The organism is Ruegeria sp. BG11, from assembly GCF_056538565.1.
Map to the genome: position 1 here is coordinate 115,344 of NZ_JBQFTH010000003.1, position 56,614 is coordinate 171,957.

Annotated in this window: 53 protein-coding genes, 1 tRNA gene and 2 pseudogenes (2 of these 56 only partly in view); 26 read left to right on the forward strand and 30 right to left on the reverse strand. The window is 56.9% G+C overall.

Annotated features, from left to right (window positions below; all coding sequences use genetic code 11):
* Positions 1–101 carry the end of a hypothetical protein gene (locus ACR0JF_RS06595; RefSeq protein WP_170659333.1) on the forward strand. It extends 259 nt beyond the left edge of the window, so only the last 101 of its 360 coding nucleotides appear in the window; its start codon lies beyond the left edge, outside the window; its stop codon occupies positions 99–101.
* Positions 102–178: 77 nt separating this feature from the next.
* Entirely contained in the window at positions 179–1,705 is a 1,527-nt protein-coding gene (locus ACR0JF_RS06600) for an MFS transporter (RefSeq protein WP_170659334.1), read from the forward strand.
* 46 nt (positions 1,706–1,751) lie between these two features.
* Here the strand turns inward: ACR0JF_RS06600 and ACR0JF_RS06605 are convergent, their stop codons facing one another.
* The 3 genes from ACR0JF_RS06605 to gpmI are packed head-to-tail and all read right to left on the reverse strand — an operon-like array spanning position 1,752 to position 5,737.
* Positions 1,752–3,089 (reverse strand): S41 family peptidase, encoded by a 1,338-nt coding sequence (locus ACR0JF_RS06605; RefSeq protein WP_170377303.1) that lies wholly within the window; start codon positions 3,087–3,089, stop codon positions 1,752–1,754.
* A 6-nt stretch (positions 3,090–3,095) separates the two neighbouring features.
* Entirely contained in the window at positions 3,096–4,226 is a 1,131-nt protein-coding gene (locus ACR0JF_RS06610) for a peptidase M23 (protein ID WP_170659335.1), read from the reverse strand.
* Positions 4,223–5,737 (reverse strand): 2,3-bisphosphoglycerate-independent phosphoglycerate mutase, encoded by a 1,515-nt coding sequence (gpmI, locus tag ACR0JF_RS06615; protein WP_170659336.1) that lies wholly within the window; start codon positions 5,735–5,737, stop codon positions 4,223–4,225. The genes ACR0JF_RS06610 and gpmI overlap by 4 nt, the downstream gene beginning before the upstream one ends.
* A gap of 213 nt (positions 5,738–5,950) precedes the next feature.
* Here gpmI and ACR0JF_RS06620 point away from each other — a divergent pair, with 213 nt between their 5' ends.
* Both ACR0JF_RS06620 and ACR0JF_RS06625 read left to right on the forward strand, forming a co-directional pair.
* A complete protein-coding gene (locus ACR0JF_RS06620) occupies positions 5,951–7,084 on the forward strand; it encodes a DUF819 family protein (RefSeq protein WP_170659337.1) in 1,134 nt (377 codons plus the stop codon).
* A gap of 3 nt (positions 7,085–7,087) precedes the next feature.
* Complete coding sequence (locus ACR0JF_RS06625; protein ID WP_170659338.1) at positions 7,088–8,509, forward strand: pyridoxal phosphate-dependent decarboxylase family protein; 1,422 nt, start codon at positions 7,088–7,090, stop codon at positions 8,507–8,509.
* Here the strand turns inward: ACR0JF_RS06625 and ACR0JF_RS06630 are convergent.
* From ACR0JF_RS06630 to ACR0JF_RS06645, 4 genes are all read right to left on the reverse strand, one after another.
* Positions 8,506–10,146: a sulfatase-like hydrolase/transferase gene (locus ACR0JF_RS06630; protein WP_480669096.1), complete on the reverse strand. Its 1,641-nt coding sequence runs from the start codon at positions 10,144–10,146 to the stop codon at positions 8,506–8,508. The genes ACR0JF_RS06625 and ACR0JF_RS06630 overlap by 4 nt on opposite strands.
* Before the next feature lie 93 nt (positions 10,147–10,239).
* A complete protein-coding gene (nqrM, locus tag ACR0JF_RS06635; RefSeq protein WP_170641212.1) occupies positions 10,240–10,476 on the reverse strand; it encodes a (Na+)-NQR maturation NqrM in 237 nt (78 codons plus the stop codon).
* Positions 10,477–10,491: 15 nt separating this feature from the next.
* On the reverse strand, positions 10,492–11,517 hold the full coding sequence (locus ACR0JF_RS06640) for an FAD:protein FMN transferase (RefSeq protein ID WP_170377289.1): 1,026 nt from the start codon (positions 11,515–11,517) through the stop codon (positions 10,492–10,494).
* A gap of 66 nt (positions 11,518–11,583) precedes the next feature.
* Positions 11,584–11,769 (reverse strand): hypothetical protein, encoded by a 186-nt coding sequence (locus ACR0JF_RS06645; RefSeq protein WP_170377287.1) that lies wholly within the window; start codon positions 11,767–11,769, stop codon positions 11,584–11,586.
* A 112-nt stretch (positions 11,770–11,881) separates the two neighbouring features.
* Between ACR0JF_RS06645 and ACR0JF_RS06650 the strand changes: the two genes are divergently transcribed.
* The gene (locus ACR0JF_RS06650) at positions 11,882–12,406 is read left to right on the forward strand and encodes a CBS domain-containing protein (RefSeq protein WP_170659340.1); all 525 of its coding nucleotides are present in this window, start codon (positions 11,882–11,884) and stop codon (positions 12,404–12,406) included.
* 43 nt (positions 12,407–12,449) lie between these two features.
* Here ACR0JF_RS06650 and ACR0JF_RS06655 read toward each other — a convergent pair whose 3' ends face one another.
* Positions 12,450–13,193, reverse strand: coding sequence for a metallophosphoesterase (locus ACR0JF_RS06655; RefSeq protein ID WP_170659341.1), 744 nt, complete (start codon positions 13,191–13,193; stop codon positions 12,450–12,452).
* Between the two features lie 125 nt (positions 13,194–13,318).
* Here ACR0JF_RS06655 and ACR0JF_RS06660 point away from each other — a divergent pair, with 125 nt between their 5' ends.
* Together ACR0JF_RS06660 and tviB are read left to right on the forward strand one after the other, a co-directional pair.
* Entirely contained in the window at positions 13,319–14,332 is a 1,014-nt protein-coding gene (locus ACR0JF_RS06660; RefSeq protein WP_170659342.1) for a GDP-mannose 4,6-dehydratase, read from the forward strand.
* A gap of 15 nt (positions 14,333–14,347) precedes the next feature.
* The gene (gene tviB / locus ACR0JF_RS06665) at positions 14,348–15,631 is read left to right on the forward strand and encodes a Vi polysaccharide biosynthesis UDP-N-acetylglucosamine C-6 dehydrogenase TviB (protein WP_170659343.1); all 1,284 of its coding nucleotides are present in this window, start codon (positions 14,348–14,350) and stop codon (positions 15,629–15,631) included.
* Between the two features lie 48 nt (positions 15,632–15,679).
* Here tviB and nqrF read toward each other — a convergent pair whose 3' ends face one another.
* From nqrF to ACR0JF_RS06695, 6 genes are read right to left on the reverse strand one after another with little or no spacing between them, the layout of a single operon-like run.
* Complete coding sequence (gene nqrF, locus ACR0JF_RS06670; RefSeq protein WP_170659344.1) at positions 15,680–16,903, reverse strand: NADH:ubiquinone reductase (Na(+)-transporting) subunit F; 1,224 nt, start codon at positions 16,901–16,903, stop codon at positions 15,680–15,682.
* 10 nt (positions 16,904–16,913) lie between these two features.
* Positions 16,914–17,522: an NADH:ubiquinone reductase (Na(+)-transporting) subunit E gene (gene nqrE / locus ACR0JF_RS06675; protein ID WP_170377273.1), complete on the reverse strand. Its 609-nt coding sequence runs from the start codon at positions 17,520–17,522 to the stop codon at positions 16,914–16,916.
* Positions 17,522–18,175, reverse strand: coding sequence for an NADH:ubiquinone reductase (Na(+)-transporting) subunit D (locus tag ACR0JF_RS06680; RefSeq protein ID WP_170659345.1), 654 nt, complete (start codon positions 18,173–18,175; stop codon positions 17,522–17,524). The genes nqrE and ACR0JF_RS06680 overlap by 1 nt, the downstream gene beginning before the upstream one ends.
* Positions 18,175–19,002 (reverse strand): Na(+)-translocating NADH-quinone reductase subunit C, encoded by an 828-nt coding sequence (locus ACR0JF_RS06685; protein WP_170659346.1) that lies wholly within the window; start codon positions 19,000–19,002, stop codon positions 18,175–18,177. The genes ACR0JF_RS06680 and ACR0JF_RS06685 overlap by 1 nt, the downstream gene beginning before the upstream one ends.
* Positions 18,995–20,203: an NADH:ubiquinone reductase (Na(+)-transporting) subunit B gene (locus ACR0JF_RS06690; RefSeq protein ID WP_170472437.1), complete on the reverse strand. Its 1,209-nt coding sequence runs from the start codon at positions 20,201–20,203 to the stop codon at positions 18,995–18,997. Before ACR0JF_RS06690 ends, ACR0JF_RS06685 begins: the two co-directional genes overlap by 8 nt.
* Positions 20,204–20,208: 5 nt before the next feature.
* Positions 20,209–21,552 (reverse strand): Na(+)-translocating NADH-quinone reductase subunit A, encoded by a 1,344-nt coding sequence (locus tag ACR0JF_RS06695; RefSeq protein ID WP_170659347.1) that lies wholly within the window; start codon positions 21,550–21,552, stop codon positions 20,209–20,211.
* A gap of 296 nt (positions 21,553–21,848) precedes the next feature.
* On the opposite strand from ACR0JF_RS06695, the gene ACR0JF_RS06700 reads away from it, so the two are divergent.
* A complete protein-coding gene (locus ACR0JF_RS06700) occupies positions 21,849–22,964 on the forward strand; it encodes a THUMP domain-containing protein (RefSeq protein WP_170659348.1) in 1,116 nt (371 codons plus the stop codon).
* Between the two features lie 105 nt (positions 22,965–23,069).
* Positions 23,070–23,146, forward strand: a tRNA-Pro gene (locus tag ACR0JF_RS06705).
* A gap of 250 nt (positions 23,147–23,396) precedes the next feature.
* On the opposite strand, the gene ACR0JF_RS06710 is transcribed toward ACR0JF_RS06705, so the two are convergent.
* The 4 genes from ACR0JF_RS06710 to ACR0JF_RS06725 form a co-directional block, all read right to left on the reverse strand.
* Positions 23,397–24,287, reverse strand: coding sequence for a DMT family transporter (locus ACR0JF_RS06710; protein ID WP_170659349.1), 891 nt, complete (start codon positions 24,285–24,287; stop codon positions 23,397–23,399).
* Positions 24,288–24,345: 58 nt separating this feature from the next.
* Positions 24,346–24,969 (reverse strand): NAD(P)H:quinone oxidoreductase, encoded by a 624-nt coding sequence (gene wrbA, locus ACR0JF_RS06715; protein ID WP_170659350.1) that lies wholly within the window; start codon positions 24,967–24,969, stop codon positions 24,346–24,348.
* A 104-nt stretch (positions 24,970–25,073) separates the two neighbouring features.
* Entirely contained in the window at positions 25,074–25,961 is an 888-nt protein-coding gene (locus ACR0JF_RS06720; RefSeq protein ID WP_480669021.1) for a LysR family transcriptional regulator, read from the reverse strand.
* Positions 25,962–27,265: 1,304 nt separating this feature from the next.
* Positions 27,266–27,721 (reverse strand): Lrp/AsnC family transcriptional regulator, encoded by a 456-nt coding sequence (locus ACR0JF_RS06725; protein ID WP_170659352.1) that lies wholly within the window; start codon positions 27,719–27,721, stop codon positions 27,266–27,268.
* Positions 27,722–27,836: 115 nt separating this feature from the next.
* On the opposite strand from ACR0JF_RS06725, the gene ACR0JF_RS06730 reads away from it, so the two are divergent.
* Positions 27,837–29,036: a methionine gamma-lyase gene (locus ACR0JF_RS06730; protein WP_170659353.1), complete on the forward strand. Its 1,200-nt coding sequence runs from the start codon at positions 27,837–27,839 to the stop codon at positions 29,034–29,036.
* 14 nt (positions 29,037–29,050) lie between these two features.
* Positions 29,051–31,423 carry a 1-deoxy-D-xylulose-5-phosphate synthase N-terminal domain-containing protein gene (locus ACR0JF_RS06735; RefSeq protein ID WP_170659354.1) on the forward strand — a complete coding sequence of 791 codons (2,373 nt, stop codon included), beginning with the start codon at positions 29,051–29,053 and terminating at the stop codon, positions 31,421–31,423.
* Positions 31,424–31,908: 485 nt separating this feature from the next.
* Here ACR0JF_RS06735 and ACR0JF_RS06740 read toward each other — a convergent pair whose 3' ends face one another.
* The 5 genes from ACR0JF_RS06740 to cuyA form a co-directional block, all read right to left on the reverse strand.
* Positions 31,909–32,631 carry an alpha/beta fold hydrolase gene (locus ACR0JF_RS06740; protein WP_170659355.1) on the reverse strand — a complete coding sequence of 241 codons (723 nt, stop codon included), beginning with the start codon at positions 32,629–32,631 and terminating at the stop codon, positions 31,909–31,911.
* On the reverse strand, positions 32,628–34,172 hold the full coding sequence (locus tag ACR0JF_RS06745; protein WP_170747520.1) for an ABC transporter permease subunit: 1,545 nt from the start codon (positions 34,170–34,172) through the stop codon (positions 32,628–32,630). Before ACR0JF_RS06745 ends, ACR0JF_RS06740 begins: the two co-directional genes overlap by 4 nt.
* Positions 34,169–35,224 (reverse strand): betaine/proline/choline family ABC transporter ATP-binding protein, encoded by a 1,056-nt coding sequence (locus tag ACR0JF_RS06750; RefSeq protein WP_170659357.1) that lies wholly within the window; start codon positions 35,222–35,224, stop codon positions 34,169–34,171. Before ACR0JF_RS06750 ends, ACR0JF_RS06745 begins: the two co-directional genes overlap by 4 nt.
* 68 nt (positions 35,225–35,292) lie before the next feature.
* Positions 35,293–36,252, reverse strand: a complete 960-nt coding sequence (locus ACR0JF_RS06755; RefSeq protein ID WP_170659358.1) for an ABC transporter substrate-binding protein — start codon at positions 36,250–36,252, stop codon at positions 35,293–35,295.
* Positions 36,253–36,283: 31 nt separating this feature from the next.
* Complete coding sequence (gene cuyA / locus ACR0JF_RS06760) at positions 36,284–37,297, reverse strand: D-cysteate sulfo-lyase (protein WP_480669097.1); 1,014 nt, start codon at positions 37,295–37,297, stop codon at positions 36,284–36,286.
* Between the two features lie 194 nt (positions 37,298–37,491).
* Between cuyA and ACR0JF_RS06765 the strand changes: the two genes are divergently transcribed.
* The gene (locus ACR0JF_RS06765; protein ID WP_170659359.1) at positions 37,492–38,394 is read left to right on the forward strand and encodes a LysR family transcriptional regulator; all 903 of its coding nucleotides are present in this window, start codon (positions 37,492–37,494) and stop codon (positions 38,392–38,394) included.
* A 170-nt stretch (positions 38,395–38,564) separates the two neighbouring features.
* Here ACR0JF_RS06765 and ACR0JF_RS06770 read toward each other — a convergent pair whose 3' ends face one another.
* From ACR0JF_RS06770 to ACR0JF_RS06785, 4 genes are read right to left on the reverse strand one after another with little or no spacing between them, the layout of a single operon-like run.
* Positions 38,565–38,996, reverse strand: coding sequence for a cytochrome c (locus tag ACR0JF_RS06770; protein ID WP_170659360.1), 432 nt, complete (start codon positions 38,994–38,996; stop codon positions 38,565–38,567).
* Entirely contained in the window at positions 38,993–40,303 is a 1,311-nt protein-coding gene (locus ACR0JF_RS06775) for a multicopper oxidase family protein (protein WP_170659361.1), read from the reverse strand. Before ACR0JF_RS06775 ends, ACR0JF_RS06770 begins: the two co-directional genes overlap by 4 nt.
* An 8-nt stretch (positions 40,304–40,311) precedes the next feature.
* A complete protein-coding gene (locus ACR0JF_RS06780) occupies positions 40,312–41,178 on the reverse strand; it encodes a CopD family protein (RefSeq protein ID WP_170659362.1) in 867 nt (288 codons plus the stop codon).
* A gap of 2 nt (positions 41,179–41,180) precedes the next feature.
* Positions 41,181–41,522, reverse strand: coding sequence for a copper resistance CopC family protein (locus ACR0JF_RS06785; protein WP_170659363.1), 342 nt, complete (start codon positions 41,520–41,522; stop codon positions 41,181–41,183).
* 545 nt (positions 41,523–42,067) lie between these two features.
* Between ACR0JF_RS06785 and ACR0JF_RS06790 the strand changes: the two genes are divergently transcribed.
* From ACR0JF_RS06790 to ACR0JF_RS06800, 3 genes are read left to right on the forward strand one after another with little or no spacing between them, the layout of a single operon-like run.
* Positions 42,068–42,631, forward strand: a complete 564-nt coding sequence (locus ACR0JF_RS06790; protein WP_170659364.1) for a MarR family transcriptional regulator — start codon at positions 42,068–42,070, stop codon at positions 42,629–42,631.
* 41 nt (positions 42,632–42,672) lie between these two features.
* Positions 42,673–43,374: a DUF4166 domain-containing protein gene (locus ACR0JF_RS06795; protein ID WP_480669027.1), complete on the forward strand. Its 702-nt coding sequence runs from the start codon at positions 42,673–42,675 to the stop codon at positions 43,372–43,374.
* Positions 43,371–44,534, forward strand: coding sequence for a saccharopine dehydrogenase NADP-binding domain-containing protein (locus tag ACR0JF_RS06800; RefSeq protein ID WP_170659365.1), 1,164 nt, complete (start codon positions 43,371–43,373; stop codon positions 44,532–44,534). Before ACR0JF_RS06795 ends, ACR0JF_RS06800 begins: the two co-directional genes overlap by 4 nt.
* Positions 44,535–44,825: 291 nt before the next feature.
* On the opposite strand, the gene ACR0JF_RS06805 is transcribed toward ACR0JF_RS06800, so the two are convergent.
* The 3 genes and pseudogenes from ACR0JF_RS06805 to ACR0JF_RS06815 form a co-directional block, all read right to left on the reverse strand.
* On the reverse strand, positions 44,826–45,836 hold the full coding sequence (locus tag ACR0JF_RS06805) for a cytochrome d ubiquinol oxidase subunit II (protein WP_170659366.1): 1,011 nt from the start codon (positions 45,834–45,836) through the stop codon (positions 44,826–44,828).
* A gap of 6 nt (positions 45,837–45,842) precedes the next feature.
* The gene (locus tag ACR0JF_RS06810; RefSeq protein ID WP_170659367.1) at positions 45,843–47,216 is read right to left on the reverse strand and encodes a cytochrome ubiquinol oxidase subunit I; all 1,374 of its coding nucleotides are present in this window, start codon (positions 47,214–47,216) and stop codon (positions 45,843–45,845) included.
* 222 nt (positions 47,217–47,438) lie between these two features.
* A pseudogene (locus ACR0JF_RS06815) lies at positions 47,439–47,546 on the reverse strand (IS5/IS1182 family transposase); the annotation flags it as partial.
* 590 nt (positions 47,547–48,136) lie between these two features.
* Here ACR0JF_RS06815 and napF point away from each other — a divergent pair.
* The 11 genes and pseudogenes from napF to ACR0JF_RS06870 all read left to right on the forward strand — a co-directional run.
* Positions 48,137–48,649, forward strand: coding sequence for a ferredoxin-type protein NapF (gene napF / locus ACR0JF_RS06820; RefSeq protein ID WP_170659368.1), 513 nt, complete (start codon positions 48,137–48,139; stop codon positions 48,647–48,649).
* A complete protein-coding gene (locus tag ACR0JF_RS06825; protein ID WP_170472399.1) occupies positions 48,646–48,918 on the forward strand; it encodes a chaperone NapD in 273 nt (90 codons plus the stop codon). Before napF ends, ACR0JF_RS06825 begins: the two co-directional genes overlap by 4 nt.
* A 17-nt stretch (positions 48,919–48,935) precedes the next feature.
* Entirely contained in the window at positions 48,936–51,428 is a 2,493-nt protein-coding gene (gene napA / locus ACR0JF_RS06830; protein ID WP_170659369.1) for a nitrate reductase catalytic subunit NapA, read from the forward strand.
* A gap of 27 nt (positions 51,429–51,455) precedes the next feature.
* The gene (napG, locus tag ACR0JF_RS06835) at positions 51,456–52,274 is read left to right on the forward strand and encodes a ferredoxin-type protein NapG (RefSeq protein ID WP_170659370.1); all 819 of its coding nucleotides are present in this window, start codon (positions 51,456–51,458) and stop codon (positions 52,272–52,274) included.
* Positions 52,271–53,188 carry a quinol dehydrogenase ferredoxin subunit NapH gene (napH, locus tag ACR0JF_RS06840; RefSeq protein WP_170659371.1) on the forward strand — a complete coding sequence of 306 codons (918 nt, stop codon included), beginning with the start codon at positions 52,271–52,273 and terminating at the stop codon, positions 53,186–53,188. The genes napG and napH overlap by 4 nt, the downstream gene beginning before the upstream one ends.
* A 12-nt stretch (positions 53,189–53,200) precedes the next feature.
* Positions 53,201–53,638, forward strand: coding sequence for a nitrate reductase cytochrome c-type subunit (locus tag ACR0JF_RS06845; protein ID WP_170376987.1), 438 nt, complete (start codon positions 53,201–53,203; stop codon positions 53,636–53,638).
* 29 nt (positions 53,639–53,667) lie between these two features.
* The gene (locus ACR0JF_RS06850; RefSeq protein WP_170659372.1) at positions 53,668–54,360 is read left to right on the forward strand and encodes a NapC/NirT family cytochrome c; all 693 of its coding nucleotides are present in this window, start codon (positions 53,668–53,670) and stop codon (positions 54,358–54,360) included.
* 13 nt (positions 54,361–54,373) lie between these two features.
* A complete protein-coding gene (locus ACR0JF_RS06855; protein WP_170472389.1) occupies positions 54,374–54,637 on the forward strand; it encodes a hypothetical protein in 264 nt (87 codons plus the stop codon).
* Positions 54,638–54,700: 63 nt separating this feature from the next.
* Positions 54,701–54,975, forward strand: a pseudogene (locus tag ACR0JF_RS06860) (transposase); the annotation flags it as partial.
* Positions 54,976–55,331: 356 nt separating this feature from the next.
* The gene (locus ACR0JF_RS06865; RefSeq protein ID WP_170659374.1) at positions 55,332–56,282 is read left to right on the forward strand and encodes a LysR family transcriptional regulator; all 951 of its coding nucleotides are present in this window, start codon (positions 55,332–55,334) and stop codon (positions 56,280–56,282) included.
* A 113-nt stretch (positions 56,283–56,395) separates the two neighbouring features.
* A protein-coding gene (locus ACR0JF_RS06870; protein ID WP_170659375.1) for a pyridoxal-phosphate dependent enzyme crosses the window boundary here: on the forward strand, positions 56,396–56,614 show its beginning. It continues 771 nt past the right edge of the window; the window shows 219 of its 990 coding nt (coding positions 1–219); the start codon lies at positions 56,396–56,398; the stop codon falls past the right edge of the window.

Genomic DNA, 56,614 nt, shown 5'->3' on the forward strand with positions numbered 1-56,614 from the left:
AACCTGCCGCCGATGATCTGCGCGCCGAAGTTGAGCTATTGCGCGGTGAGCTTGACCTGCTGAAGCGGGCTTTTCGTAGAATTTGCCGGGAACCCAGCTAAGGCGAGACCCGGGTTTTCCTATCTTTTTCGCCATTTACATGCATCATTGAGGCAGCCGCAACACTCCGGAAGCCGCCATGGATCGCAAAAGTATCATCAAAGTCATTGCCTTGATGGTGACCGCATTTGGCATCGGCATCGACTTTACCGGGGCCTTAATGCTGGTTCCATCAATCGAAAGCAGCTTTGACAGCGATATCACCAGCACCCAATGGGTGTTGAACATTTACGCATTGTTCTTCGCCATGACCATGGTCGCCGGAGGGCGTTTGGGCGACATGTACGGGCACCGCAAGGTGATGATCATCGGCCTTTCGATCTTTTTGTTTGCCTCGGTGATGTGTTTCTTCGCGCCCGGCCTCGACTTCCTGATCGGCGCGCGCGCGTTGCAAGGCATCGGCGCAGGGTGCGTCTGGCCCTGCACTTTGGCATTTGGGGCCACCAAAGTCTCGAAACAGGAACATCGCGCACTTGTCATGGGGTTGATCCTGGCGGGCGTGACAACGGGCAATGTGTTTGGACCGATGATCAGCGGGTTGGCTGTTAGTTTTGGCGAGTGGCGGTATTTCTTCCTCGCCAATGTGGTTTTCTCCTGCATCTCGATGGCAACCGCTTTGATCCTGATGGAGCGGGAGACCCAGCACAAACAGGGCGAGCATATCGACTTTGCCGGAATGGGTATCCTTTCCTTTGCTGTGCTTCTTCTGCTCTACGGGCTGGATGTGGGGGCCGATTGGGGCTGGTCGTCGATCCCACTTTTGCTGCTGTTCTTTGTCAGCGCCGTTCTGTTCCTGCTGTTTCCACGCGTTGAAAAGCGGGTAAAAGAGCCGCTCTTGCTGCCGCAATTAATGCAGAACCGAGAGTTTCTGATCACGCTTGGCCTGAATATGTTCAACGTCTCAGCCGCCTTCGTCGGGTTGTTGTATTTTCCGCAATACATGCAAAAGGTGCTGGGCTGGACGACTTTCCAATCGGCGCTTGGGCTGGCCCCTCTGACTATCCTGTTGGCGGTGGGGTCGATCGTCTCGGGCACGCTCTACAATGATTTCGGGCCTAAACGTCTGCTGTTTTGGGGCTATGTTCTGGCGGCTGTCGGATCGGCCAGTATCGTGATCCTGCCCAGCAGTTTGGGCTACTTCCACATCCTGCCGGGTATGGCGATGATCGGGTTGGGCGCGACCCTAACGGTCGGGCCGTCCGGGACCGCCGCGGTATGCGCGGTCAAACCCGAACGTGCCGGGCTGGTGGGTGGCCTCAGCTTCATGACGCATCTGGTCTATGGGGCAATCTCGGTCGCCTGTGCGACCGCCATCATGTATGCGGTGTCGCTGTCTACCCTACGAGACAAACTTGCCGCCGCCGGCATTGATTTGACCGATGCCGAACAACGGGCGATCAACGGCGGTTCCCTCAGCACAGACTCGGCACAAGCGGTGATCGCCAAACTGAACGCAGATCAGCTCGAGGCGGTCAAATCCGCGCTCACAACTGCCTTTGACAGCGGGATGAGCATGGCCTTCATCTTTTCCACGATCTCGGTGTCCGTTGGCATTCTACTGGCGCTGATGCTGGACGAAGACAAACTGCACAAGATCGAAAGTTGAAAGGGCCGCGCCTGGCGCGACCCTTTGGTTTTTACTGAGACTCGATTTACTGAGACGGGCCGTCAGGATTGAACGCCGACAGACCTTTGAGGATGTCGATGGCATAAGCCAACTGATAATCCTCTTCCCGCAGCTCAGCGGTGGCCTCAGCTTTGGCGCGGTCTTCTTCGATCTGGCGGATTTCATCCTCGCTGAGGCTGTCATTGTTCAGACTGCCGCGCAGATCCGCTTCCGAGCGTGCCGGACGATCATCCTCTTCTTCAGTTTCCGGAGCCGGGCGCGGTTGTTCCACGATGATGTCCGGGCTGACACCCAACGCCTGGATCGAGCGGCCAGACGGCGTGTAGTAACGCGATGTGGTCAGACGCATCGCCCCATCACCGCGCAGCGGCATCACCGTTTGCACCGAGCCTTTACCAAAGCTCTTGGTGCCAACAACAATCGCGCGACGGTGGTCTTGCAGGGCGCCGGCCACGATTTCAGAGGCCGAGGCCGAGCCGCCATTGATCAGCACCACAATTGGCTTGCCTTCGGCCAGATCACCGGGGGTCGCGTTGAACCGCTCGCCGTCCTGTGGGTCACGCCCACGGGTCGAGACGATCTCACCTTCGTTCAGGAACGCATCCGAGACCTTGATCGCCTGTGTCAGCAGGCCGCCGGGATTGTTGCGCAGATCAAGCACAAAGCCGTTGACCTTGTCGATCCCACCCGCTTCTTCGATCTGCTCTTCCATTCCGGCCTGCAGGTTCGGGAAGGTCTGATCGTTGAACGTGGTCACTCGCATGACAACACTGGTGCCCTCGGTCCGGGCACGTACGGCGGTCAGTTTGATCGTGTCACGAATGATGGTGACATCGAACGGATCAGGCTCACCCTCGCGCACAACGGTGATCACGATTTCCGAGCCGACAGGGCCGCGCATCAGTTCAACCGCCTTGTCCAGAGTCAGGCCCAGAATGCTTTCGCCATCCACATGAGTGATGAAATCTCCGGCCTCAATCCCGGCCTCATCGGCAGGCGTGTCGTCGATCGGAGAGACGACTTTGACAAAGCCTTCCTCTTGCGTGACCTCGATACCAAGCCCGCCAAACTCACCCCGGGTCTGGACGCGCATCTGTTCGGCATCGTCAGGCGACAGGTAGCTGGAATGCGGATCAAGCGAGGTCAGCATGCCGTCAATCGCAGCTTCGATCAGTTCTTCCGGCTCAACCTCTTCGACATATTGCGCGCGGATCCGCTCGAAAATGTCACCGAACAGGTCAAGTTGCTGGTATACATCGGCCTTGCTCTCGGCCTCCTGCGCCAGCAGGGGTCCTGCGATCTGAGTTGTTGCAATGATGCCTGCAACCGTTCCGGCCAGTCCGGCCATCACAAATTTCTTCATACTCGTTTATCCATCCTTGCTGGTCCGAAACCACGACTCGGGGTCCACGGGGCTGTTATCTACTCTGACCTCTATATAGAGCGTTTCTGACCGGTCAGTTCCAGTGCCATCACCACGAGTTGACAAAATAGCACCGATTTCCGGCGTTTCACCGGGCATCAAACCGACCGGAGTGCCCTCGGGTATCACTTGACCTATGTTTCCGTAGACTTCCTGCAAGCCCGAAAAGACAAACAGAAGCCCGGGCTGAGGTTCAAGAATGATCAGATTTCCCAGGTCCAGAAGCGGTCCTCGGTAGCGAATTGTTGCCGCCGTGGGCGTTATCACCAAGGCACGCGGGCGCGTACCAAGCACAAGTCCCGGTCGCGTTACGCCTGCTGCGTCTGTTTCCCCGGCCCGGTGCAATAAAACGCCCTGGACCGGCAGAGGCATGTCGCCTTTACGGCTTTGAATAGAGTCGTCGCTTTCCGCAATCTCCCCTTCCGAGATTTCCGACAGGCCTGTAGCAAACCCATCCAGTGTTTCGGTCGAAGAGATCAGGATCGCCGTTTTGATCGGGTCCTCGACAAAGCGCTGCGGCAATCCGGTGCGATCCGCGATGGCTTCGCTCAGGCGGGTGCGGGCGGACTGCACCCCGGTCAGACCTTCTGTCAGGGTTTCCGCCGCATCCTGCTGCAACAGGCGCAGGGTTTGAACCTCTTGCAAATCCTGCGCCAAAGCCTGCGCCTTGGCATTCAAGCCCGGTGTTACCTCGGACAGCATCATCCCGGCCCGCGCAGCCCCCAAGGGGCCCGAGGGGTGAAGCATCAGCACCGGCGGGGTAGTCGTTTCAATGGTTTGCAATACGCCCAGCAACTGCGCGACATCCTGTTCCCGCGCGCGCAGTTCAGCCGACAGCTGCGCCTCACGCGTGGCGGCCATGCGCAATCCGTCCCGCATGGCGGATAACCCAGCCTCGTAGGCTTGGATCGTCACTGTCAGAGCGCGCACCCGGTCGCGTGCGCTTTCAGCCTCAGACAGCGAGATTGACGCCTGTTCCAACATCTCGGCCGCCGCCAGCGCTGCCTGAGAAGGCGTGTTCTGCGCCTCTGCCGGGCCATACAAGACCACCGCCAAGGCTGCGGCCAGAACCCTCATGACAGCAAGCTTTCCCCAGTCATCTCAGGCGGTTTGGGCAAGTTCATCAGTGCCAGCAAAGTGGGCGCAAGGTCCGACAGACGCCCGGTACGAAGTGTCGCCCCCTCGGGCCCACCGACCAAAGCCACCGGCACCGGGTTCAACGTGTGCGCGGTATGCGGGCCACCTGTCTCCTGGTCCACCATAACTTCGCAATTGCCGTGATCGGCGGTGACGATCATCGCCCCCCCGGCTTTTTCCAGTGCGGCAACCACGCGGGCCAGACCTTGATCCACGGCCTCGCAGGCTTTGATCGCAGCGCTCAGATCTCCGGTATGACCGACCATATCGGGGTTGGCGTAGTTGGTGACAATCAGATCATAGCCAGCCTCGATGGCTTCAATAAACTTGTCCGTCACGTCGACCGAGGACATCTCGGGCTGTAGATCGTAGGTGGCCACTTTGGGCGATTTGGGCATGAAGCGATCTTCGCCAGCTTCGGGGACCTCCTTGCCGCCATTCAGGAAGAAGGTGACGTGGGGGTATTTCTCGGTTTCGGCCAGACGGAACTGACGCAAACCCTGTTTGGCCACCCACTCGCCCAGAGTGTTCACGATGGCCCGTTTGGGGAACACCGTCGTCATATAGGCGTTGTGGCCGTCGGAGTATTCGACCATGCCCAACAAGGCGGACAGAACCGGGCGCGGGCCGGTGTCGAAATCGTCAAAGCCCGGCTCGGCAATCGCGCGCAGAATCTCCCGCGCGCGGTCAGCGCGGAAATTCAGGCAGAAAAACCCGTCACCATCTTTTACACCGTCATAACCTTCCAGCACGGTCGGCACGATGAACTCATCCGTTTCGGATTGGTTGTAAGCGTAGTCAACCGCTCCATGCGCCGAGTTACCGGCTCGGCCCTGACCTTTGATCATGGCGTTGTAGGCTTGGCTGACGCGCTCCCACCGATTGTCGCGGTCCATGGCGAAGTAACGCCCGCAGACGGTGACGATACGCGCGCCTTCGGGCAGACGTTCCTCAAGCTCGGAGATGTAGGTGAAAGCCGATTTCGGAGCGACATCGCGCCCGTCGGTCACTGCATGCAGAGCCACCAGAACGCCGGCATCCGTGATCGCTTTGGCCGCTGCAACGATATGGTTCACATGCCCATGGACACCGCCATCCGAGGCTAGCCCCATCAGATGCGCCGTCCCGCCCGTCGCTTTCACCTTAGCAATGAAAGCTTGCAGCGCTGCGTTGTTAAAAAATGAGCCATCCTCGATCGCCAGATCAATCTGGCCCAGGTCCATCGCCACCACACGGCCCGCGCCGATATTGGTGTGCCCAACCTCGGAATTACCCATCTGACCGCTGGGTAAGCCCACATCCGGACCATGCGTAATCAGCGTGGCATGCAGGCCCTGCATGATCGCATCGAATGTAGGTGTATTGGCCAAATATGGCGCGTTGGCCTGAGTGTCTTCGGACAATCCCCAACCATCAAGAATACACAGAACTACGGGTTTGGGCGTGGCCATTTTGGTCTCCGGTAACTGCTCTTGGCGAACCTTCTATCGCCTGACCGCTTTGGGGTGAACCGCCTTTACGCCCATCGGCGCAGATTTAATCGTTTCGTAAACCGACCCAGACACCCGGATTTCCTTACCCGAAAGGAACGTGAACCTTACGTCAGACCACCTTGTGCGAACGGCGTCGTGCTGCCTAGTCTCACCTTCAGGGAGAGGGAACCTATGCAGCCAGAGATCGCAGTCTTCGCACTGATATACCTTTTAGCGCCCGCCGCGATGGTGCTGCTAGCGAGGCATTCGACTTTGGCCGGACGGCTGGGGCCGATTGTGCTGTGCTATATGGCCGGATTGGCGCTGGGGCTATCTGGTCTGCAACCTGACGCGGCGGGTCAGGTCCGTGACGGGCTCATGGAGGCCAGTTTAGGACTGGCCCTGCCTTTACTGCTGTTTGGAGTAGACCTTGGGGCTTGGGGGCGCATCGCAGGTTCTGCGCTTTTGTCGATGGCATTGGCCGTTGTCTCGGTCACGCTTGTTGCAACGGGCCTGTTCTTTGCGTTTCAAGCAGGCGGCACCGCGCAGAGTGAGCAGCTGTCCGGCATGGCCGTGGGGATGTATACGGGCGGCCTTGCGAATATGGGCGCGATCAAACTGGCGCTGGATATCCCCGAGAACCGATATCTGCTATTTGCAACCGTCGATACTGTTGTCGGTGCAGGTTACCTGCTGTTCGTGCTGACGCTCGCCCCGTTGGTTTTCGCCCGCTTTCTGAAGCCGTTCCCGGGTGATCGCGACACGCAAGTGCCCGACGCGGGCGAGGCCAATGCGCCGAATATGCTCCGTCAGGGGGTGTTGGCCTTTCTGGTCAGCACATTTTGCGTGGCCGCAGCGGTGCTGTTGACCCCTCTGTTCAGCTTTGCGCCATCGCAGGTCATGACCGTGGTTCTTCTAACGTCGCTGGGTCTGCTCGGCTCGGTCACGCCGTCTTTGCGCAAGAACCGGGCCGCACCTCATATGGGCATGTACCTGCTTTACGTGTTTTCGTTCAGCGTTGCGGCGTCGATGGATCTGGCAGAGTTGCGCGATATGGATCTGTCCGTTCTGGGATTTGTGCTGATCGCCACCTTCGGCAGCTTCGGTCTGCACGCACTGCTTGCACGCACCGCCGGGGTCGACCGGGATACCTTCCTGATCACCTCGGTCGCTGCCGTTATGTCGCCTGCCTTTGTGCCCATGGTCGCGCGCAGCTTGCGCAACCCTGCGATCTTGATGTCGGGCATGGCAACCGGCATTCTTGGCTTTGCCATCGGGAACTATCTGGGCATTTCACTGGCGCTGCTTCTGGCCGGGAAAGGATAGGATATGGATCATCAGAAATTGCCAGAGACAGGCCGTCCCGAGGGCGAGATCCTGGACCAGTTAAAATCCTTTGACGAAAACGACCCGAACTACCGTGAGGGCCGGACGTGGAGCCTTGTATATCATCTGGACGATGACCACGACGCTTTCACTTCCAAAGCTTATAGCGCGTTCTCCTTGGCCAACGGGCTGAACCCAGCCGCGTTCCAAAGCCTCAAGCGGATGGAGACGCAGATCATCTCAACCATGGCCGGGCTGCTGAAGGGTGGACCGGAGACCTGTGGCGTGGTCACGGCGGGCGGCACCGAGAGCTGTCTGATGGCGGTCAAAACCTACCGGGACATGGCGCGCAAAAAACGCAAGGTGACCCGTCCGAACATGATCCTGCCCAAGACCGCCCATGTCGCCTGGTTCAAGGCGGCCGAATACTTCGGCGTCAAGGCGCGTCTTTTGCCGATGACGCCGGACTACGCCACCGATATCTCCAAACTTGCGAGGATGATTGACGCCGGAACGGTGATGATCCTCGGCTCCGCGCCGGAATACCCGCACGGGACGATTGATCCAATTGCCGAGATGGGTGCAATCGCGCAGTCCAAAGGAATCCCCTTGCATATCGACGCCTGCGTCGGCGGGCTGATCTTGCCCTTCATGGAACGGAACGGCGTTGACTTGCCCGATTGGGATTTCCGGGTGCCGGGGGTGACGTCCATCTCGGCTGATCTGCATAAATACGGCTATGCGGCCAAGGGGGCGTCGACCATCCTTTATCGCAATCTAGACCTGTTGAAGTACCAGATGTTTGTCTGTCAGGACTGGCCCGGAGGAGTTTTTGCCTCACCCGCCTTGCTGGGCACAAGACCGGGCGGGGCCTATGCCGCCGCCTGGGCTGTGATGCAGAAACTCGGTGAGGACGGCTACTGCCGGTTGGCGAAAGACACGACCGAAGCGGTCGAGACGTTGAAGGCGGGAATAGCGGCGATAGACGGTCTGCGCATTCTGGGAAACCCGCAAGGGCCGCTGCTGGCCTATGGCTCAACCGATCCGAAGCTTAACATCTATGCCGTAGCGGATCAGCTGGAGCGCGCCGGTTGGAGCATCAACCGCGTTCAGAACCCCGACGGCATCCATTGCATGGTCACGGCCAAACACCGGCATGTAACCGGTGAATACCTTGCCGATCTCGCCCAGGCGGTTGCAACCGTTCGCGCCAACCCCGAGCTCGCAAAAACCGGAGGGGCCGCGACCTATGGCATGATGGCCCATGTCCCGCTGCGCGGAATGGTGAAATCCAAGGTGCTGGATGTGTTCGCCGAAATGTACCGGGCCGGTGGCGGAGATTTGCATCTGGATGGCGGCAAGACCCCGAACCTGCTAGAACGCGGCATGGCCCGATATGTTCAGTGGAAAGCGCGGCGAAGTTAGTCCTTCAGATAACTCTTGTACGGCTTGGCTTTCCGGTTTCGGTATTTGACCGTCAGGTCCAGCGGCATGTCATTTTCGTCGTAGATCCCCAACACGATCCCCCTGCCCCGACTTTTGGTTCGCATCTCGACCAGTTGCTGTTCAGACCGCGTCGTGCGCTGTGACGGGCGGCGTGCCCAAGCGAACAGGTGGTCATACATTTCACTGATCACCTCGGCATGATCTTCGCTGTCGCCCAGATCAACCAGCTCCTCCGGGTCGTTTTCAAGATCGAACAGGATCGGACGGTGCCCACCTTCGCAATGGATCAGCTTCCAGCGTTTGTTGGCGACCATGAACATCACCGCATCGCGGACAGAGGCGTTCATCCGCTCGGCAATTGGCGACGCGGAATAGTCGTATTCGCAGATCACCACATCCCGAGGCCGGTCCTGTGCCTGTCCATGCAGGATCGGCAACAGGGAATGACCTTCGAGGATATGATTGGCGACGCCGCCTCCGGCCACATCTACGAATGTCGGAGCAAGATCAATGGATTCGACCAGCGCATCGCTCACCATGCCTCGGGTCGCGTCGGCCTCGGGCGAAGGGTCATAGATGATCAGTGGCATTTTGGTCGAGGTATCGTGGAAGAACGTCTTTTCGCCCATCCAATGGTCGCCGAGAAAATCCCCGTGATCCGAAGTCAGGACGATCATCGTATCGTCCATCCGACCGGTCTGCTCCATCCAGTCGAACAACCGGCCCATTTGATCATCGGCCTGCTTGATTAGGCCCATATAGGCCGGGATCACCGCCTCACGCACATCCCGGCGCGAGAAGGTCTCACCGATTTTGGTCTCCATGAACGCTTTCAATACCGGGTGCGCTTTCTGGAATTCCTCGTCGGATCGCACCACCGGCAGTACATGCTCAGGCCCGTACATCGAAGCATAAGGCTCTGGCACGATATAGGGCCAGTGTGGTTTGATGAAGCTAAGGTGGCAGCACCATGGGGCGTCATGGGTTTCCATGAATTCGATGCCGCGCCCGGTCAGATAGGGAGTCTCGCTGTCTTCTTCGGCGATATTTGCAGCCTCCGAGGAATTCTTCAGGAACCAGCCAGAAAGAACATTGCCATCTGCGTCCAACCCGGAATTTGCAAAGTCATGCCAAGGGTTGTCGCTTTCATAGCCTTTGTCGCGCAGATACTCATTGTAGGCCTTGGCCCCATCGGGGTCATAAAACCCGTCCGGCCCTTCAGGGCGCATTCCGTCATCGCGCTCGAAGACATCGAAACCACATTCTGCCACGCGGGCGCCAATCAGGCTGTCTGGTTCAAGGCCGAGCCGCGCCATGCCCTCTGCATCCGCGCGCATATGGGTTTTGCCAACCAGCCAGCATTCCATCCCCGCCTTGCGCAGGTGGTCGCCCATGGTCATCTCGCCAACCTTCAAGGGGATCCCGTTCCACGAGGCACCATGCGAATGTACGTACCGACCCGTATAGGTCGACATGCGCGAACTGCCGCAAATCGGCGATTGGATATAGGCGCGATTGAATCGCACACCCCGAGCCGCCAGACGGTCGATATTGGGCGTGTGGAGGTGCGGATGCCCGTAGCAGCTCAGGTAATCCCAGCGCAGCTGGTCGAACATGATGAACAGGATATTCTTGGCTTTGGCCACACGCGCCTCCGATCTGGTCCGGAGGCTATCTAGCCAATTCCCAGCAGGTGGTGCAAATGCTGATTAGGCCTGACGCTCCATCTGCTCCAGCATCTTCTTGGCGCGTTTGCATTGCAGCTGGTCCCGCAGAGAGCTGTCGGGGTCGATGTCCTTTTGGCAGACCACGCATTTATCTGCGCCTGAGATCGCGTTCAGACCGCCGCAGCTGCCCTTGATGGTTTTACCCATCAACATCACGCCCAACGACATGCCGACCATGACCAGAGACAGAAGAATAAAGGCCAGAATGAAGGTGCTCATCTCGGTTCCTACCAATCAGTTGGTGCCCAGGGCGTCTTTGAACGCGCTGCTGTGGGAGGTTATATAGGCATCATCGCCGCCTGTCACATCCCGCGAGATGAAATACACGGCAAGTTTATGCTCTTCGGCCAGTTGCATACCCTTTTCCTGACCCAGTGCCAGCATTGCAGTCGCCCAGGCATCCGCCATCATGGCGTTTTCCGCCAGAACGGTGACCGAGGTCGTACGATGCGTGATCGGACGCCCGGTTGTCGGGTCGATGATATGCGAATAGCGCACGCCATCCTGTTCGAAGTAGTTCTTGTAATCGCCCGAACTGGCCATACCGCGATCATCCAGCGACACGATCAACTGCAGGCTCTGAGACCCGGCCTGAGGCTTTTCGATCCCGATTTGCCACGTTTCGCCCTTGTCGTTCTGGCCTTTTGAGACCAGATCGCCGCCGATCTCGACCAGATAGTTTTCGATGCCTGCGTCCCGCAGGGTCTCGGCGACAGCGTCAATGCCATAGCCCTTGGCGATGGCCGACAGATTGATCCCAACGCCAGGTTCGGATTTTGCCAGCGTTCCTGCCTCAGCATCCAGGGTCAAAAGCCGCTTTTGTCCAACGCCTGCCAGCGCGGCCTCGATATCAGCATCGGATGGCACAGGGTCTTCGGGCTTGCGCGGGCCAAAGCCCCATAGCTCGATCAACGGGCCGAGGGTGACGTCAAAGGCTCCATCGGTCTTGTCGTGAACGTCATTTGCGGCGGCCAGAACCAGTACGAATTCGTCGGATACCGCAACGGGGTCGGTGCTGGTGGACGCCGAAAAGGTCGAAACCTCGGAATTTGGATCCCAGTTCGACATCTTGGCGTTGACTGCGGCCAGAGTCTCTTCGACCGAAGCAGCCAACGCGGTTTCATCCAGATCCTCGCCAATCGCAGTGACATTGAAGGTCGTGCCCATGGTCTCACCCGACAGGCGCACCACATCGTGTTCCTTGTCGAACAGGCAGCCAGTCAAAAGGGTGGTAAGGGCCAGCGCAGGCAGTAGACGCATGGATCAGTCTCCGGGAAAAGCAGTGCCCGGCATATGCCAGCCACCCCGGTCAGAGTCAAACCGGCTTCACAGCTTCAGCGGCAAAAAACCCAACATCAAAAGGCCGATCCCAGCTGGAAGTCCGAACAACCACGCCCGTTTCTGCCACCCGTCCGGCTGCTGTTTCCACACCATGCGAAAATTATGGCCGCAGACCACCACAACAAAGAAAATCAGCGCGGCAATGGGGGGTGTCAGATAGATGTCACTCACAGGCTTGGACTCCGGGTTTTCGCCGATGCGGGCATTTGCACCCTATACAGGCCATTTAGCTGCGCTAAGGTGAAAGGGAAAGACTTTGCAAGAACCAAAAAGGAGATTGCCCATGGCTCCAACCTCATACCAGGCCCCCACACGCGGCGACAAGCAGGACAAGTCCACCTACAGCCAGTCGACGGGATCGAACCTGTCGCAGTCGCAGACGACCGTGGCGAAACTGCTTGAGGGGAAAGGCGACGCGGTGTTCTCGGTCCGTCCGAACGAGACAATTCATACGGTGGTCAATATCCTCAAGGAAAAACACATCGGTGCTGTTCTGGTCACCGATCAGAACGGGGCGCTGCAAGGCATCCTATCCGAGCGTGACATCGTGCGCCGCATGGCTGACACGCCCGGCCAGACCCTGCCGCAATCGGTCGAGGATCTGATGACCACCGAGGTCAAATCCTGCTCGCCCGACGACACGTTGAATGCGGTTCTGAAAACCATGACCGAAGGCCGGTTCCGCCACATGCCAGTTGTCCGTGATGGACTTTTGTGCGGTATGATTACCATCGGTGACGTCGTGCATTTCCGTCTGAAAGAGCTGGAATACGAAGCGCTTCGCATGAAGCAGATGATCGTGGGCTAAAGCAACCCGGCCCGCGGCGACCTGACGCCTCGGGCCAGACAACCTAAGCTGTTGCCGTGAACGTGACCCCTCCGGGGTACAACTCAGCAGCGGTCAGGCAGTTGGTCGCGAAAGCGCCGGTGTCGATCGAAATGACCCCGTCCCGAACTTCGGCCTGATCAACGATCGTGTGCCCATGCACCACCCATTGACCATCCCGGCGCGGCTGCCGTCGGAACTTGGGATGACCCCAAAGGCAGGTTCTCCGGTCCTGTTTTTCCGCTGATGCCCGAGGGTCCAGAGCGGCGTGAACGACCGAGACATTGCCGCTGGTCCACATCAGGGGCCGCTCGGTCAGCCAATCAACAAGCTCCTGCCCCATGGCAATGCGAAAACGCTCCGCCAAATCGCCCTGGTCGGCGTCGAAATCCTTTATTCCAAAGGAGGCAAGCGTCTGGGCGCCCCCGTTGTTCATCCACAGCGGGCCAATGCCGAACGGATCCTCAAGAAACCGCAGTAACATCTCTTCATGATTGCCCAGCAGGCAGGTTACACGCCCATTCGAGGTCAAACTCAGATGTTTCAACTGCCGCAACACCTGCGCGCTGTAATCGCCCCGGTCGATATAGTCACCGACAAACACCCAGGGCAGGCTCTCATCAAGCTTCGGCAGCAGGGCTTGCAACAGATCCAGACGTCCGTGGATATCTCCGACCGCCACAAAGCGCGCCGCGGGCCTTATGCCCGACACATCCGCGCCGCGCATTCCGCCCGGCCCAAGCAGCCCTTTGATCCAGCCCGTCACCATGCAAAGACCTCTACTCCGACCGGCTGCGACGGACAATCGGCAATCGGTCCGGAAACCAGCGGTTGACCAATGGCCGCGCAACCTTGATAGACATTGCAGACGGGTCGCCGAAGCGTGAGGGATGTATGAAGCGGGTTTTGATCACGGGCACGGCCGGATTTATCGGCTTTCACCTGGCGAAGCTGTTGCTGTCCGAAGGGTTCCGTGTGCATGGCTATGATGGGATGACCGACTATTACGACGTCGCCCTCAAGCAACGCCGTCACCAGATGTTGCTGCAAAATCCCGGATTCACCACCACTGAAGACATGCTGGAAAACCATGAACGGCTGATGCAGGTCGCGGATGAGTTTCGGCCCGAGGTGATCATCCACCTCGCCGCACAGGCCGGTGTTCGCTACAGCCTTGAAGAGCCTCGCAGCTACATCAACTCGAACGTCGTCGGTACGTTCAACGTGATGGAGGTCGCGCGGCAGCACAAGGTTCAGCATCTTCTGATGGCCTCGACTTCTTCGGTCTATGGCGCCAATAAGGATATGCCCTTTACCGAGGTTGAAAAAGCCGACACGCAGCTGACCATCTACGCGGCGACCAAGAAAGCCAATGAGGCGATGGCCCATTCTTACGCCCATCTTTGGGACCTGCCGACTACCATGTTCCGGTTCTTTACGGTTTATGGCACCTGGGGGCGGCCCGATCTGGCACTGTACAAGTTCGTAGACGCGATCCTCGAAGACCGCCCGATTGATATCTACAACCACGGCGACATGTATCGCGACTTTACCAATGTCGAGGATCTGGTCCGAGGCATCCGTTTGCTGATCGACGTGCCTCCGGTGCGGTCCGCCAGCGCGGATGAGGTCGAGGACGGCGACAGCCTGTCCCCCGTCGCGCCGTACCGCGTCGTCAATATCGGGAATGGTGACAAGGTGCGCCTGATGGATTTCATTGAGGCCATCGAGGCGGCGATCGGGAAAAAGGCCATCCGCAACTACATGCCCATGCAAATGGGCGACGTCCCCGCCACATGGGCCAATACCGACCTGTTGCAACGCCTGACAGGGTACCGCCCGGAAACCAATTTCAAAGACGGGATTGCGCAGTTTGTTGCGTGGTTCCGCGACTATCACGGCAAGTAGAGGGTCAAGACCGGAATGCTCGAAACCAATCCTGACGCCCGCAAAATCGCCGTGATTGGGTTGGGCTATGTCGGCCTGCCGCTTGCGGTCGCTTTTGGAAAAATCGGCCCCGTGGTCGGGTTTGATATCAACGCCGCACGTATCGACGCCTTACGCAATGGCAAGGACGCAACGCAAGAGGTCGAACCCGAAGACCTTGCCGCCGCATCGGGCCTGAGTTTCACCACGCAAGCGTCCGACCTTGCGGCGTGCGACACCTTCATCGTCACGGTGCCCACCCCAATCACCGCAGGCAAACAACCTGATTTGTCGCCTCTGCTCACAGCCTCAGAAACCGTGGGAATGGTCCTGAAATCCGGCGATCTGGTGATCTACGAATCCACCGTCTATCCCGGCGCGACCGAGGAAGACTGTGTGCCTGTGCTGGAGCGCACCTCGGGCTTGAGTTTCAACACTGATTTCTTTGCCGGCTACAGCCCCGAACGGATCAATCCCGGCGACAAGACCCATCGGATCGCGGATATCTGCAAGGTGACCTCGGGCTCGACCCCGCAGGTGGCGGACCTGGTCGATGCGCTCTACGCGCGGATCATCACAGCGGGAACGCACAAGGCCGAAAGCATACGCGTGGCTGAGGCTGCAAAGGTGATCGAAAACACTCAGCGCGACCTGAACATCGCGCTGGTGAATGAGCTGGCGATGATTTTCGGCCGGATGGAGATCGACACCGAGGCCGTTTTGCGCGCCGCGGGGACCAAGTGGAACTTCCTGCCCTTCCGCCCCGGTCTGGTAGGGGGGCACTGTATCGGCGTGGACCCCTACTACCTGACCCACAAGGCCGAGGCCGTGGGCCATCACCCTCAGATTATTCTGGCCGGGCGGCGGCTGAACGATCGGATGGGCAGTTATGTTGTGTCTCAACTGGTCAAACGCATGACCCGCAACGGCATCAATGCCGGTGCGGCACGCGTTCTGGTTCTCGGCCTGACCTTCAAGGAAAACTGCCCTGACCTGCGGAACACACGCGTCGTTGATATCATTGAGGAATTGCAGAGCTATGGCATCAGCGTTGATGTCCACGATCCCCATGCCGACCCCGTCGCAGCGGAGGCTGAATACGGCCTCTCGCTTTCAAGTTCCCCTCAGGACGGAACTTATGATGCAGTCGTTCTGGCCGTCGCGCATCAGGAATACAAAGATGCTGATCCGTCAACATTCCGAGCTTACGGCAAACCCAACAGCGTGGTGTTCGACATCAAGTCCTGCCTGCCAAGGGACGCGAGTGACTTAAGGCTCTAACCCAGTTCCACAAAAGAAAACCGGCGCAAAATGCGCCGGTTTATTTTTTTACCCGCCGAAATCGTCGAGCATGATATCTTCGCGGTCTACACCCAGATCCAGCAGCATGTTGATGACCGACTGGTTCATGATTGGAGGACCACACATGTAGAACTCGCAATCCTCGGGCGCGGGGTGATTCTTGAGGTATTCTTCGAACAAAACGTTGTGGATGAAGCCGGTATAGCCCTTCCAATCGTCCTCGGGCTGCGCGTCAGACAGGGCAACGTGCCAATCGAAATTGTCGAACTCTTCGGCCAGCTGGTCAAAATCCTCGACAAAGAACATCTCTTTCTTCGACCGCGCACCGTACCAGAAGCTGATCTTGCGATCGCGGTTTTCCAGACGCTTGAGCTGGTCGAAGATGTGGCTGCGCATGGGCGCCATGCCAGCGCCACCGCCGATGAAGACCATCTCTTTTTGGGTTTCGCGGGCGAAGAACTCACCGAACGGACCCGAGATGGTGACCTTATCACCCGGTTTCAGGTTGAAGATGTATGACGACATCTGACCCGGAGGGATGCCATCGGAACCCGGAGGAGGCGAGGCCACACGGACGTTCAGCATGATCATGCCCTTTTCGTCCGGATAGTTCGCCATCGAATAGGCACGCTCAATCGGTTCAGCGACGACGGACTCGTACTGCCATAGATTGAAGCGATCCCAGTCCTCGCGATATTCCTCTTCCACGTCGAAATCGGTGTATTTCAACTGGTGCGCGGGAGCTTCGATCTGGATGTAGCCACCAGCGCGGAAGTTCACGTCCTCGCCTTCGGGAAGGTCCAGGGTCAGAGCCTTGATGAAGGTCGCCACGTTCTCGTTCGAACGAACGGTGCATTCCCATTTCTTGACGCCAAAGACTTCCTCGGGGACTTCGATGTCCATGTCCTGCTTGACCGCAACCTGACAGGACAGACGGTCGCCACAGGCCGCTTCACGCTTGGTGATATGGCTTTCCTCGGTTGGCAATATCGACCCGCCACCGGAATGCACTTTCACCCGACACTGCGCGCAGGTACCACCGCCACCACAGGCGGAGGGAACGAACAGCTTCTCGGCCGCCAAGGTCTGCAGCAGCTTTCCACCGGCAGGGACCGAGATGGTCTTTTCGCCGTTGATGGTGATGTTTACGTCACCTGTCGAGACCAGTTTCGAACGAGCCGCCAGAATGATCGTCACCAGCGCGATGACAATCACTGTGAAAAGGGCAACGCCTAAACCAAAAGTTTCCATTCTGCCCTCCTTACAGTTTCACGCCCGAGAAGGACATGAAGGCCATCGCCATCAGACCCGCGGTGATGAAGGTGATCCCCAGACCTTGCAGGCCGTCGGGAATGTCCGAGTATTTCAGCTTTTCACGAACGCCCGCCATTGCGGTGATCGCCAGGGCCCAACCAAAGCCCGAAGACAGGCCATAAGTGGTCGCCTCGGCAAAGTTGTAATCCCGCTCCACCATGAACAGCGAACCACCCAGGATGGCGCAGTTCACCGTGATCAGCGGTAGGAAGATCCCCAGCGCGTTGTAGAGCGGCGGGAAATACTTATCCAAAACCATCTCGAGGATCTGAACCATCGCCGCAATCACGCCGATATACGAGATTAGGCCAAGGAAGGTCAGGTCCACATTCGGGAACCCGGCCCAGGACAACGCACCCGGTTTCAGCAGGTAGTTCAGCAGCAGGTTGTTGGCGGGCACAGTGATGGCCTGCACGACCATGACCGAAATTCCCAGACCCAGCGCAGTCGAGATCTTCTTCGACACGGCGATGAAGGTACACATCCCCAGAAAGAAGCTGAGCGCAAGGTTTTCGACAAAGATGGCCTTTACGGCCAGTGAGATCAGACCTTCCATCAGTGGGCCTCTACCTGCTGAATTTTGTATTCACGCTCTTCCACCTGGTTCGGCTTCCATGTGCGGAAGGCCCAGATGATCAGACCGATGATGAAGAACGCCGACGGGGGCAGCAGCAACATGCCGTTGGGCACGTACCAGCCGCCGTTGTTGACGGTCTCCAGAATGGTGACACCGAACAGCGACCCTGCACCGAAAAGCTCACGAATCAAGCCGACCAGCAGCAGGATCAGGCCGTAGCCCATACCATTGCCCATGCCGTCGATAAAGGACGCAACCGGAGGGTTCTTCATGGCAAACGCCTCGGCGCGGCCCATCACGATACAGTTGGTGATGATCAGGCCGACGAAAACCGAAAGGGTTTTCGAGATCTCAAACGCATAAGCCTTGAGGATCTGGTCTACCAGGATCACCAGCGAGGCGATGATCACCATCTGCACGATGATCCGGATCGAGCCGGGAATCTGGTTACGCAGGCACGAGATGAAGAAGGACGAGAACGAGGTCACGAAGATCACCGCGAGCGCCATCACCATCGACACCTGCAGCGATGAGGTCACCGCTAGTGCCGAACAAATGCCCAACACCTGAAGCGTGATTGGATTGTTGTCGACAAGCGGGTCGACCAGCATCTCTTTCTTGGTCTGGGACATCAGAGCTCTCCTGCTTGCAGTTTGGCCAGAAACGGTGCGTAACCCGCATCGCCCATCCAGAATTTCACCAGGTTATCGACACCTACCGAGGTCAGAGTCGCCCCAGCCAGCGCGTCGATATAGAAGTCGGGTCCGGCGGCGGGCTGGGATTTCGACACGGTGATTTGCAGATCACCATTGTCATCCCGCAGCTTCTTACCGTTCCACAGAGCCTTCCAGCGTGGGTTGTCCACCTCGGCCCCAAGGCCGGGGGTCTCACCGTGCTGATAGAATTGCAGCCCGTAGATGTCGTTGCCGTTATTCTCCAAAGCAATAAAGCCATAGAGTGTGGACCACAGACCATAGCCATGCAGCGGCAGGATCACCTTGTCCAAATCACCAGCATCGTCGCGCAACAGGTAGATCACGCGGTATTTCGACTTGCGGCCGATACCTGCCGGGTCATCATCCAGCGCGACGCTCAGTTCAGGGTCACTCGCGGCGGCGATATCGTCGAACGTAGCCGGATCAAACTGATCATCGACAAACTCACCGGTCGCTAGTTCCAGCACATGAGGCTCAAACGCGGCGAAGGCTTCGGTCACGTCGATGCCAGGCTCATAGACACCCGCTACCTGCAAAACGTTGACCTGCTTGTCCTTCAGGCGGTTGGTCTCCTGCACCGGGCGCAAGCTAACGGCGGCTGCGGACACGACCATCGAAGCGACCAGACAGACGGCAACCGCGATGATAATCGTTTTGCCGACAGAGTCCGGCGAGGCTGCCAGGAACTTGGCGATCGCGCCTTTAGGTGCCTCGCTTTGATCTGGGGATTGCGTATCAGACATGGCGACGCGCCCTCCGTTTGATGTTGGCTTGGACGACGAAGTAGTCGATCAGCGGAGCAAAGACGTTGCCGAACAGAATGGCCAGCATCATGCCTTCTGGGAAAGCTGGGTTGATGACACGGATCATCACAACCATGATACCGATCAGCGCGCCGTAGATGTAGCGACCCATGTTAGTGTGGCTGGCCGAAACCGGCTCGGTCACCATGAACGCCAGACCGAAGGCATACCCACCGATGACCACATGCCAGTACCAAGGCATCGCAAACATCGGGTTTGTGTCCGAACCGATTAGGTTCAGCAGCAGGGTAAAGCCAATCGTACCCGCCAGACAGCCGACAATCAGGCGGTAGTTGGCAATCCGCGTGGCCAGCAGGAAGGCCAGACCGATCATACAAGCCAGCGTTGAGGTTTCACCGAAACTGCCTTGGATCGAGCCGAAGAACGCGTTCCACCAGGTGATGCCATCAGCGGCCAGCGCCTGAAAGCCCTGCGACGCAGAGACGGACAGAGCGGTCGCGCCCGAGAAGCCGTCAACCGGGGTCCAGACCGTGTCACCGGACATGCTCGCCGGATAGGCAAAGTACAGGAACGCACGACCGACCAGAGCCGGGTTCAGGAAGTTCTTACCAGTGCCGCCGAAGACTTCTTTCCCGATTACAACGCCGAAGATGATGCCCAACGCTACCTGCCAAAGAGGCGCGGTTGCAGGCATAATCAGCGTGTAAAGCATTGAAGTAACGAGGAAACCTTCGTTTACTTCGTGGCCCCGCACGGTGGCAAAAATGACCTCAAAGATACCACCCGCGACAAGCGTCACGATGTAGATCGGCAGGAAATAAGTGAGCCCGTGCATCACGTTGGCAAAGACGCTGGAGGGGTCCAGCGAGATACCAAACATCTGCAGCAGAGCAATCCGCCATCCGGTCGCCGATTCAGGCCCCAGCAGCGCAATGGCCGAGTTCGCCTGATAGCCGGTATTGTACATCCCCCACAGGATACAGGGGATCGTCGCGATCACGACGTAAGTCATGATCCGCTTCATGTCGATATACGACCGAGCATGCGGCGCGGCGGTGGTTACAGTTTTCGGAGTGTAGATGAAGCTTTCCACCATCTCGTAGATGGGGAAGTACTTCTCGTACTTGCCACCCTTAGTAAAGTTTGGCTCGATCCGATCAAAGAAGCTGCGCAAACCCATTTGGATCAGCCCTCCTTTTCAATCTTGGCGAGGCAGTCGCGAAGCGCCAGCCCATATTCATATTTCGCCGGACAGGCAAAGCCGACAAGGCCCAGATCCTCTTCGTCCAGCTCCAGTGCACCCAGTGCCTGAGCGGTATCGGTGTCCATCACCAGCAAGGCCCGCAGCAGCTGCGTGGGCAGGTAATCCTGCGGCATTAGCCGTTCGAACACACCTGTCGGCACCATCGCGCGACGGCCACCGTTGAGGTTGCTGGTCAGATTATACAGTTTGTTGGACAATGCCGAACCCAGAACCGGCTGGATCGAGTATTTCGACGGCATCGGACGAATCCAGCCCATCGGAATCTGATCGTGGTCTTCCCGGATGATGGTGATCTGACGTGCGAACCGGCCCAGATAGGCGGTCGGTCCCTCGGCTTGAGTACCCGACAGAACCGAGCCCGAAATAATCCGGGGTGTTCCGTCCAAGTTGATCTCTTCCTTCGTCAGCTCATCTGTCGAGGCACCCATGGCGGTGCGGATCAAACGCGGCTGACGTGCGCCCGGTCCGGACAGAGCGATCACGACATTCGGGTCCAGATGGCCGGACTGCATTAGGCGGCCAATCGCGATGACGTCCTGATATCCGATGGTCCAAACCTGTTTGTCGCCTGCGAGCGGCTCCAGGAAATGAATGTGAGTACCCGCCAGACCGGCAGGGTGCGGGCCTGCGAAGGCCGCCGCTTCCACTCCGGCAACATCTGCGCCTGGAACTGCGTCGCCATCTTTGTGGCACAGGTAGGTCTTGCCATCGGAAAGCTTGGCAACCGCCGCCAGACCGGCGGCAAAGGTGTCCCCTGCATCGGCGATGATTACGGCGGCATCAGCGGCCAGAGGCTCGCTGTCCATCGCCGTTACAAAGATCGCCGCCGGTTTGGTGTCGGGCGTCGGCATTTTCGAATAGGGCCGTGTGCGGAACGCCGTCCAAAGACCCGCCGCGCAGAGTTTTTCTGCCACGCCCTCGGCCGTGTCGCCATTGCCCACGCCCGAGAAATCAACACCCGCGTCATTCGGGTCAGAGATTTCAATCACAACGCTTTGCAAAACGCGGCGCGCACCACGGTTGATCTGAATGACCTTGCCGGTCATCGGAGCAACCATCATCGCCTCGGGGACGTCCTTGTGGCAGAATAGCGGGGTACCACGCTGCACCTCGTCGCCTTCCTGCACCAGCATGCGGGGCTTCAACCCCAAATAGTCGCCGCCCAAGGCCGCAACCTGGCTGAATTCAGGCCCCGGCTGGATCGTTTGATCCGGGGCACCCTCGATCGGCAATTCCAGCCCTTTTTTCAGTTTGAAAGTTTGCATCTCGCTACTGTCTTCCAAGCCTCTCTCCTGCGCCAGCTATCATCGCCCAATTAGAAGAGGCATCTGATAGCGCGGATGATAAACCGACCGGGTCGCAAAGAGCTATTTGCTGGTCGGAATCCGCAGGCGTGTGTCTGATGTCGGTCCTTTACGCGCCGACGACCAGAAACGCAAACCCGTTAGGCTCGAAATTATCTATTGTTTGTCACTTTGTCTTAATCGAATGTTCATATTGGCGCTAACACACCGATATTTTGCCGGTCGCACCTCTGCCGCATCCGGTGTAAGCAACAAAAATGAGCATGACCCACGACCTTGATATCTTCCTGGTGGCAACACCGGGCCTCGAAACCCCGCTCTGCGCCGAGGCCACCCAACACGGATTCGCAGGCGCGCGTGTCGTGCCCGGCGGCGTAAGCTGTACGGGCGACTGGTCCGAGGTCTGGCGGGCCAATCTTGTCCTGCGCGGTGCCAACAAGGTACTCGTGCGCATCGGCAGCTTTCCTGCCGTCCATCTGGCCCAGCTGGACAAACGCGCGCGCAAGTTTCCCTGGTCGGACTTTCTCTGCCCCGACGTGCCCGTCAAGGTCGAAGCCACCAGTCGCAAGTCTCGCATTTACCATGCCGGGGCCGCGCGCCAGCGCATTGAGCGCGCAATCTCTGACACCTTGGGCGCAGCAATTTCTCCCGAGGCCGATCTGCGCGTTCTGCTGCGCATCGAAAAGGATCTCTGCACGCTGTCGATCGACAGCTCAGGCGAGCCGCTGCACAAGCGCGGTCACAAAACCGCTGTTGCCAAGGCCCCCATGCGCGAGACCATGGCCGCGATGTTCCTGCGCGAATGCGGGTTCGAGGGAACGGAGCCGGTTCTCGACCCTATGTGCGGCTCGGGCACCTTTGTTATTGAAGCCGCCGAGATCGCCCTTGGGCTGGCGCCGGGACGTTCGCGATCCTTCGCTTTCGAGCAGCTGTCCGGGTTCGACAAAGCGGCGTGGGAGGCAATGCGGAGCGCGTGGCGCCCATCCGAGAGCCCCCTTCAGTTCTACGGCTCCGACCGCAACACAGGCGCTGTCGAGGCCGCCTCTGTCAATGCCGAACAGGCTGGTGTGGCGGAACATACCCGTTTTCAGCATCGTGCTGTTAGCGATGTCAAACCACCCCCCGGACCCGCTGGTCTGGTTATCGTGAACCCCCCATACGGTGCACGGATCGGTGACGAAAAACGTCTGCGTTCGCTCTATGGCAGCCTTGGCAAAACGCTGATGAACCGCTTCCAGGGGTGGCGCGTCGGCGTCATCACCAGCGCCCCTGCCCTCGCTCGCGCGACGCGCCTGCCTTTTCTGCCTACTGGTCCGTTCGTCGATCACGGCGGCACGAAAATCCGCCTGTATAGAACCGAGATTCTAGAGTAGTGCATTCAGCCCAACCTAGTAGAGAGCGCCAAGAATTTTCCAATTTCACGCACAAGAATCCCTCTTGCGCATCCCAACCCACGCGTATAGACCCGCCGCCACGGTCGGAGTGTAGCTCAGCCTGGTAGAGCACTGTCTTCGGGAGGCAGGGGTCGGAGGTTCGAATCCTCTCACTCCGACCAATGAAACAAGGCGCCCAAGGGCGCCTTTGTTGTTTTCAGAGGAATGGCCACAACGATATCCGCAACGTTTCGTTCGATAGATGTGCTCAGTTCGTTCACTACCGGCATCCACCAACTACTGAATTGGCACTTAATATCCTCTAATTTATAATTCCCGCTTCGTTCGTAAGCGCATCTGGACTGTAGGACCTATAGACGTTTTTCAGGGTTTCGCGCGAGGTTGCAAAATAGGCAGTGGCGTCCTCCAGTGTCATGCCGCGAATGCTCGTCTCCACTTTTTCAAACCCGAATTGTCCCTTCGACTCACGCTTTGGCCAACCACAACAGAACCAATAACTATGGCTGCTCCTATCGACTGAGTGAGGCTAAGCGTTTGTCCCAAGTATACCCAGCCTAGCACGACAGCTGTAACAGGACTCATCATGCCAAGCATCGAGACTGCACTGGGCTCCAGGCGCGCTATGCCACGAAACCAAATGACATAGGTTGCTGCAGCACCGATCAACCCGAGCCAAATAAGGCCGGCGACATTTGTCGCGCTGAACGCAGGTAGAGGCGGCTCAAGGAACAGTGCGACTGGCAGCAGTATCAAACCACCGGCTGTCAATTGCCACGCTGTGAAACTCAGCGCCGAGACAGGAGGTTGCCATTTCCGACTTAGAACAGTGCCAGCAGCCATTGACGCGGCTCCTCCCAAACCCGCTGCAATACCGATCCAATCAAGTTGTGCTTCTGGTCCGATCAGCAGCAGAGATACACCCATTACGCCAGTCGCGGCGGCACCGAGAGCACCAAGTCGGATTGGGGTTCCGAGCCATCCCCACGCCATCAAAATCACGATCATCGCTTGCAAAGATCCTAGGGTGGCGGCCACACCACCGGGCAACCTATAGGCAGCAATGAAGAGGAGCACCCAGAACAGAGCGAAATTGAGGCTACCTAAGACGAAAGTTCGACCGAGCCATTCGCGTGGTGGAACGCAGCGCGTCACTGCGAGCAACAACAACCCAGCAGGCAGAGCTCGTAACGCAGCCAGGGTAATCGGGTAGCCAGCCGGGAGCGCTTCGGTAGTTACCAGATAAGTGCTTCCCCATACCGCTGGGGCGAGTGAAGTGAGAAGAATATCGGTTGAACGTGACATGGCATGTCTCCCGTCTGAAGCGTTAGAGAATTTGAGTGAGACGTCAGAGGCACGCGGGCTACGCTGCTTCCGCTTGCAGGTTTGATCCAGCGAGGCACACTGCAATCCTTGCAACATGAGCGCCCTGGAGCCGCGCTCCGGCTAGGTCAGTTTCGGTAGGCTTGCGGGAACCGTCAGCACCGGCGATCGTTCCGGCGCCATACGGTGCGCCGCCAATGATTTCTTCTGATGTAGTCTGGCCAGCAAATGTGTAGGGCATTCCGGCAATCAGCATCCCAAAGTGTTGAAGTGGGACTTGCGTTGTCAGAAGGGTGGCCTCGTGCCCACCATGCTGCGAACCCGTAGATGCAAAGACCGCCCCGACTTTACCAACCAGAGCATTCCTGGCCCAAAGCCCGCCGGCCTGATCCAGGAACGACTTCACTTGACCGGCCATCATGCCAAATCGGGTCGGCGTTCCCAGAATTATTGCATCATAGTTTTCCAGATCTGCTGGTAAGGCGACAGGCGTATCATCATCGACATAGCCGGCCTGCTGGCGGACTTCTTCAGGCACGGTTTCAGGCACACGCCGAACGTCAACTTCGGTGCCGGGAACACTTCTGGCGCCTTCAGCTTCTGCATCGGCCAATGCGCGGACGTGGCCATAGCTTGAGTAGTAGAGAACGAGAATACGTGACATAAGAGACCTCTCAGGGCTGTGACTTTCCCTGAGAGAATGGAATTAGTTGCGTCGCCAATTAAGTCTCGCTCTTTGACATCACTATTTACCTGTATTGAACAATGTCATGACCTGAGAGCCAGGCGCAGATGATCAAGAAAGGCTTTGACCTTTGCGTCCATTCCCAAGCGAGATGCTGTAACGGCGAACACTTCCGGCGCAGGCAGTTCATGGTCAGGAAGAACTCTCACCAAGGCCCCGCTGGATTCGGGAGCATCAGAGACGAACTCGGGCAGAGTTCCGATGCCTTGCCCCGCTATCAGCAGATCGCGCAAAACGAGGCTGTTGCCGACCCGCACGCGCGGATCAAGCTCTAATGCGGTGACACCTTCGGCAGCCGAGAGCTTCCAGCTCGTCAAATGATCAGCAAGCAAAAAGCCGATGATAGCGTGGTTTTTCAGATCCGCCGGCTGGGTCGGCGTCCCGCATCGCTCCAAATAGTCAGGAGACGCAAAAATCCGCTGTCGCATCACGCCGATCCGTCGTGCAACAAGGGCCGAGTCCGGCATCGCGGCTCGGATTCGTATCGACAGATCGAACCCGCCCTCGACCATATCAATCACCTTGTCGTCCATCGAAAGAGTAAATCGCAGATCTGGATAGGTTTTCAAGAAATCTGGAAGCATCGGTGCGATAACGGTTTGGCCGAAGGAACTCGACGCATTTACCCGAAGGTGCCCACGCATCGCTTTGGAACCTTCCCGAATGGTCTGTTCCGTTTTTTCGACAGCGTCGAGAATTCTAATTGCATCTTGGTAATAAAGACTGCCGGTGTCAGTCAGTGACATGGATCGGGTCGTGCGGGTGAGGAGAACGGTTCCCAGACTTTCTTCCAGAAGCTTGATTTCTCTGCTGAGAAGCGCAGGAGAAACACCAAGGTCTTCCGCCGCACGGGCAAAGCTACTGCGTTCAACGATACGGCGAAAAGCTTGCATGACTGACAGTTTGTCCAAGTTATCACCCTTCGAAATAGCTGCTTTTGATGTGTTACGCGATTGATCGAGTCTACGACATGCCCAAACTCACAGTCTTTCAGGTCGAGCTGATCCAGTTCAATTCTGTTTGCGGAGTATCCACCACACCTGTGAACTTGAGCTCGGGAACAGTTTTCGGTTCTGAGAGCTCCTCCCTACAGTCTCCCGTCACCAGCTTACCTATTAAATTACCGGCTTTTAGGACGCTCCTAGCACTACTTTGCATATCTAGGCACAGTCAGCCTCTATACGGTGCAGCTCACTATTCACGACTAGTCCCCCACTATTAACAATCGTCGGTTTCTTCTCTCCGGAGTAGCTCAATACACTGCCTGGCATAGACGTGTGCTTACGCTCTCAATGTGGTTCTCCCTCAGGAACGTTGTGAGCAGGCCTGAGCTACGTCCGTTCTCTTATGTGTGTCTGGGTCGTCTGGCCTGTGTTTCGTCGCTGTGCGCGCTTTTCTGGCCTGTCTTCGGATAGGTGTTGTCTGAGAACCTTTGTTTTATGGGTTTGTCTGGTTCAAAGGTTTACATTTTGGTCTAAAAAATTGGTTTTGAGCCGAAATCTGTCAACTTAATGTAAACTTAGTGTAAACCTTTGGCCTGATTTTGGGGTGCCGCAACAGCTGCACTCGCCGTAGGTTCGGTTCAGGATCACTTCCGTTGCTCACGTCACGGAGGAACCGCATCCAGGCGCGCTCATTCAATGTTAAATCGTCTTTCTGTTCATACATGGCACCTACCTCCCAAAGATGGTCTTTATCGCCGTCTCTGACCGACTGGTCAGCCTAGGATCAGTGTTGTTGGAAGCCTTGCGAATTGCTTTAAGCCAACCAAGCTCATTCGACGTGACAGGTTCTCCGAACACCTCGACGACTGCCTCAGCTGCAGTCAGTCCGATCGACTGCTCAATTGCGAGGCGCATAAGGTAGGCGGCGTCGCATTCCAAAGCTTTCGCCAAAGCCGGGACGCGATCCAATGCCACCTTGGAACTACCCTGCTTGATCATAGTGATCATGTTCGGGCCGACGTATCACGTCTGCGCTGCGATCTCGGCCTGGCTCTTTGTCGGTTTCAGTTCGAGCACCCGACGGTCGACATATTTCGCCATTCGTGTGTCTCCATACGGTTTATTCGTCATCGCTATCCTCTTTGAAGTGATGCAGCACGCTTTGCATGTCTTCGTTATAGCGACGGTAAGAATGGGAAATTGAGGCGGGAAGAAATCAGTCAGCTAAAATGGTTAGCCAGTAGGGAACAACTCATTCTGACTCGATCTTTCTATCCGGGCGGAAAAACAGCTGTCTTTTTTACCGTTCCATAGACAAAGCTGGTATCGATTGAGGCTATCCCACCGATCGGATGAATTCGGTGACGAATAAATTCCTCGTAGGCCTCGAGATCCGATACCAAAACCCGCAATTGGTAGTCCATTGCCCCGGTCAGCACGTGGCATTCAAGAACTTCATCGATCATCCGAACGCGTTTCTCGAAGTTCTGAATGTCCGTTTCGTTGTGTCGCTCCAATCTGATACGCACGAAGACGGTAATGGCCATCCCATACGCGGCAGCGTCAACGTCGGCGCTGTATCCCTTTATTACTCCGTTGGCTTCTAGGTTTTTGACCCGGCGCAAACACGGTGAGGGAGACAGGTTCACCTCGTCGGCAAGATCCTGGTTCGTCATGCGCCCGTCCCGCTGCAGCGCTCGAATGATCTGCCTGTCCTTTGCGTCCATTTCACCCTCTAGCTTAGCAGAATATGCCAATAATGCTACATATGTTGGTATATTTCGCAACCATTAGCCTAAAGTAAAGGCGCAAACTAGCTTCAGCATGATTCAGGAGCTTCTAATGACTCGTCCAACCGGATTTGCCACCCGCGCCATTCACCACGCTTATAGCCCTCTGGAAAATGTCGGTGCGCTGACACCACCGCTGCATTTGACGTCCACGTTTACCTTTGAAACCGCAGAGGCTGGTGCAGAGATGTTCGCCGGCGAGCGTGAAGGTCATATCTACAGCCGTATTTCAAACCCTACATGCGACCTTCTTGAGCAACGCATTGCCGTGCTTGAAGGGGCCGAGGCCGGGCTAGCTCTCTCAAGCGGCATGGGGGCGATCACGGCAGTGCTTTGGACCCTGCTGTCGCCTGGTGACGAAGTCATCGTGGACAAAACGCTCTATGGCTGCACCTTCGCCTTTATGCGTCATGGTTTGGCGAAATGGGGGGTCACGATAAGACATGTCGACATGACAGACCCTGAGAACCTGAAAGCGGCCGTTTCTGACAAAACCCGCGTTGTCTATTTCGAAACTCCAGCCAATCCGAACATGCGCTTGGTGGACATCGCCGCAAGCGCCGCAATTGCGCATTCGGTTGGTGCAACGGTCGTCGTCGATAACACTTATGCCAGCCCGTATCTGACCCGCCCGATTGAGCACGGCGCAGATATCGTTCTACACTCCGCTACCAAATATCTCGGGGGACATGGCGATGTAGTCGCTGGTCTGGTTGTAGGAACCGCCGAACAAATTGCTGAGATCCGACTTGTCGGTATGAAGGACATGACCGGCGCGGTAATGGCCCCTTTCAACGCGATGCTGATCTTGCGTGGCCTGAAAACACTGAACCTGCGTCTGGACCGTCACTGCGCGTCCGCCAAGGTCGTCGCGGCCTTCCTCGAAACACATCCTGCCGTCGGCGAGGTTTATTTCCCTGGGCTTGAGAGTTTCGCCCAGCACGATCTAGCGCAGCGACAGATGTCCCAACCGGGCGCTATGATAGCGTTTGAGGTCAAGTCCGGTCTGTCTGGTGGAATTGAATTCATGAACCGCCTGAACATGATCCAGCGCGCGGTATCGTTGGGCGATGCGGAAACACTGATCCAGCACCCAGCATCGATGACCCATTCGACATATACGCCCGAAGAACGGGCCGAGCATGGGATCAGTGATGGCCTAATCCGCCTGTCCGTCGGGCTGGAGGATGTCGAAGATATCCTTGCAGACCTGGAGCAAGCTTTGCCCTACCCTGCCCGCAGCGCCGCCTGAACCCGGAGACCACCATGCACATTGATCCCACCCAACTGCAGATCGTTGAACAGCGCCTGCTGTGGTTGTCTCATTGGATGATCCACCATGCCAACCATGTCCGACCAAAGGTGGATGGGATCAAGATCGGTGGCCATCAGGCTTCGTCCGCTTCGATGGTGTCGATCATGACCGCGCTTTATTTCTCGGCCTTGCGGCCTGAGGACCGGGTTGCAGTCAAACCCCATGCGTCGCCGGTGTTTCATGCAATGCAGTATCTCATGGGTAATCAGACCCGCGAGAAGATGGAGAATTTCCGCGGATTTGGGGGTGTGCAAAGTTATCCCAGCCGGACAAAGGACATTGATGATGTTGATTTCTCGACCGGGTCTGTGGGTTTAGGTGTCGCGATCACCTCGTTTGCGTCGATCATTCAAGACTACATCAAGGCCAAAAGCTGGGGGTCAGACGCGCCAATGGGACGTATGGTGGCACTTGTTGGCGATGCCGAACTGGACGAAGGCAACGTCTATGAGGCGTTGCAGGAAGGCTGGAAAAACGACCTACGAAACACGTGGTGGATCATCGACTACAACCGACAGTCTCTGGACGGTATCGTCCGAGAAGGACTGTTCGAACGGATCGAGAAAACCTTCGATGCATTCAGTTGGGATGTCGTGCGCATAAAATACGGAGTTCTTCAACGCGCGGCCTTTGAAGAGCCCGGCGGCAACCGCCTACGCGACTGGATTGATGCTTGCCCCAACCAAGACTACTCCGCTTTGACTTTCATGGGTGGTGCGAATTGGCGACAGCGTCTCATGGACGATCTGGGGGATCAGGGGGATGTGACTGCCTTGATTGAAAGGCGGACGGATGCAGAGCTTGCAGCCCTTATGGAGAACCTCGGCGGCAACTGCGTCGAGACCATGGCCCAGACATTTGCCGCCATCGATCATGATCGCCCGACATGCTTCCTGGCCTACACCGTCAAAGGATGGGGCACCCCTATTGCAGGCCACAAGGACAATCACGGCGGGCTGATGAACAACAGCCAGTTCGTCGCATGGCAGTCGCATATGGGTGTGCCGAAGGGCGAAGAATGGGAGCCGCTCGCGACGGTGCAAGATCCAGACGCATTCAAAGATTTCCTGGCCAGCACCCCGTTCTTTGCCAAAGGTCCGCGCCGCTATTTTGATGACAAATTGGACGTGCCGCCAATCGAAATCGACACCAGTCGCGAAATCTCGACCCAAATGGCGTTTGGCAAGATCCTAGACGATCTATCAAAAGGCGACAGCCCATTGGCTGCACGTATAGTGACAACCTCTCCGGATGTGACAGGCACGACAAGCCTTGGTCCTTGGGTGAACCGGCGCAAACTGTTCGCCCGATCCGAGCAAGCCGACGCCTTCATAGAACACCGGATCCCTTCGACGGCGAAATGGGAATTCACGCCGGAGGGGCAGCATATCGAGCTTGGTATCGCCGAAATGAACCTCATGTTGCTTCTGGGAGCGGCGGGTCTGTCGCATTCCCTGTTCGGTAAGAGGCTGATCCCAATTGGCACCGTCTATGATCCATTTGTCAGCCGCGGCCTCGATGCGCTGAATTACGCTTGCTATCAGGACGCGCGCTTCATGCTGGTTGGCACACCATCGGGTGTCACGCTCGCGCCAGAAGGTGGAGCACACCAATCCGTTGGAACACCGCTCATCGGGATGAGCCAAGACGGCTTGGCCGCTTTTGAACCCGCCTTTGCCGACGAGCTGGCGGTGATTATGGAATGGGCCTTCGACTACCTGCAGCGTGATGGCGAAGGACAGCCCGACGAGCGCACATGGCTGCGCGATGAAACTGGAGGGTCTGTCTACCTGCGCCTGACCACCAACCCGATTGAACAGCCCGGCAAACGTGTCGACGACGAGTTTCGCCAAGGTGCCATAGATGGGGCCTATTGGTTACGAAAACCCGGGCCCAATTGCGAAGTTGTAGTCGCCTATCAAGGAGCAGTCGCGCCGGAGGCAATCAAGGCCGCCGGTATGATTGGTGAAGGCCGTCGCGACATAGGTGTATTGGCCGTGACATCTGCAGATCGCCTAAATGCCGGATGGACCGCTGCTCAACGAGCGCGTTCTCGCGGTAACCAAGCGGCACGCTCCCACATCGAAGCCCTGATGTCCGACCTTCCGCCACACTGCAAGCTTGTCACCGTTATAGATGGTCATCCTGCGACTCTATCCTGGCTGGGGGCAGTGCTTGGACATCAGACTATTCCAATGGGTGTCGAGCACTTTGGTCAGACCGGAACAATCGGCGATCTGTATCGCCACCACTGCATTGACGCAGACGCTATCCTAGAGAAAGTGAATGGACTGACCCACGGCAGAACTCTTCACCGTGCATAAGTGGGCTTGATCTGGGCAATAATGTAGAGAACAAACTAGCACTGAACATAGACCACGATAACTAGCGGACCATGTAGACAGTGCTCTGAGGTTCAATGAACCTGCCGAACCTGAACTTGGCTGGTTTGATTGGCGATAACGCCTGGAAAACAGGGCTCCTTTGACTAAAATTCAATAACTTGGCCCTTTGCACCGGTCTTCGGGAGACAGGGGTCGGAGGTGCGAATCCTCTCACTCCGACCAATGAACTTACCTTTCCGCCGACTAAGGTTTCCTCCTTCAGCCTGAAGCGTTGCTAGTTCAAGTCGTAATTTTGAACTGGCGGCCTATTCCAGCCGTTCATCGATTCCGGCATTCGCTGCGGCGTGGCTGACCACACCAGTCAATCGCTGCGATCGCTAAATCGACCAGGCAACGAACTTCCGGATCGCGGATAAAGTTGGCTTCGGCTGCGGCCCTGCAAAAGTCAAAGTCGTTAGCATACCTCAGAGATCCAGAAAGTTGGATATAAGGCGTTGAAACAGATCAGATTTCTCCACATGGAGCGCGTGGGCACAGGCCGGTACGACTGCAAGCGATGTACTGGGGATCGCCTCCCACAGCTTATGAATTTGGCTCCACGGATATGTCCGATCTCGATCGCCCCAAAGGACGAGTGTCTCCTGCCGGATCCGGCGAAGGTTCTGTTCACCTGACCAAGCTTGCATCGCGTCTAGGCCCGCCTCCAGAGCCGGCAGCGTGGTTCGAGCGGCAATCGCGGCGCAGTGTTCATATCCGGGTGCAGCTTCGCAATCCAGAAACCAAGTTGCTGCGATCCGACGTGCGGTAGCCACCGGGCCATCTTCCGCTGCGCGCTTTTTACTCTCTTCAATAGTCTCGAACCGCCCTGGTAAAACACCGATGGCGCCAGTTGCGTAAAGCACAAGACGGTTAATCCTTTCACGATCTCGCAAAGCCAGTTCCTGAGCGATCATGCCGCCCATGGAGTGACCAAGCAGAAAATACTCCTCCACTCCAAGGCCGCGGAGGTGCTGGACAACCCAATCCGCATATCCGCCAATACTGTCGATTGGCGGCAGATGGGCATTTGCTCCGAATCCAGGCAGGTCGACTGCAATCACATCAGCGTGCTGCTGCAGTGTATCGCGACACCTATCCCATTGTGCGCTGCCCCCCATGAAACCATGAACAAGGACAAGGGGGGTCACTTTCGCTGACCTTGAACGATCCGATCAAGGATCATCGCGCAGAATAGAATGGCAAAGCCTGCGAGGATACCCTGGCCTACATTGGCGTATTGCAGCGCCTCGAGGACGTCTTCGCCCAGCCCTTTCGCACCAATAAGCGAGGCCACCACGACCATGGCCAGTGACAGCATGATTGTTTGGTTGATACCCGCGCGAATGGAGGGGCTGGCAAGCGGAAGATCGACCTTGGTGAGAAGGTACCACCTGTTGGCGCCAAAACTGATCGCGGCTTCACGTACGCTTTCAGGCACACCACGCAGGCCCAAAACGGTAAGGCGTACCACGGGTGTCCCACCGAAGATCATAGTGACAATGACTGCCGCTGGCTTACCAACCCCGAAAAAGGCAATCACAGGCACCATGAAGACAAAAGCAGGCATGGTCTGCATGAAATCCATGATTGGCTGGATGACAGCGTAGAACCGCGGTCGGCGCGCAGAGAACATGCCCAAGGGAATGCCTATCACGATGGAAAGCAGCGCCGCAGTGCCGAGAAGCGCCAATGTGGTCATAGCTTTTTCCCAAAAGCCGAGAAGGCCCATATAGGCCAGAAAGGCACCAGACCATATAGCCATGCGTAAGCCAGCTGTGAGCCAGGTCAACAAAACGATCAGAGCGGCCACCACGATCCAAGGGGTCTGAACCAACGCCACCTCCATCGCATCCAGCAACCAGCGAATGGCCGCGGTGAGCCCGTCAAAGAACGCCACACTGTTGGCGACGCACCAAGCGATAAATGCCTCTACGCTGTCAATACTGGCCAGGCGAATTGAGTTATCTGTCGGAAATTCGCTAAGAAATGAAAAACGACCCGGGAAACTGTAGTGGATCATTGCGGTCGCGACTAACAGGATCATGAAACCCGCGCTGAAGACAATCTGACTGACCGGCATGCCAGAGCGAATGGTGCGGTCCGATAGCCAGTCAGAAAACCGTGCCTCCAGCGCCCAGTTGGCGGCCACAGCCTGTATGAGCTTGGCCACAAGCAAGATGGCAACACCGGTGAGCGCAATCGACGGCCCTTGCGCGGCGAGCAACTCTGCCTCGGCGCGGAAGCCCTCAATATTGGCCTCCAACCCTTCGATCTGGCGCTGGATGGCTGCGGCTCGATCCGAACCGCTCTCTTGGGCGGCCGCAAGCTGCTGGTAGCGCAAATCGAGCGTACCTTCGATCGAGGTCACACGGGCCAGCGCGTCTGCTCCCAGATCTCCGAATAGGCCCCGCGCGATCTGCACAAAGCCAATCGCCTCGACGACAAGGAAGGCCAATGCCCATGACCAAAGCCCGCGCGCGCCGAACCAGATCGGACCAAAGAGCCCGGCCATCACATTGAAGGTCGCTGTAAAGCGTGCGGAAGCCCCGATCTTGTCGAAGTTGCGGATGTAGTAGTCGGGGCTGGTGCGCACAAAGGTGCGGATATTCTCCCGGCGTTCCTCGGCATAGGCCTGCGCGGCTTCGCTTTCTGTGTCTTCAAGGGGGTTCACACCAAGATCTTCGCTCATGACATTTCCGTCCCTTCAATCACGGTGCGCAACAGATCTGCGCGAGTGATGACACCTCTGTCCTCGCCGCCTTCGGACACCAGAACCGGCCGTTCGTCGTCGATGGCTCGTGTGATTAAAGCGGAAAGTGTCTCATTGTGGTCCACCCGGTCGATGTCAGCCGGCAGTGGGCCGTGCGTGGCGAGGTAGCTGTCCAAAGGTTGCATTGCCGCATGAGCATGCACCACCTTCAGCCGCGATATCCCGGCCACGAAATCAGCGACGTAGTCATCAGCGGGATGCATGACAATGTCCTCAGCCGAGCCGATCTGCACCATCTTGCCGTCACGCATGATCGCAATCCGGTCCCCGATGCGAACAGCCTCATCGAGGTCATGGGTGATGAAGATTGTTGTTTTCTTGAGGATTTTTGACAGCCGGATGAACTCATCCTGCAACTGCCGTCGGATCAGAGGATCAAGTGCGGAGAATGGCTCATCCATCAACAGAACATCAGGGTTGGCCGCGAGCGCACGGGCAAGCCCCACACGTTGTTGCATGCCGCCGGAGAGTTCGTGAGCGAATTTCGACCCCCACGCTCCCAATTCGACAATGTCGAGAATGGCGGCCGCCTGCCGCATACGCTCGTTCTTGGCGACCTGGCGGATTTCCAGCGGCATTGCTACATTATCAAGGACCGAACGGTGGGGCATCAGCGCGAAATTCTGGAACACCATCCCGATTTTCCTATTGCGGAAAGCCTGAAGTTCCTTTGTGCCGAGCGCCATGACGTCTGTGCCCTCGATCTCGATCCTACCAGCCGTTGGTTCGAGCAGGCGATTGAAATGGCGCACGAGGGTGGATTTGCCGCTCCCTGATAGGCCCATGATGCAGAAAATCTCACCGCGATTGACGTTGAGGCTGACATCGGCCACGCCCACCACCGCGTTGAACTCAGCAAGGACTTCAGCCTTGGTCAGCCCCCGCGCACGAATGGCTTCCAAAGCGGCCTCAGGTTTTGCCCCGAAGATTTTCCAGATGTTGGAAATTTCGATTACAGTCTCGTCGCTCATCCGCCCACCCGTACGTGCCTTCAAATGGGGCGGCACCGCTAGGTGCTGCCCGTTGTTTTAGGTCTGGCTCAGAGACCCAGCATCGAGTCTACACGCTCGGAATTGGCGTTAACCCATTCGGCCGCAACTTCCTCAGCATCGCGACCATTGGCACTGATCTCGAAGGCCAGCGAGCTCACGTCATCGGCTGTCAGGGAGAAGTTTGCAAAGAACTCCGCAATCGCCGGCGAGCGTTCCCCAAGCGAGTTGGACCAGGCGATTTGCACTTCCTTCAGAGCGTCCTTACTGGCTACCATCGACTTGTTGTACCAGTCAGGGTCGTCGGAGGGCTGCACCATGACGTATTTTTCAGGGTCATAAGTTGGTTCGGTCAGCATCACCACGTCAAACATGTACCAAACAGCATGCGGCTCGTAGCAGTAGAAGGCATATCCTTCTTTTTTGGCGATACTGTCCTTGATGCGCGCGGTCTTCACAGCTTCCTCGGCGCGGATCGGATCGATGAAATCCAACAGGCCATAGTCGCGTACCTTCACCTCGTTCACATTGGCCGAGGCCCAGCCGGGGGCACCGATCCACATCTCACCCTTGCCATTGCCATCGCTGTCCATCGCAGCCGCCACATCGGGGCGTCCAAGATCCGCGATGTCGGTGATATTCATCTCTGCGGCAAAGTCTTTGGAGACGCAGAAACCTTGATTGCCCTGATAGGGGTTCGATGACAACGTCACGGTGCCGGCACCATCAACGTATTGCTTGGTGAACGCTTCCTGGTTTGGCAACCATACATCGGGGTGAACGTCGATATCGCCCTTACCCTGATCCATCGCTTGAAAAATCGTAGCATTGTTACCGGGCACATACTCCACCGTGCCGCCAATGCGGGTGGTCACGATCTCACCCAAGACATGGGCAATGGCCTGTGCTCCGGTCCAAGTGGGAACACCGATCTTAACCTCTTCAGCGGCGAGTGGCGCGCCAAGAGCTGAAACCAAAGCCGCGCTGATCAAGTATTTTTTTAGTTTCATTTGATATCTCCTTGTTGGTTTGTTGTAGATTTCAGGCCACGTAGCCAGGAAGTTCAAAGGTTTCGGGATAGCCAAACAGGGCTGCGCTTCCGCCGGTGTGCAGAAACACGACATTGTCCATGCCGTCGAAATAGCCTTTGCGGGTTTGGTCGATGAGACCATCCAACCCTTTACCCGAATAGACCGGGTCGAACAAAAGCCCTTCGGTGCGAGCCAACAGCTTAAGCGCGTCGATCATCCCTTTGGTCGGAAGACCATATCCTGCACCAACGTAGTCGCAATTTGCGCGTACGTTTTCTCGCGCAATGGGCGTACCCGTTTCCATATATTCGACAGTGCGCACAGCCAGATCATGGACCATGCCTTCCTGTTTGTCCTGTGGGGCCCGCACGCCGATGCCCAGAAGGTGAATGTCACTTTCAAGGGCGGCAAGACCCGCGACCAATCCGGCTTGCGTGCCTGAGCTGCCGGTCGCATGTACCAACGCATCAATTTTCAACCCGGCATTGGCGGCCTGTTCGCATAACTCGCGCGCGCAATTCACATAGCCCAAAGCCCCGATTGGGTTCGATCCACCGCCCGGAATGATGTAGGGGTTTTTGCCTTCTGTCTTCATCCGCGCAGCGCAGGCTTCCATCTCGGCGTTCATGTCCGCACCACCGGGACGCTTGGAGACACTGGCGCCATGCAAACGATCCAACAGGACATTTCCATTCAGAATATAGTTCGGATCATTGGAACCCGTGCGATCCTCAAGCAGGATGTGGCACGCGATGCCAAGTTTTGCGGCCGCTGCTGCCGTCTGACGCGCATGATTGGATTGCGTCGCCCCCTGCGTGATGATGGTATCTGCGCCTTTCTGGACTGCGTCAGCCATCAGAAATTCCAGCTTACGGGTCTTGTTCCCACCCGACGAGAGGCCGGTGCAATCATCCCGTTTGACCCATAAACGCGGGCCACCCAAAACCTCGCTCAGGCGATCCATCGGCTCCAAAGGCGTAGGAAGATGACCAAGCGATACCCGGGGAAATTTCGCCAGCGTCAGCGATAGCTCCTTGCACAAGCTCAAAACCATCTCCGGCGCGACCATCGCGTCACCGCCGGTCATCTGAATTGTCTCAGCCACCACACTCTCCCTGCTTTTGCCTACAGCAAAACAGTTTCAAAAGAAAAAGAATAAAAACAGTGCATATTTCGCAGGCTGCCCATACATTTTCTTTGGGTGCGTTGGAGGTGCGGATGAATATGCTGTGGTTTGACGATGTTCTGGCCCTTCTGGAGGAGCGGAACATGACACGGGCCGCGGCCCGCAGAAACATCACGCAACCCGCGTTCTCAAGGCGTATTCGCAGTTTTGAGGAGTGGCTGGGGATTGAAGTTCTCGATCGCAAATCGAACCGGGTCGAGATCAGTCCGGCACTGGCCTCGAACGAAGCCGAAATCCGCTCTTTGATCGCAAGGCTAAATGACCTGCGCACAAAAATTGCGCAACATGGTCCCACCGTTTCGATTGTTACAATCGCCGCAACACATGCGTCGGTGGTCTCCACCTTCCCTGATATGGCATTGCGTGCACGTGCCGCGTTCAAGGGGCTTCGGTTTCGTCTCAGGACTGCCAATCTGAACGATTGTGTCACTCTGTTCCTGCGTGGCGATACCAACATGCTGCTATGCTACGAGGCGCAAACCGTCGCCCCAATGCCGTTCGGAGCAGGCATTCGTCGCGGCACTTGGGGTCACGACTACCTCATTCCAGTCATCGGTGGCGGATTGCGCTATGCCGTGCGCGGAAACGGTGACGTGCCTTTGGATACGCCTGCCATCGTCTATCCCGAAAACAGCTATTTCGGCGAAGCGTTGAACAAGAGCAAACTCCCTTTCGGAACCGCCGATTTTAGCAAAAACCCCGTTTGCCAGACGGCTTTTTCAAGTGGGGCAAAGGAAATGATCCTGAACGGTCTCGGTGTTGGTTGGCTGCCGTTCAGCATGGTGCACAAGGAAATTGAAAGCGGCGAGCTGATCTCCCTACGCAACCAATTGGGTCAGGAAAAGCTCGACGTGGTAGTCTATGCCCACCACCAGACCGAGATCGCGAAAACCTTGCTTGATTTCTGGGCAAACAAGCCGTCTTCAAAGTCTTGACCCTATAAAGCGCAAGCTCTGGCCAGAAACCAAGGCAATCCGTTAGAACCGAATTTTGAGTGACGGAACCATTCAAAATGAAGCCGTAACCCCGTGGCGTCTTGGCAGCAGACGGACCAGTCTTGGATGTGGGCGACCCTACTGCCACACCGGACAAAAGACTGTCTTCCTCAATTGTGCGGCGGATTACGACTCGCTTGCATTTCCTGAATGCGATCGGGCCAAGTTGACCTGATAAAAGCCAGAATATCCCAAATCTCATTTTCGGTGAGTTCATCCCTAAATCCCGGCATGCCGCTTGCGAAGCCAGTGACCCCGCGTACGGCTAGCGCCGCTTCGCCACCAAGTCGGGTGTACTCAAAAAGAAGCTGATTATCATGGTGCCAAGTGTGCCCAGTCTCATCATGCGGTGGTGCAGGCAGAACACCAGTGTCATCAGGAGTCTGCCAATTTGGCTGTCCTTCCAGATTGATGCCATGGCAGGACGCGCAGTGTTCGCCGTAAAGAACACGCCCATTAGTCAAATCTCGGTCTTCCATTTCGTGGCTGGCAATTGCTTCGCTCGCAACGCCACATAGAGCCAGTACCAGCAAGCGTTTCATACGACTTCCACCCATGTTTTCATGCCAGCCGCCTGATGCCCTAGCATGTGACAGTGCAACAGCCATTTACCGGGATTGTCGAACACGCAAACGATTTCGCGGGTCTCACCAGGATTGATCAGCGCCGTATCCCGGAAAGCGCCTAAGCTGCTGTCCGCACCGACTTCAAAGAAATGATGCCCGTGCAGATGGATGCCATGCGGGAAACGGGTGTCGTTCACCAGACTTATGCGCGCCGTTTGGCCACGTTCAAACTTGTGGAGCGGCGTATCCGATAGGCCAGATTGTCCGTTGAATGCCCAAATGTCAGTTTGCGTGCTTGCGGGACGGCTCATAGCCCCACCTTGCATGGTGAGCGACAGGTCCACCGCATTGTCCAGATCCGGCTGCTTCCGCTCGTTTGGTGGTAGTGTTGGAATCGCGGACGGTTGCCGCGTGCTGTTTACCCCTTCAACCGGAATTTCACCCAACAGGTAAGGATCGTCGCGCGTTGGGAAAACAAAGGCGATGTGATCAGCTGATTTTACGTCAGCAATGATATCTAAGCGTTGAGCCGGTGAGAGAATTAGGTTCGAAACCTCTTGCGGGTCCGGCAGTGGCATACCGTCGAACGCAACGATTTTGCCGTCGATGCCTTCAAGTTCAATCGGGAATATCCGGTCTGTTGCGACATTGATCAACCGCAAGCGCACGCGATCACCGCGCCGGACCGGCGTATTTGGTTCTACAAGCGCGCGGGCGTAGTTCCCCAACCGCCCTTGATGCGCCTGATCGTGCCTGTTCTCAAAGCCGTCGACGAGCGCTCCGTCTTCGGTGATGCGCCAGTCGTCAATCATAACAATCAGATCGTGATCCACATCGGGTGGGGTTAGCTCCTCAACGATCAGCGGCCCGTAGAGTCCTCTGGCGACCTGTTCCCAGGATCGGTTGTGGGAGTGATACCAGAACGTGCCAGCATCGGGTGCTCGAAAGCTGTATTCGAACTCAGCACCCTTCTCGACGACGTGTTGGGTCATCCCCGGCACGCCGTCCATCGCATTGTCGATGCGCAGCCCGTGCCAATGGACCGCCGAGCCTTCGCCAATCTGGTTCAGGAACCGAATATCAAATGTATCGCCCTGACGGGCGCGAAGCACCGGACCCGGCGTACTGCCATTAAAGCCAAGCATCGGGGTTGCCGGATCACCTTCGGGCAGAATTTGCGCATTGACCGGTTGTGCGACCAGTTCAAAGGGCGCTGATGCAATAGCGATGCGCGGTGCCAGTGCCGCCGCGCATGCTGTGAACAGGAAGTCTCGCCTTTTCATAGAATGCCTCAATTCGGTAGGGTCAGAACGCTGGTGAGCGTCGCGGTGGCGACAAGCACCATCAGTATGACCGTAGTTTCGATTTCAATCGAGCGCGCCAGATGATGCGCCGCCTTATCGTCCCCTGCCTGCATGGCTGGAACGAAGCGGAGTTTGTTTGCTGCTGCCAACGTCAGGACCACGCCTACAAGTGCGATTTTGATCAGAAGGGTTTGCCCGTACCCGGTAGTCGTCAGCGCCCTCACATCGCCCAACAACATCCAAGCCATTATTAGCCCTGCCAAAATCATAGCAGGGACAATAACCGAAGCCATCTGCCCAAACCGATGGCCCAACTTGGCTGCGTTGCTCAGATATCCTTGCCGTAGCGACAGGGTGCGCAACGGTCCGAGGATGCCGATCCAAAACGCGACCGCTAAAAGGTGCAAGAGCAAGAGCAAGCGAACGCCTGTTGATTCCAGTTCAGGAATATGACCGATCTGAGCAAAGGACCACAGAGCGAGCAATCCCCCCGCGAGGGCGATCCATTGCCCAACAAGTGGAATAAACACTCCGGCGATGATTAGTATGGCTCCAGTGATCCGAAGAACGAGAACTTCGCCAACCGAGGTCTGCCACAATAGACCGAGCATTTCAGGATCGGTCATCCCATCGGCTCCGCCCGTCAGTGCAGCGCCGCGCAGAGTGAAGCCTAGGACAGAGGCAACAAGCGCAAGCACCGCCAACAGCGCAACCTGCAGACGCATTCTATAGCTGAGAGGCGACACAAGGTCGGTGAAAGCAATCTGAATGATCAAAAGCCCAGTCGAACCGCAAATTCCGACATAGAGTATCAGCTTGGATAGTATTGCGCCTATTCCCCAGATATCGGGCATACTCAGTCCACTGAAAATGTGAATTCACCCTGCATGGCGTGCCCGTCCACACCCAAGCCCCGCCATTCAATTCGATAGATGCCATCACCCATGTCTTGAAACGGGAGCGCGAACGCGCGGCTAAAACTTGTCTGGTCTCCCAAGTCGAGCGTGATGGTATGCGCATCCTGATGGATCATGTTAACCTTTGTCAGGCGAATATCATCCGTGAAATTAAAGCTGATCTCAGAGGGCACTTCGGCAACTGTCGCGCCGTCTGTGGGTGTGGTGGTGTCCACTTTCGAATGGGCAAAAGCGCTTGTGGCAAGCGTAGAAATCAATGCAACCATGGTGAGCATCTTCATCGGCAGGTTCCTCAGTTCATTCCATTGACGCACTGTATTCTGCGGACGTAGTCGATGACCATAGCCACGTCACCAAGGGTTAAGCTTTCACCAGATACGTGTCACCAAGCCGTTGCTCACGGCCCGAATCTGACACTTCAAGTGAAAAGCAATGCTGCGGGCACGCCGAAATTTGCGAGCACTATACGCACTCAAAAATATTGAATACGCGTAAGTTCTCTAATCGGAAAACAGGTGGCAGTGTTTCTGTTCTCAGCTTACTCAAAAAAAACCTCTTTCCGACCCCCCAACTTATCCTCTTACTACGCTTTCTTGTTGCGCGCGACTTGACGTAAAGCCGAAAAGTGCAATGCACCGATCTGGGCGCATGTAAAGTTATCGTTGAGATCAAGCGGACGGCCCAAATCAAAGCGCTCACGAAAAACCGTTTTCAGCCAGTATTTTATCTCATATCTGACGCTTCATCTCCCACTCCATATAGCTTTGTTGTTTGAAGTTCCAATCGTGCTCTTGATTTTCAGTGCTTTATGCCTGATATTTCTGTCATGACAGAAATTATCGACATAACGAAATCAAATGCTGCAAGCCAGTTCATCCTGTATTGGGGCGACATGGGGAACCAGTGGGGTGTCAATCGTTCCGTGGCACAAATACACGCGCTTTTGTACCTCAGTTCCCGGCCCCTCAATGCGGAACAGATTGCCGAATCTCTGAGCATTGCCCGATCCAATGTATCCAACTCTCTAAAGGAATTGGTGAGCTGGCGGCTCATCCGTCGCGTTCCTGTACCGGGGGATCGGCGCGAACATTACGAGGCCGAGGTAGATGTTTGGGAGATGGGAATCCGTATCGCTCAGGGGCGCAAAGAGCGCGAGATTGATCCCGCAACACAGGCTCTGCGCGCATGCGTTGCCCAAGCTGAAACCGAAAGCGGGTTGGACCCAATCACGCTGCAGCGGATGCAGGATATGCAAGAGTTCCTAACAACGGCCGACACATGGTTCCGAGACATGCTGACAGTGCCCCGTCCGAAGCTGATGATGTTGATGAAAATGGGAACCAAGGTTGTTTCCCTGCTCAGCCTTACCGGAGGCAAAAAGAGCCGCTAAAAAATTTGACCCTAAGTTTCTCTTATGACGGAAACAACAGAATGATCGAAATGAAGGAAACCTCGACCGCGCTTGGAACAGAACCAATTCAACCGCAATTCAATACAGCCTGCGACCATGACGACCGGTTCAAAAACCTACTGGGGGCTTCGGCATGGACCCGTTTGCCCAAAGCAATCCGGCGAAGATTCAGCAAACGGTTGCTGGGTGATGCCAGCCTTGCCTATCAGGGGCGCGTAATCCAAATTCAGATGAACTTCATTGGACGCGCTTTGGCCATTGTCCTGCGAGTTCTGGGAGCACCGTTGCCTTTCGATCGCTCCTCAGTCGGTCGCTCCGCCGTGGTGACAGTCACAGAAGATGCAGCAACGGGCGGTCAATTTTGGATTCGGCAATATGGCCGGGCCAAAGGGTTTCCGCAGATGGTTGGCAGTTCCAAACGCTTTGCCGGACCAACCGGGTTGGAGGAATATATCGGCTTTGGGATTGGAATCTCGCTCAGACTCAAAACCACACGGACCGGCCTCTACTTCGTCAGTGACCGGTATTTTCTGAAACTGGGACAAAGACGGCTGTCTTTTACGCGATGGGTATGCCCAGGGCGTCTGGTGGTCGGCCACGAAGAGCTTGGTGGTGGATACTTTCGATTCACCCTGGAACTGACCCATCCGTTGTTTGGCGCTTTGATCTGGCAGGACGCCACATTCCGCGATGCGGAAATAATTCGGAGCATCAGGTCATGAAGGCCGTGATCATAGGGGGGTACGGCGTTTTCGGATCTCTGACTGCCCGCTTGCTGGCGCGGGACGGACACCAGCTCTGGTTGGTTGGACGGCATCCCGAAAAGGGTCACGCTCTGGCTCAGGAGCTGAACGCGCGAACCCTAAAGATGAACATCAACGCAGCACCCGAGGCGCTATTTGATCAGAAACCGGACGTGGTTATAGATGCCGCAGGACCGTTCCAGCACTATCGAGGCGACCCCTATACAATCCCAAAGCTTTGCATCGCCAATCGCTGCCACTATCTTGACCTGTCGGATAGCGCGACATTCACAAAAGGCATCGAAGCCTTGAACACTGATGCCAAGGAGGCCGGTGTTTTCGTGTTGTCAGGCGCGTCCAGTGTGCCCGGCCTGTCCTCGTGTATCGTCGCAGACCTGATCGAAGGCCTGGAAGACGTTGACACGATCGACATTGCAATCCTACCCGGCAACCGGGCACCGCGTGGCATGTCCGTTATCAAGAGCATCGTGAGCGGCGTCGGGCGTCCATATCAACAATGGCGTGATGGTGCCTGGCGGACGACCATCGGATGGACGGATCGCAAACAGTATGAACTGGAGCCCGGTATGATCCGCGCTGGATACAGCGTCAACGTTCCCGACATCGCGCTTCTTCCAGACCTGACTGGTGCTCGGACCGTAACCTTCCGCGCTGGCCTTGAACTGCCGGTGATGAACGGGGCTCTCCGTCTGCTGGCGCAGTTGAGGCAACACGCGTGGCTCGAATTACCAGAATGGGCCTATTTTTCACTCTACATGCTTTCGCAAGCGCTCTATCCCTTTGGGAGCGACCGTGGAGGCATGGAGGTGAGTGTTTCTGGAAAATGCAACGGACGAGGAGTAACTCGCAAGTGGCGGCTGATCGCCGAAGAGGGTCACGGTCCGTTTGTGCCCGGGATCATGTGCCGCACGATCCTACGAGAGTTGGCAAACATCAAGACCGGTGCGCGTCCATGCCTGAACGAGGTTCCACGGCCCGCGGTTGAACACGCGATGGAAGATTTGCAGCTTCGCATCGTGGTGGTCGAACACCTAGATCCGAGAGACACTGAAGAGACGGTCGGTACCATAAATCGTACCCTTAGACATCAGATGTGCCAAAGTACCGCCCAACGATAACCTCGCGCCGAATGACTGAGAGCGCTAAAAATAAATATTCGCGGGTTGCGAGATGAGTTGCAGCTGGAACTCGGAGTCTGAACAGCCACGATAGATTTCGGCTTATATTCTGTTTTTAAATGGTTTTGAGATTGGCCTATTGTCGTGTTTCCAAGAGTTTCGGATCATAACACAACCAGTTGCTCGAGTTTCTTGAAGTTCTTGTCCAAGAAATGGACGATCTCGGCCCCTCCAGGCTTTGCGAAAAAACCCGTTTTCCAGGTTCACTGGTCATTCAAAGATTGTCGTGGCTCAGTCGTATCGCAACTCAGTCGCTTTGCCCCGAAAGATCGTGTAAGCCATCACCGTGTATCCGGCGATCACCGGCAGGACAAAGACCGTCCCTATCAGAATAATGAACAGGCTTTCCGGAGCGCTTGCGGCTTCGTAAATCGTCAGTTGCTCGGGCACCACATAGGGGTAGAAGCTGTACGCCATCCCGAAGAATGCCAGTGTGAACAGGACGATAGATGCCGCGAAGGGAAACCAGGCCCAGCTATCGTTTCGGGTGGGCAAGTGACGCAAGGCATACCATAGCAAAGCGATCAGAATGCCCGACATGAGTGGAAGAGGCAGCAGCAGGAAGAACTTGGGGAAGGTGAACCATTTGTCAAAGATGCGCGGGCTGACCCAAGGGGTCGCCAATGATACCGAAGCGATGCCGATGATCAGCCCCCAGATTCCACCTTTAGCCCAATCAACGGCTTTTTGCTGCAGCGCCCCATCGGTTTTGAGAATGACCCAGCAGGCTCCTATGAACGAATATCCTACGGCCAGAAACACGGCCGAGATGGCGGCGAAGATCCAGGTACCGAAAGTGCTCTCCAGCCCCATGACGTATTTGCCCAGCATGAAGCCTTGAGCCAAAGCGGTCATCAACGAACCCGTAAAGAAAGCCGTGTCCCAACCATTTTTGTGGTGCGCCGGGGCTTTGACCCGGAACTCGAACGCGACACCGCGCAGGATCAGGCCAATCAGCATGATGGCTACAGGCAAGTATAGTGAAGTCAGGATAACCCCATGTGCGGTCGGGAAGGCCACCAGCAGGATGCCGATGGCCAGCACCAACCATGTCTCGTTCGCGTCCCAGAATGGCCCGATCGAGGCAACCATTCGGTCCTTTTCGGCCCCGTCGGCAAAGGGGAACAGGATCCCAACGCCCAGATCAAAGCCGTCCAGAACCACGTAGACAAGGATTGAGAGCCCCATAAGCGCAGCGAAAGTCAGGGGCAGCCACTGTGTCGGATCACCAAAATAGGTCATGGTTCTTTACTCCGCTGGAATTGCTTTGGGGTATTTCGGATCTGGGCGGGAGGGTTGGTCGCCCTGCGCCGCCTTCCGCGCCAAATAGAACAGCACACCGATATAGGCGGTCAGAAGCAGGGCGTAGATCAGCAGGTAGGCCACCAGTGTCGTTCCCACCATCGGCGCGGGGACATCAGCCACGGCTTGTTCAGTTGTCAGCACACCATGAACCAGCCACGGCTGGCGTCCAATCTCGGTTGTGTACCACCCGGCCAGCGTTGCGACCCAGCCGGAAAAGGCGGTCGGGACCAATGCGATTTGCATGAGTTTGGGCACTCCGGCAGGTCCCCGTCCGCGCCGCATGAACACCAGTGTCGCCCAGCTGAGCAGCAGCATGACCATACCGGTACCGACCATGATGCGGAACGACCAGAAGACAGGCGCAACGGGTGGGTGCAGCACGGTGCCGTCCTCGGTAACAAAATCATTCAGGCCGGGCACCACACCCTCTGCCTTATGCGTCAGAATGATCGAAGCGAGGTTAGGGATGCTGACCTCATAGTGGCTCTCACGCGCGGTCTCGTCGGGAATGGCAAATAGCACCAGCGGTACGTTTGATTTCGTCTCCCAATTGCCCTCCATCGCGGCGACCTTCTGCGGCTGATATTCAAGCGTATTCAGCCCGTGCATGTCTCCCATGAAGATTTGAACCGGGATCAACAATGCGCCCAGCCAAGCGCCGGTCTTGAAGGTTGCCCGCACGTCCTGCCCGCGATCTCCGAGCAACCATCGGAAGGCTGAGAGGCCAAGCACCAAGAATGCCACCGTCAGGCTGCTGGCCAGAAGCATATGAGCCAGTCGATACGGCATTGATGGGTTGAAGATAATTGCCGACCAATCGGTTGCAAAGGCAACGCCGTCCCGCATTTCGAACCCGGCAGGGGTGTGCATCCAGCTGTTCAGGACCAAAATCCAGAATGCAGACATAGTCGTTCCGAACGCCACGAGGAAAGTCGCGGTTGTGTGCAGCCAGTTGGGCACGCGTGAAAAGCCGAACAGCATGACGCCCAAGAACACTGCCTCGAGGAAGAAAGCCGTCAGGATCTCATAGGCCAACAACGGCCCGGCGATATTGCCCACGGTCTCCATGAAACCGGGCCAGTTAGTGCCAAACTGGAAGGACATGGTGATGCCCGAGACCACACCCATCGCAAAGGACAGGGCGAAGACCTTCACCCAAAAGCGGTAGGCATCCATCCATTTGGTGTCTTTGCTTGCGTTGAAGCGCAGTTTGAAAAACAGCAGCACCCAGCCCAAGGCGATGGTGATCGTCGGGAAGAGGATGTGGAAAGATATGTTTGCCCCAAATTGAATACGGGACAGCAGTAGCGCGTCCATTGTTCACCTGCAGAAGTCATGTTTGAACTTCACATAGGTGTGGCCATTTTGGGGTTAAGGGATGTGCGACAGCGGGTCATGCGGCAGGGTGGCGCATAGCTTTGGTGGTCACAGATCCGATGGTCTGATCGGCCGGGATTTGATCAATCATCTCCGACTAACATGGGGCATCGATTGCCCGGCAGGCACATCCACAGGATGCTACCGAGAGGGGGCTGCATAGCTCGTCGTGACCTCGACTGCCCGCACTTCACGCGTTTCCTCGTAGATCCCTATACGAATCTTGCGCCAGATGCAGCGCTTGGTGCCGCCATGCTCGCGCCTGCTCCAACGCCAGAAAAAGACAAAAGACCAATCGGCGACTGTCACGAGTGTTCGGTAGTTTGCGAGCAGCGGGTCTTTTCGCCCAGCTTCTTTCCTATGCACAAATTTTGCTAGAAATTTTGTGAATTCCCCAGGGAACGAAAACGCATCTTAGCTGTGAGTGGCAGGTGTTTTCTGCATATTTTTCCTATCGCTCAGCCAACTCAATTTTTCAATTCTCCCTGCTTTGCCCAGAAACCGAGGGATTCAAAATTTTGACCGCAGAGGCCGGTATCAACGTTGAATTGTGAAAAGAAAACCAAGGCGGGGTTTTGAAAGTTCCGAGACGTTCGCTGACCTCAATGTGGCATTGCGGACTTTCAAACAATCTGAACAGAGGCGTATATCGATTAGACTCGATGATTGGCCTGGATTGAGATGCACCGGTGAAATACGGGGGTAGAAACAAATTCTCTTCTTCTTATGCGTGAAATGTGCATAGTTTTAAGAACGATCAAGAATTAATCAAATTGAACATGACATAGGTCAATTTTTGGCCTGCGACAGTTCGATAATGAGTTTGGTAAGTCTCGAGATCAACAGCGGACCGCAAGCCTATGAATAAGCTAGCAAGCCGCCGTGCCTTTCTGCGTGGCGCTCCGCTGCGCGAAGACCGGACAGCAATCATTCCGCCCGGCGCGGATCAGGACCACTTTTTTGAGTTGTGCGTCCAATGCGACGATTGCGTCTCGGCTTGCCCCGAACACATCATCACCTTTGATCGGCAGGGCTGGCCAGTTGTCAGCCTTGAAGCCTCGCCCTGCACATTCTGCGGCGCCTGCGCCGAGGCCTGTACGACCGGTGCTTTGAAACCTGAAAACCTGAGTGATTGGCCGTGGCGTGCCCATGTCACAGCAGGATGTCTTTCGATGAATGGCGTGAGCTGCCGTGTGTGTCAGGACGTCTGCGACAGCAACGCGATTGGGTTCAAACTGTTACTTGGGGGGCGGTCGGAACCCGCCGTTGACCAAGACGCCTGTACAGGGTGTGGTGCCTGCGCCAGCGCGTGCCCCGCTAATACAATCCGATTTGAGCGCCACGAAACACTCCCCCAGGAGAGCTTGCAATGAACATCTGCGGATGCCTTGTCCACGTCGCCCCCGACGCAACCCAGACCGCCCAAGAGGCGATGCTAGGGTTTGACGGTGTCGAAATCCATGCCGCCGCCGAAGATGGCCGTGTTGTCGTCGTGGTCGAGGACACGCCCGAAAAGCTGGCCTCCGAGACGATCATGGATCTGCACCAGATCCCGGGCGTGATCTCTCTGACCCTGACCTATCACCATTTCGAAGACCTCGCGGAGACCCATCCGCATCTTAACGCTTCCTGCCAGACCTGAAACCGGAGACCCATGCCATGACCATCTCTGAATCCCGCCGGACCTTCCTGAAATCAACTGCCGCCGCTGCGACCGCTTCGGCGGCTGGTCTGCCGCTGGCCACAGGCGCAGCGCAGGCGCAAGTCGGCACGTCTGACATTCGTTGGGACAAGGCGGCGTGCCGGTTCTGCGGCACGGGTTGCTCAGTTCTGGTCGGCACCAAAGAAGGTCGCGTGGTGGCCACTCAGGGTGACCCGGACGCGCCTGTGAACCGCGGCCTGAACTGTATCAAAGGCTACTTCCTGTCCAAGATCATGTACGGCAAGGACCGTCTGACCACGCCCTTGCTGCGCAAGACCAATGGCGAATACGACAAGAACGGTGAATTCGAGCCGGTCAGTTGGGACGAAGCCTTTGACGTTATGGCCGAGAAATGGAAAGAGGCACTGGCCAATAAGGGTCCGACCAGCGTTGGCATGTTCGGCTCTGGCCAGTGGACCGTCTGGGAAGGCTATGCCGCTGCCAAGATGATGAAGGCCGGATTCCGCTCGAACAACATTGACCCCAACGCGCGTCATTGCATGGCATCAGCGGTTGTAGGTTTTATGCGGACCTTCGGCATTGATGAGCCGATGGGTTGCTATGACGACTTTGAGCACGCTGACACCTTCGTTTTGTGGGGCTCGAACATGGCGGAGATGCACCCGATCCTGTGGTCGCGTCTTACCGACACGCGCCTGACCAAACCGGGTTCCGAGGTGCATGTGCTCTCCACTTTCGAACATCGCTCGTTCGAGCTGGCCGACAATGGGATGGTGTTCGCGCCTCAGACCGATCTGGCGATCCTGAACTATATCGCCAATTACATCATTCAGAATGGCGCGGTGAACGAGGACTTCGTCAAGAACCACGTCAACATCACGAAAACCGTCACCGATATCGGGTATGGCCTGCGCGACAACCATCCGCTGCAGGAAGCGGCCGAGAACCCAAATGGCGGCAAGATGGAACCGATCAGCTTTGAGGAATATGCTCAGGCGGTTTCGAAATACACGCTGGAATACACGTCCGAGCTGTCGGGTGTGCCCGCCGAGCAGCTTGAGCGTCTGGCCCAGCAATATGCCGACCCTAACCGTAAGGTCATGAGCCTGTGGACCATGGGCTTCAACCAGCACACCCGCGGGTCGTGGGTGAACTCACTGATGTATAACGTGCACCTGCTGGTCGGGAAGATTTCCGAACCGGGCAACTCGCCGTTCTCGCTGACCGGTCAGCCGTCGGCCTGTGGCACCGCACGGGAGGTTGGCACCTTTGCCCACCGTCTGCCCGCCGACATGGTGGTTACGAACGACAAACACCGTGAGATTTGCGAGACCGCATGGAACATTCCTGCTGGCACCATCCCGGACAAACCCGGATTCCACGCTGTTCTGCAGCACCGCAAGCTGAAAGATGGTGACCTGAACGCTTATTGGGTGCAGTGCAACAACAACATGCAGGCCGCGCCCAACATCAACGAAGAAGGCTTTCCCGGCTATCGCAACCCGGAAAACTTCATCACCGTGTCCGACCCCTATCCGACGGTTACAGCCGTGTCTGCCGACCTGATCCTTCCCACCGCCATGTGGGTCGAAAAGGAGGGCGCCTATGGCAATGCCGAGCGTCGCACTCAGTTCTGGCGGCAACAGGTGCAAGCGCCGGGTGAAGCGAAATCGGACCTCTGGCAGCTTATGGAATTCTCCAAACGCTTCACGGTGGAAGAGGTTTGGGGCGAAGAGCTTCTTGCCGCCATGCCCGAGCATCGCGGCAAGACCATGTATGACGTTCTGTTCGCCAACGGTAAGATCGACCAGTTCCCGCTGTCCGAAACGGCCGAAGGCTTCCACAACGACGATGCGGAACATTTCGGCTACTATGTCCAGAAAGGTCTGTTCGAAGAATATGCCGATTTCGGGCGCGGTCATGCGCACGATCTGGCACCGTTCGAGATGTACCACGAGGCGCGCGGTATGCGCTGGCCGGTCGTGGACGGCAAGGAAACGCTCTATCGTTTCCGCGAAGGCTATGACCCCTACGTGCCCGAAGGCGCGGGCGTGAAGTTCTATGGCAAGCCCGATGGCAAAGCCAGCATCATCTTTGCCCCCTACGAACCCGCCGCCGAAGAACCCGATGAAGAATATGATCTGTGGCTGTCCACGGGCCGCGTGCTGGAGCACTGGCACTCGGGCTCGATGACCCGCCGGGTGCCGGAACTACACCGCGCCTATCCAAACGCGGTCGTCTACATGCACCCGCAGGACGCTGAAGATCGGGGTCTGCGCCGTGGACAAGAGATCGTTCTGTCCACCCGCCGCGGTGAGGTCACAAGCCGGGTCGAGACCCGCGGGCGCAACAAGGTGCCGCGCGGTCTGGTCTTCATGCCCTGGTTCGATGAGCATCAACTGACCAACAAGTTGACGCTGGACGCAACCTGCCCGCTGTCGAAAGAGACCGACTTCAAGAAATGCGCCTGCAAGGTCGAGCGCGCGTAACCGGGAAGGATTGCAAAGGTTGTCCCCATGTCCCTGACCGGTACTCCTCTCTCGCCGCAACGGCGTCGCTTCCTGCAGGATTCGGCGCGCGCGGCAGGCGGCTGTGTGGTCGCCGGGTCATTGCTGGCCTGGTTGGCGCGCGATGCCCGCGCGCTTCCGGCGGAAGCCTTGCGGCCGCCCGGCGCATTGTCTGAGAAAGATTTCCTGTCGGCTTGTATCCGCTGCGGGCTCTGCGTGCGGGACTGTCCTTACGATACCCTGAAACTGGCTGAGCTTGGGGTCGATGCCGTTGCAACCGGCACGCCCTATTTCACCGCCCGCGATGTACCGTGTGAGATGTGCGACGACATACCCTGTGTCGCCGCTTGCCCTACCGGCGCGCTGGACCCAAGTTTGGAAAATATCGATGATGCCAACATGGGCGTTGCGGTTCTGGTCGATCAGGAAAACTGCCTGAACTTCCTCGGTCTGCGCTGCGATGTCTGTTACCGCGTCTGCCCCGTTATTGACGAGGCGATAACACTGGAAACCGCGCACAACGCGCGTTCAGGCCACCATGCGATGTTCATTCCCACCGTCCATGCCGATCGCTGCACAGGGTGCGGTATGTGCGAGAAAAGCTGTGTTCTACCCGAAGCTGCGATCAAAGTACTGCCCGCCCGATTGGCGCGCGGCAGCAGCGCAGACCACTATCGAAAGGGCTGGGAAGAAAAAGAAAGCCACGGCGGTCCGCTTGTGGACGGATTGATCGACCTACCCGACCGCCTGCCGGGGCCTGGCACAGACAATCTGGCCGCGCCGGGCGGCTTTGCGCCCTCCTATAACCTACCGGGGGCAGGCCAATGAGCGCTCACACTCATGTTCCGGTTGGTCAGGAGGCTATTGAGGCCAAAGGCTGGGTCGGTGCGCACAAGTTCCTGCTGCTGCGTCGGACAAGCCAACTGTTCTTTTTGGCGTTGTTTCTGCTGGGGCCATGGTTCGGTCTCTGGATCGTGCAGGGAACGTTGGCGGGGTCGCTGACCCTTGGCATTCTGCCCCTGACCGATCCGTTTGTGCTGCTGCAAAGCTTTGTGGCCGGGCATTGGCCGGAACTGACCGCCTTGATCGGCGGGATCATCGTTCTGGTCGCCTATGCGCTGATCGGCGGGCGCGTCTATTGTTCGTGGGTCTGTCCGATCAACCCGGTGACTGATGCCGCCAACTGGTTGCACCGCAAGCTGGACCTGCCCAAAGGCTGGCAACCCAAACGCACCACCCGTCTGTGGATACTGGCAACGGTCCTGATTGTCTCGGGCCTGACTGGCGTCATTGCGTGGGAGTTGGTCAATCCGATCACCATGCTGCATCGCGGGCTGATTTTCGGCGCGGGCTTTGTCTGGGCGCTGATCGCTGCGATCTTCATCTTTGATCTGGTCGTCGCCCGCCACGGTTGGTGCGGCCATATCTGCCCCGTCGGCGCCTTCTATGGCCTGATCGGCGGCAAGAGCCTGCTGCGTGTCAGCGCCGCTAACCGGACTGCCTGCAATGACTGCATGGATTGCTACGCCGTCTGCCCGGAAAACCAGGTCATCTCGCCAGCCCTGAAAGGCAAACCGGATGCGACGCCGCTGATCCTGTCCCCCGATTGCTCGAATTGCGGTCGCTGCATCGATGTATGTGCGGTGGATGTCTTCAAGTTTACTCACCGGTTCGACGACAAGGTCGTCGCGCCTTTCGATCCCGTTCCCGCGCCCGATGCGCGCACGGCCAGACCTATCTAAGGGAGTGCACAGATGAACAAGCCAATCCTGACAGGCGTCGCCGCCCTGATCCCAGTCGTACTCCTCAGCGGGTTCGCCCTTGCGCAATCCGCCCAGGTTGAGACCCTGCGAGGCGGCGAAGTGGATGAAACGGTCCCGCTGGATCAAGTCCATAAAACGATGGAAGGACGTATTGTGCGGAACTACCGGCAACAGCCGCCGCTGATCCCACACTCGATCGAACAATACCAGATCGACACGCGAACCAACCAGTGCCTTTCCTGCCATGACTGGACCGTTGCGGGCGAACGCAACGCGCCCACCTTGTCGATGACCCACTATCTCGATCGCGACGGCAATGAGTTGGATCACATCGCAGGGACCCGGTATTTCTGCAACCAATGCCACGTGCCGCAGGTAAATGCGCCTACCTTGGTCGATAACCTGTTTGAACCATCCCACAGCAACTAATCCAACGTATGACTGAAAGGAGCACCAAGATGGCAGACTCTCCTGAAAAACGCGGCTGGATCGGTCGCTTGTGGAACGCGTTCTGGACACCGGCTGTTTTGTTCAGTTCGGGTTTTTTGATCTTGGCCGGCTTTCTGGGGGGTATCCTGTTCTGGGGTGGCTTTCACTGGACGCTCGAACTGACCAATACCGAAGAATTCTGCGTGTCCTGCCATACGATGGAAACCAATCTGGGCGAATACCGCGAGACGATCCACTACAACAACCACTCGGGCGTGCGCGCGATCTGTTCAGATTGTCACGTGCCGGATGAGTGGAACCACAAGATCAAAGCCAAGATCATGGCCGTGAAAGATGTCTATCACGAACTCGCAGGTACTATCAGCACCCCCGAGAAATACGAGGATCACCGTCTGGCAATGGCTTCGGCCGTTTGGAAGAAGATGAAAGAATCAGACAGCCGTGAATGCCGGAACTGTCACAACTTCGACTATATGGACTTTACCTTGCAGGAGACACGCGCCGCTAGCGAGCACCAGCGTGCGATTGACACCGGAATGACATGTATCGACTGCCACCAGGGCATCGCTCACAGCCTGCCGCCGGGATATCTTGAGACCTATCAGGACATAGCCGAAGCGATTGACGGCAAGCCGCTGCACAAACAAGCGTCGGTGTCTGGCGATGACATCCAGTCCTTCCTCAACACCAGCGCAGACTAAGAAGGGGGCAGAGATGTTAGATATACTTGGGACAATCGGTGGAAACATCCTCAGCCTGCCCGGCATTCTTGGGCTGGCGCTGGGAATGATGACCAGACAAATATGGCTAGGCGCGGCGCTGGGCGGACTTGTCGGCGTGTTTGAAACACTGGTCTTTGCCGGTTTTCAATTCGCTCAAATCGAAGCTCTTGAACTCGTGATTGCAATTCTGGTTGGCGTGTGTGCGGGCGGTCTAGGGAGCCTTATCCGAATAAAAGGAACGCAAGTCAGGCCATAGAGTCAGGATGCATTGATTTTCGATGCGCTGCATCATGCACGTCTTGGAACACGGAGCGATGGCATGAGCGATCTGATCCGGCGGAGCGACGAGCAGATGGCCAAACTTTCCCCGTTCTTCACGAAGTCGCTCGGCAGGCCACGGGTCGATGATGAACGAGTGCTGAGCGAGATTTTCTTCATCAATCGTAGTGGAACACGATGGCGAGACGCGCTCGAGGTCTATGGGCAGCACAAGACACTCTACAGTCGATGGAAACGTGGGAGCGAGAAAAGCACTTTTCCCAAATGATGGTCGGCCCAGCTGCCGAATATTGCGAGGAAAAGATCATGGTGATCCAATTTCGGGACATCGCCCCGCCATGCGCTGCCGGAAAGTGATGTGAGATCCTGTTTGGTAGGTTCAGGGATTAGATGTGCGTGGCGACACGTTGTGATCGCCGCCAAAGTCTTTCTTTCTCCAATCGCCCTCGCAGCGACCGTCATTTTTAGGATTTGCATCCTGACCCTAGGTGTTGGGTCACAGGTTTTGACGCTGGTCTCTGCACCATGTACTTAAAGCGAAAGACCGCCTTGCGGCTCTTAGGATTTTGGCGTTTCAGCTATTCCGGGTTCCACACGCTCTGAGAGTTGCACCTCTTGTTCGTCCTAACTTAAAGATAGTGGTGAAACCGGATCAGCGACGGGCGTAACAATTGAAAGACAAGACCCAAGACTTGCGTACGGCTGATCAGGGTGGAGCGTCCTCTGTTCAACTGCGATTGCAGGACGCGGATATGAAGCTTCTGCAGGTGTTTGCCCATGTCGTCGAAGCCGGAGGGCTGTCCCCCGCCCAATATGGCCTGAACATGAGCCTGTCTGCCGTCAGCGCCGCAATTTCGAACCTGGAAACGCGGCTGGGCTTTCGGCTTTGTGACCGCGGACGCGATGGGTTTCAGCTGACCGAAGGGGGGCTTCTTGTGTATCAGGAACTCCGCTCGCTCAGCGTTGCGATCGGGTCCTTCAACAAGTCGGTTCAAGCCTTTACGAGCGACATGCAGGGTCAATTCAACATCGCGATGGACGATGCGATTCTGACCAATCTCTCGTGTCCGATCTACAAGGTGATCCAGAGGTTTGCCGCGCAAGCGCCGGAGATTTCGCTGAACATCGCCATAGTGAGCGCCCCTCAAATGGAGCGCGCCTTGCTGAACAATGAACTCAACATCGCCGTCGGGCCGTTTCAGGAATTGTCCCCCTCGCTTCGCGGCGAAACAGTCTATGTCGAACAGCAGCTGTTGTGCTGCGGGTGGTTGAATCCGATCTATGATCTGCAGGATCCCGACGAAATCGAAGAGGCAGTGACCAAAGCGCAATTTTCCAAACGCAGCTTTGATGATCGCGACCGACACCAGGCGCCTGGGCCTTTCACCAGCACGGCAACTGCGGCCACAATGGAGGCGATGCTAGCGATGGTCCTTAGCGGCCTTTACCTCGGCTACCTGCCCCGCCACGCCTGCGAGCCATGGATCGAGCGAGGTGAGCTGAAATCAGTTCTACCGCAGGTCTTTGCCTATGACACCGATATTCAGTTGGTCTCCCGCAAGGCCCACGGGGATAAACGTGTCGATTTGTTTCTGACAGCGCTGGCTGAAACTCAAAGCTGAGTGCCGTCACTTTTGCACCGCCATAAGTTCACTTCAGAAAAAATGGATTTTCTCGCGCCCGGTTTCTGACATGGTGTCCCGATGGCATCGAACGCAACGGCAGGACCCCTGACATGACGACCCCCGACAGCTATGTCTCGCTGCAAGAGATCATGAGCACCGCGCAGCGGATCGCGCCCATCGTGCGCAAGACACCACTGGTGTTTTCTGAGGCCCTGTCGGAGCGTGCGGGTTTTGAAATCTGGCTGAAGCTGGAGAACCTGCAAACCACAGGCAGTTTCAAACTGAGGGGGGCCTCAAACCGCATTCTGCAACTGACCGCCGAGGAACGC

Bases quoted from the DNA above. Each gene is read 5' to 3' on its own strand.
- ACR0JF_RS06630 (WP_480669096.1), bottom strand. From the start codon at position 10,146: ATGTTCGACCAGCTGCGCTGGGATTACCTGAGCTGCTACGGGCATCCG.
- ACR0JF_RS06825 (WP_170472399.1), top strand. From the start codon at position 48,646: ATGAACATCTGCGGATGCCTTGTCCACGTCGCCCCCGACGCAACCCAG.
- nqrF (WP_170659344.1), bottom strand. From the start codon at position 16,903: ATGGAAACTTTTGGTTTAGGCGTTGCCCTTTTCACAGTGATTGTCATC.
- napH (WP_170659371.1), top strand. From the start codon at position 52,271: ATGAGCGCTCACACTCATGTTCCGGTTGGTCAGGAGGCTATTGAGGCC.
- napF (WP_170659368.1), top strand. From the start codon at position 48,137: ATGAATAAGCTAGCAAGCCGCCGTGCCTTTCTGCGTGGCGCTCCGCTG.
- tviB (WP_170659343.1), top strand. From the start codon at position 14,348: ATGCTCGAAACCAATCCTGACGCCCGCAAAATCGCCGTGATTGGGTTG.
- ACR0JF_RS06605 (WP_170377303.1), bottom strand. From the start codon at position 3,089: ATGAAGAAATTTGTGATGGCCGGACTGGCCGGAACGGTTGCAGGCATC.
- ACR0JF_RS06660 (WP_170659342.1), top strand. From the start codon at position 13,319: ATGAAGCGGGTTTTGATCACGGGCACGGCCGGATTTATCGGCTTTCAC.
- gpmI (WP_170659336.1), bottom strand. From the start codon at position 5,737: ATGGCCACGCCCAAACCCGTAGTTCTGTGTATTCTTGATGGTTGGGGA.
- ACR0JF_RS06625 (WP_170659338.1), top strand. From the start codon at position 7,088: ATGGATCATCAGAAATTGCCAGAGACAGGCCGTCCCGAGGGCGAGATC.
- ACR0JF_RS06855 (WP_170472389.1), top strand. From the start codon at position 54,374: ATGTTAGATATACTTGGGACAATCGGTGGAAACATCCTCAGCCTGCCC.
- ACR0JF_RS06770 (WP_170659360.1), bottom strand. From the start codon at position 38,996: ATGAAACGCTTGCTGGTACTGGCTCTATGTGGCGTTGCGAGCGAAGCA.
- ACR0JF_RS06735 (WP_170659354.1), top strand. From the start codon at position 29,051: ATGCACATTGATCCCACCCAACTGCAGATCGTTGAACAGCGCCTGCTG.
- nqrE (WP_170377273.1), bottom strand. From the start codon at position 17,522: ATGGAAGGTCTGATCTCACTGGCCGTAAAGGCCATCTTTGTCGAAAAC.
- ACR0JF_RS06650 (WP_170659340.1), top strand. From the start codon at position 11,882: ATGGCTCCAACCTCATACCAGGCCCCCACACGCGGCGACAAGCAGGAC.
- ACR0JF_RS06730 (WP_170659353.1), top strand. From the start codon at position 27,837: ATGACTCGTCCAACCGGATTTGCCACCCGCGCCATTCACCACGCTTAT.
- ACR0JF_RS06680 (WP_170659345.1), bottom strand. From the start codon at position 18,175: ATGTCCCAGACCAAGAAAGAGATGCTGGTCGACCCGCTTGTCGACAAC.
- ACR0JF_RS06700 (WP_170659348.1), top strand. From the start codon at position 21,849: ATGAGCATGACCCACGACCTTGATATCTTCCTGGTGGCAACACCGGGC.
- ACR0JF_RS06685 (WP_170659346.1), bottom strand. From the start codon at position 19,002: ATGTCTGATACGCAATCCCCAGATCAAAGCGAGGCACCTAAAGGCGCG.
- ACR0JF_RS06640 (WP_170377289.1), bottom strand. From the start codon at position 11,517: ATGCGTCTACTGCCTGCGCTGGCCCTTACCACCCTTTTGACTGGCTGC.
- ACR0JF_RS06710 (WP_170659349.1), bottom strand. From the start codon at position 24,287: ATGTCACGTTCAACCGATATTCTTCTCACTTCACTCGCCCCAGCGGTA.
- ACR0JF_RS06785 (WP_170659363.1), bottom strand. From the start codon at position 41,522: ATGAAGATGCTCACCATGGTTGCATTGATTTCTACGCTTGCCACAAGC.
- ACR0JF_RS06725 (WP_170659352.1), bottom strand. From the start codon at position 27,721: ATGGACGCAAAGGACAGGCAGATCATTCGAGCGCTGCAGCGGGACGGG.
- ACR0JF_RS06800 (WP_170659365.1), top strand. From the start codon at position 43,371: ATGAAGGCCGTGATCATAGGGGGGTACGGCGTTTTCGGATCTCTGACT.
- ACR0JF_RS06690 (WP_170472437.1), bottom strand. From the start codon at position 20,203: ATGGGTTTGCGCAGCTTCTTTGATCGGATCGAGCCAAACTTTACTAAG.
- ACR0JF_RS06745 (WP_170747520.1), bottom strand. From the start codon at position 34,172: ATGAGCGAAGATCTTGGTGTGAACCCCCTTGAAGACACAGAAAGCGAA.
- ACR0JF_RS06765 (WP_170659359.1), top strand. From the start codon at position 37,492: ATGAATATGCTGTGGTTTGACGATGTTCTGGCCCTTCTGGAGGAGCGG.
- ACR0JF_RS06695 (WP_170659347.1), bottom strand. From the start codon at position 21,552: ATGCAAACTTTCAAACTGAAAAAAGGGCTGGAATTGCCGATCGAGGGT.
- ACR0JF_RS06655 (WP_170659341.1), bottom strand. From the start codon at position 13,193: ATGGTGACGGGCTGGATCAAAGGGCTGCTTGGGCCGGGCGGAATGCGC.
- nqrM (WP_170641212.1), bottom strand. From the start codon at position 10,476: ATGAGCACCTTCATTCTGGCCTTTATTCTTCTGTCTCTGGTCATGGTC.
- ACR0JF_RS06795 (WP_480669027.1), top strand. From the start codon at position 42,673: ATGATCGAAATGAAGGAAACCTCGACCGCGCTTGGAACAGAACCAATT.
- ACR0JF_RS06810 (WP_170659367.1), bottom strand. From the start codon at position 47,216: ATGGACGCGCTACTGCTGTCCCGTATTCAATTTGGGGCAAACATATCT.
- napA (WP_170659369.1), top strand. From the start codon at position 48,936: ATGACCATCTCTGAATCCCGCCGGACCTTCCTGAAATCAACTGCCGCC.
- ACR0JF_RS06850 (WP_170659372.1), top strand. From the start codon at position 53,668: ATGGCAGACTCTCCTGAAAAACGCGGCTGGATCGGTCGCTTGTGGAAC.
- ACR0JF_RS06600 (WP_170659334.1), top strand. From the start codon at position 179: ATGGATCGCAAAAGTATCATCAAAGTCATTGCCTTGATGGTGACCGCA.
- wrbA (WP_170659350.1), bottom strand. From the start codon at position 24,969: ATGTCACGTATTCTCGTTCTCTACTACTCAAGCTATGGCCACGTCCGC.
- ACR0JF_RS06845 (WP_170376987.1), top strand. From the start codon at position 53,201: ATGAACAAGCCAATCCTGACAGGCGTCGCCGCCCTGATCCCAGTCGTA.
- ACR0JF_RS06610 (WP_170659335.1), bottom strand. From the start codon at position 4,226: ATGAGGGTTCTGGCCGCAGCCTTGGCGGTGGTCTTGTATGGCCCGGCA.
- ACR0JF_RS06750 (WP_170659357.1), bottom strand. From the start codon at position 35,224: ATGAGCGACGAGACTGTAATCGAAATTTCCAACATCTGGAAAATCTTC.
- napG (WP_170659370.1), top strand. From the start codon at position 51,456: ATGTCCCTGACCGGTACTCCTCTCTCGCCGCAACGGCGTCGCTTCCTG.
- ACR0JF_RS06620 (WP_170659337.1), top strand. From the start codon at position 5,951: ATGCAGCCAGAGATCGCAGTCTTCGCACTGATATACCTTTTAGCGCCC.
- ACR0JF_RS06775 (WP_170659361.1), bottom strand. From the start codon at position 40,303: ATGAAAAGGCGAGACTTCCTGTTCACAGCATGCGCGGCGGCACTGGCA.
- ACR0JF_RS06805 (WP_170659366.1), bottom strand. From the start codon at position 45,836: ATGACCTATTTTGGTGATCCGACACAGTGGCTGCCCCTGACTTTCGCT.
- ACR0JF_RS06755 (WP_170659358.1), bottom strand. From the start codon at position 36,252: ATGAAACTAAAAAAATACTTGATCAGCGCGGCTTTGGTTTCAGCTCTT.
- ACR0JF_RS06790 (WP_170659364.1), top strand. From the start codon at position 42,068: ATGACAGAAATTATCGACATAACGAAATCAAATGCTGCAAGCCAGTTC.
- ACR0JF_RS06780 (WP_170659362.1), bottom strand. From the start codon at position 41,178: ATGCCCGATATCTGGGGAATAGGCGCAATACTATCCAAGCTGATACTC.